The organism is Pseudomonas sp. H26/SER47-MNA-CIBAN-0231 (genome assembly GCF_040310465.1).
GTDB lineage: Bacteria > Pseudomonadota > Gammaproteobacteria > Pseudomonadales > Pseudomonadaceae > Aquipseudomonas > Aquipseudomonas atacamensis.
Genome location: NZ_JBEOPW010000001.1, coordinates 564804 through 622474 on the forward strand (window position 1 = coordinate 564804; position 57671 = coordinate 622474).

46 protein-coding genes and 1 pseudogene (1 of these 47 only partly in view) are annotated in these 57671 nt (G+C 58.8%); 15 read left to right on the forward strand and 32 right to left on the reverse strand.

Annotation, left to right across the window (positions count from 1 at the left end):
• Nucleotides 1–63: 63 nt before the first annotated feature.
• From AAEZ10_RS02530 to AAEZ10_RS02540, 3 genes are all read right to left on the reverse strand, one after another.
• On the reverse strand, nt 64–705 hold the full coding sequence (locus AAEZ10_RS02530) for a DUF1345 domain-containing protein (protein WP_073476620.1): 642 nt from the start codon (nt 703–705) through the stop codon (nt 64–66).
• Between the two features lie 146 nt (nt 706–851).
• Nucleotides 852–3944: a multidrug efflux RND transporter permease subunit gene (locus AAEZ10_RS02535; RefSeq protein ID WP_350567443.1), complete on the reverse strand. Its 3093-nt coding sequence runs from the start codon at nt 3942–3944 to the stop codon at nt 852–854.
• 15 nt (nt 3945–3959) lie between these two features.
• Nucleotides 3960–5117: an efflux RND transporter periplasmic adaptor subunit gene (locus AAEZ10_RS02540; RefSeq protein ID WP_122704177.1), complete on the reverse strand. Its 1158-nt coding sequence runs from the start codon at nt 5115–5117 to the stop codon at nt 3960–3962.
• A 276-nt stretch (nt 5118–5393) separates the two neighbouring features.
• Here AAEZ10_RS02540 and AAEZ10_RS02545 point away from each other — a divergent pair, with 276 nt between their 5' ends.
• Nucleotides 5394–6095, forward strand: a complete 702-nt coding sequence (locus tag AAEZ10_RS02545) for a response regulator (protein ID WP_016774890.1) — start codon at nt 5394–5396, stop codon at nt 6093–6095.
• Nucleotides 6096–6099: 4 nt separating this feature from the next.
• The gene (locus AAEZ10_RS02550; RefSeq protein WP_151552683.1) at nt 6100–7401 is read left to right on the forward strand and encodes an ATP-binding protein; all 1302 of its coding nucleotides are present in this window, start codon (nt 6100–6102) and stop codon (nt 7399–7401) included.
• A 15-nt stretch (nt 7402–7416) separates the two neighbouring features.
• Here AAEZ10_RS02550 and AAEZ10_RS02555 read toward each other — a convergent pair whose 3' ends face one another.
• Nucleotides 7417–7596, reverse strand: a complete 180-nt coding sequence (locus AAEZ10_RS02555; protein WP_151552681.1) for a hypothetical protein — start codon at nt 7594–7596, stop codon at nt 7417–7419.
• A gap of 283 nt (nt 7597–7879) precedes the next feature.
• On the opposite strand from AAEZ10_RS02555, the pseudogene ilvA reads away from it, so the two are divergent.
• Nucleotides 7880–8869 (forward strand): annotated as a pseudogene (ilvA, locus tag AAEZ10_RS02560) (threonine ammonia-lyase, biosynthetic); the annotation flags it as partial.
• A gap of 36 nt (nt 8870–8905) precedes the next feature.
• Here the strand turns inward: ilvA and eco are convergent.
• Entirely contained in the window at nt 8906–9391 is a 486-nt protein-coding gene (eco, locus tag AAEZ10_RS02565) for a serine protease inhibitor ecotin (RefSeq protein WP_323164729.1), read from the reverse strand.
• Between the two features lie 369 nt (nt 9392–9760).
• Here eco and AAEZ10_RS02570 point away from each other — a divergent pair, with 369 nt between their 5' ends.
• Nucleotides 9761–10030, forward strand: a complete 270-nt coding sequence (locus AAEZ10_RS02570; RefSeq protein ID WP_016774885.1) for a DUF1652 domain-containing protein — start codon at nt 9761–9763, stop codon at nt 10028–10030.
• On the opposite strand, the gene AAEZ10_RS02575 is transcribed toward AAEZ10_RS02570, so the two are convergent.
• The 19 genes from AAEZ10_RS02575 to AAEZ10_RS02665 all read right to left on the reverse strand — a co-directional run bounded on the left by AAEZ10_RS02575 (nt 10027) and on the right by AAEZ10_RS02665 (nt 33131).
• Nucleotides 10027–10425, reverse strand: a complete 399-nt coding sequence (locus AAEZ10_RS02575; RefSeq protein WP_073476138.1) for a hypothetical protein — start codon at nt 10423–10425, stop codon at nt 10027–10029. The genes AAEZ10_RS02570 and AAEZ10_RS02575 overlap by 4 nt on opposite strands.
• 90 nt (nt 10426–10515) lie before the next feature.
• A complete protein-coding gene (locus AAEZ10_RS02580) occupies nt 10516–10785 on the reverse strand; it encodes a DUF2790 domain-containing protein (RefSeq protein WP_350567450.1) in 270 nt (89 codons plus the stop codon).
• Nucleotides 10786–11075: 290 nt separating this feature from the next.
• Nucleotides 11076–12044, reverse strand: coding sequence for a tetratricopeptide repeat protein (locus AAEZ10_RS02585; RefSeq protein ID WP_177433971.1), 969 nt, complete (start codon nt 12042–12044; stop codon nt 11076–11078).
• A 171-nt stretch (nt 12045–12215) separates the two neighbouring features.
• Nucleotides 12216–13190, reverse strand: coding sequence for a tetratricopeptide repeat protein (locus AAEZ10_RS02590; RefSeq protein WP_110645398.1), 975 nt, complete (start codon nt 13188–13190; stop codon nt 12216–12218).
• 4 nt (nt 13191–13194) lie between these two features.
• Nucleotides 13195–16503, reverse strand: a complete 3309-nt coding sequence (locus tag AAEZ10_RS02595; RefSeq protein ID WP_258378302.1) for a hypothetical protein — start codon at nt 16501–16503, stop codon at nt 13195–13197.
• A gap of 33 nt (nt 16504–16536) precedes the next feature.
• Nucleotides 16537–17403, reverse strand: a complete 867-nt coding sequence (locus AAEZ10_RS02600) for a DUF4123 domain-containing protein (RefSeq protein WP_350567454.1) — start codon at nt 17401–17403, stop codon at nt 16537–16539.
• Nucleotides 17394–19448, reverse strand: coding sequence for a type VI secretion system Vgr family protein (locus AAEZ10_RS02605; RefSeq protein ID WP_350567457.1), 2055 nt, complete (start codon nt 19446–19448; stop codon nt 17394–17396). Before AAEZ10_RS02605 ends, AAEZ10_RS02600 begins: the two co-directional genes overlap by 10 nt.
• A 288-nt stretch (nt 19449–19736) precedes the next feature.
• A complete protein-coding gene (locus AAEZ10_RS02610) occupies nt 19737–20324 on the reverse strand; it encodes a transglycosylase SLT domain-containing protein (RefSeq protein WP_350567552.1) in 588 nt (195 codons plus the stop codon).
• A gap of 77 nt (nt 20325–20401) precedes the next feature.
• Complete coding sequence (locus AAEZ10_RS02615; protein WP_350567460.1) at nt 20402–21340, reverse strand: carbohydrate kinase family protein; 939 nt, start codon at nt 21338–21340, stop codon at nt 20402–20404.
• 13 nt (nt 21341–21353) lie between these two features.
• Nucleotides 21354–22850 carry a xylulokinase gene (xylB, locus tag AAEZ10_RS02620; protein WP_350567463.1) on the reverse strand — a complete coding sequence of 499 codons (1497 nt, stop codon included), beginning with the start codon at nt 22848–22850 and terminating at the stop codon, nt 21354–21356.
• A 204-nt stretch (nt 22851–23054) separates the two neighbouring features.
• Nucleotides 23055–24527, reverse strand: coding sequence for a mannitol dehydrogenase family protein (locus AAEZ10_RS02625; RefSeq protein WP_350567466.1), 1473 nt, complete (start codon nt 24525–24527; stop codon nt 23055–23057).
• Nucleotides 24528–24542: 15 nt separating this feature from the next.
• Entirely contained in the window at nt 24543–25646 is a 1104-nt protein-coding gene (locus tag AAEZ10_RS02630) for an ABC transporter ATP-binding protein (protein ID WP_071172662.1), read from the reverse strand.
• Between the two features lie 165 nt (nt 25647–25811).
• Complete coding sequence (locus tag AAEZ10_RS02635) at nt 25812–26642, reverse strand: carbohydrate ABC transporter permease (RefSeq protein ID WP_016774872.1); 831 nt, start codon at nt 26640–26642, stop codon at nt 25812–25814.
• Between the two features lie 8 nt (nt 26643–26650).
• Nucleotides 26651–27577 (reverse strand): carbohydrate ABC transporter permease, encoded by a 927-nt coding sequence (locus AAEZ10_RS02640; RefSeq protein ID WP_041480415.1) that lies wholly within the window; start codon nt 27575–27577, stop codon nt 26651–26653.
• A 155-nt stretch (nt 27578–27732) separates the two neighbouring features.
• Complete coding sequence (locus AAEZ10_RS02645) at nt 27733–29043, reverse strand: ABC transporter substrate-binding protein (RefSeq protein ID WP_073476160.1); 1311 nt, start codon at nt 29041–29043, stop codon at nt 27733–27735.
• Nucleotides 29044–29384: 341 nt separating this feature from the next.
• Entirely contained in the window at nt 29385–30290 is a 906-nt protein-coding gene (locus AAEZ10_RS02650; RefSeq protein ID WP_110645390.1) for an AraC family transcriptional regulator, read from the reverse strand.
• An 87-nt stretch (nt 30291–30377) separates the two neighbouring features.
• The gene (locus AAEZ10_RS02655; RefSeq protein WP_110645389.1) at nt 30378–31241 is read right to left on the reverse strand and encodes a PI-PLC domain-containing protein; all 864 of its coding nucleotides are present in this window, start codon (nt 31239–31241) and stop codon (nt 30378–30380) included.
• 107 nt (nt 31242–31348) lie between these two features.
• Nucleotides 31349–32653: a glycosyltransferase gene (locus tag AAEZ10_RS02660; RefSeq protein ID WP_350567472.1), complete on the reverse strand. Its 1305-nt coding sequence runs from the start codon at nt 32651–32653 to the stop codon at nt 31349–31351.
• A 118-nt stretch (nt 32654–32771) separates the two neighbouring features.
• The gene (locus AAEZ10_RS02665) at nt 32772–33131 is read right to left on the reverse strand and encodes a response regulator (RefSeq protein WP_071172561.1); all 360 of its coding nucleotides are present in this window, start codon (nt 33129–33131) and stop codon (nt 32772–32774) included.
• Nucleotides 33132–33396: 265 nt separating this feature from the next.
• Between AAEZ10_RS02665 and AAEZ10_RS02670 the strand changes: the two genes are divergently transcribed.
• Genes AAEZ10_RS02670 through AAEZ10_RS02690 form a run of 5 tightly spaced genes read left to right on the forward strand, consistent with a single transcriptional unit; the run spans nt 33397 to nt 39923 of the window.
• Entirely contained in the window at nt 33397–36870 is a 3474-nt protein-coding gene (locus AAEZ10_RS02670; protein ID WP_350567475.1) for a response regulator, read from the forward strand.
• The gene (locus AAEZ10_RS02675) at nt 36870–37703 is read left to right on the forward strand and encodes a CheR family methyltransferase (RefSeq protein WP_016774863.1); all 834 of its coding nucleotides are present in this window, start codon (nt 36870–36872) and stop codon (nt 37701–37703) included. Before AAEZ10_RS02670 ends, AAEZ10_RS02675 begins: the two co-directional genes overlap by 1 nt.
• Complete coding sequence (locus AAEZ10_RS02680; protein WP_110645386.1) at nt 37700–38293, forward strand: chemotaxis protein CheB; 594 nt, start codon at nt 37700–37702, stop codon at nt 38291–38293. The genes AAEZ10_RS02675 and AAEZ10_RS02680 overlap by 4 nt, the downstream gene beginning before the upstream one ends.
• Nucleotides 38287–39501 (forward strand): hybrid sensor histidine kinase/response regulator, encoded by a 1215-nt coding sequence (locus AAEZ10_RS02685; RefSeq protein ID WP_071172558.1) that lies wholly within the window; start codon nt 38287–38289, stop codon nt 39499–39501. Before AAEZ10_RS02680 ends, AAEZ10_RS02685 begins: the two co-directional genes overlap by 7 nt.
• 44 nt (nt 39502–39545) lie before the next feature.
• A complete protein-coding gene (locus AAEZ10_RS02690) occupies nt 39546–39923 on the forward strand; it encodes a response regulator (RefSeq protein ID WP_016774860.1) in 378 nt (125 codons plus the stop codon).
• A gap of 42 nt (nt 39924–39965) precedes the next feature.
• Here AAEZ10_RS02690 and AAEZ10_RS02695 read toward each other — a convergent pair whose 3' ends face one another.
• The 3 genes from AAEZ10_RS02695 to AAEZ10_RS02705 all read right to left on the reverse strand — a co-directional run bounded on the left by AAEZ10_RS02695 (nt 39966) and on the right by AAEZ10_RS02705 (nt 44324).
• Entirely contained in the window at nt 39966–41636 is a 1671-nt protein-coding gene (locus AAEZ10_RS02695) for an ATP-binding protein (protein WP_110645384.1), read from the reverse strand.
• A complete protein-coding gene (locus tag AAEZ10_RS02700; RefSeq protein WP_024013082.1) occupies nt 41633–43135 on the reverse strand; it encodes an ATPase domain-containing protein in 1503 nt (500 codons plus the stop codon). Before AAEZ10_RS02700 ends, AAEZ10_RS02695 begins: the two co-directional genes overlap by 4 nt.
• 133 nt (nt 43136–43268) lie before the next feature.
• The gene (locus AAEZ10_RS02705; RefSeq protein ID WP_350567482.1) at nt 43269–44324 is read right to left on the reverse strand and encodes a tetratricopeptide repeat protein; all 1056 of its coding nucleotides are present in this window, start codon (nt 44322–44324) and stop codon (nt 43269–43271) included.
• Nucleotides 44325–44494: 170 nt separating this feature from the next.
• On the opposite strand from AAEZ10_RS02705, the gene AAEZ10_RS02710 reads away from it, so the two are divergent.
• From AAEZ10_RS02710 to AAEZ10_RS02720, 3 genes are read left to right on the forward strand one after another with little or no spacing between them, the layout of a single operon-like run.
• Nucleotides 44495–46630, forward strand: coding sequence for an FUSC family protein (locus AAEZ10_RS02710; RefSeq protein WP_350567484.1), 2136 nt, complete (start codon nt 44495–44497; stop codon nt 46628–46630).
• Nucleotides 46620–46820, forward strand: a complete 201-nt coding sequence (locus tag AAEZ10_RS02715; protein ID WP_243241042.1) for a DUF1656 domain-containing protein — start codon at nt 46620–46622, stop codon at nt 46818–46820. The genes AAEZ10_RS02710 and AAEZ10_RS02715 overlap by 11 nt, the downstream gene beginning before the upstream one ends.
• A gap of 25 nt (nt 46821–46845) precedes the next feature.
• Nucleotides 46846–47775, forward strand: coding sequence for an HlyD family secretion protein (locus tag AAEZ10_RS02720; protein WP_374190759.1), 930 nt, complete (start codon nt 46846–46848; stop codon nt 47773–47775).
• A 202-nt stretch (nt 47776–47977) separates the two neighbouring features.
• Here AAEZ10_RS02720 and AAEZ10_RS02725 read toward each other — a convergent pair whose 3' ends face one another.
• From AAEZ10_RS02725 to AAEZ10_RS02740, 4 genes are all read right to left on the reverse strand, one after another.
• Complete coding sequence (locus AAEZ10_RS02725; protein ID WP_039761555.1) at nt 47978–49399, reverse strand: efflux transporter outer membrane subunit; 1422 nt, start codon at nt 49397–49399, stop codon at nt 47978–47980.
• Complete coding sequence (locus tag AAEZ10_RS02730) at nt 49396–52575, reverse strand: efflux RND transporter permease subunit (RefSeq protein ID WP_110645380.1); 3180 nt, start codon at nt 52573–52575, stop codon at nt 49396–49398. The genes AAEZ10_RS02725 and AAEZ10_RS02730 overlap by 4 nt, the downstream gene beginning before the upstream one ends.
• Nucleotides 52576–52590: 15 nt before the next feature.
• Nucleotides 52591–53844: a multidrug efflux RND transporter periplasmic adaptor subunit MexE gene (gene mexE, locus AAEZ10_RS02735; RefSeq protein WP_024013077.1), complete on the reverse strand. Its 1254-nt coding sequence runs from the start codon at nt 53842–53844 to the stop codon at nt 52591–52593.
• A gap of 276 nt (nt 53845–54120) precedes the next feature.
• Nucleotides 54121–54573, reverse strand: a complete 453-nt coding sequence (locus tag AAEZ10_RS02740; RefSeq protein WP_071172551.1) for a DUF805 domain-containing protein — start codon at nt 54571–54573, stop codon at nt 54121–54123.
• A gap of 310 nt (nt 54574–54883) precedes the next feature.
• On the opposite strand from AAEZ10_RS02740, the gene gcvA reads away from it, so the two are divergent.
• From gcvA to AAEZ10_RS02755, 3 genes are all read left to right on the forward strand, one after another.
• Nucleotides 54884–55789: a transcriptional regulator GcvA gene (gcvA, locus tag AAEZ10_RS02745; RefSeq protein WP_350567490.1), complete on the forward strand. Its 906-nt coding sequence runs from the start codon at nt 54884–54886 to the stop codon at nt 55787–55789.
• A gap of 75 nt (nt 55790–55864) precedes the next feature.
• Nucleotides 55865–56692 carry an EamA family transporter gene (locus tag AAEZ10_RS02750; RefSeq protein ID WP_350567493.1) on the forward strand — a complete coding sequence of 276 codons (828 nt, stop codon included), beginning with the start codon at nt 55865–55867 and terminating at the stop codon, nt 56690–56692.
• 29 nt (nt 56693–56721) lie between these two features.
• On the forward strand, nt 56722–57483 hold the full coding sequence (locus tag AAEZ10_RS02755; RefSeq protein ID WP_350567496.1) for a glucose 1-dehydrogenase: 762 nt from the start codon (nt 56722–56724) through the stop codon (nt 57481–57483).
• Nucleotides 57484–57561: 78 nt separating this feature from the next.
• Here the strand turns inward: AAEZ10_RS02755 and AAEZ10_RS02760 are convergent, their stop codons facing one another.
• Nucleotides 57562–57671 carry the 3' portion of a type II toxin-antitoxin system RelE/ParE family toxin gene (locus AAEZ10_RS02760; RefSeq protein ID WP_071172547.1) on the reverse strand. 271 nt of this gene lie beyond the right edge of the window, so 110 of the gene's 381 nt are visible here — the last part of the coding sequence; the start codon falls outside the window, past its right edge; it ends in the stop codon at nt 57562–57564.

The window sequence follows — 57671 nt, forward strand, 5'->3', positions numbered from 1 at the left end:
GTGTTGACAGTTTACAGGCGCACTTTTTTGTGAGCTTTGAGCAGCAGGAACATGCCGTGTTTTTCAGCCGAACAACCCTGCTGCAATATTGATCGAGAACCCGAGGATCGCTGTATTGAACACGAAACCGATCAACGACTGCGCCAGCACAATCTTTCGAATATCCCGTGTCGCAACACCTACATCCGAAGTCTGCACAGCCACGCCGATGGTGAACGAGAAGTACAGAAAATCCCAATAATTGGGGGTGGTCAGTCCTTCAGCAAAATGCAGTGCCGGCTCCTTGCCGTTCCAGGTGTAAAACAACCTCGCGTAGTGCACGCAAAAGATCACCCCAATCAGCAGCCATGAGCCGATCACCGTCAGCGCTGTGAAGCCGTAGTGCATCAATTTGTGTGTGTTATCCAGATCTTTGCTGCCCGCCAGTTCAAATGTGATGGTGGCCAGGCTTGCCAGCGCGGCGATGCACACGACGAAAAGCACCAGTCCGGCGTTTTCATCCTCGATCTCGGCGATGCGACGCACATCCGGGGCCTTGGCGCGTATGGTCAGCCAGAACATCAGAACCAGGTAAGTCCAGACACCGACGTTCCAGCCAATGAGGATTTTGCTGACGATGGAATCGGCCGGGACCAGCAGACCCGTTGCGAGGCCGAACAGGGCGGCGCCGGAAAGGCGAGGGTGCGTACGGGCGAGGAAGCGCATGGTGACTCACGTTGGTGAACTGTCAGCGCACCATAGCGCAGGCGATCCGGCTTTTGTAAGAGCTGCCGAAGGCTGCGATCTTTTGATCTTCTAAAAGCAAAGTCAAAAGATCGCAGCCTTCGGCAGCTCCTACAATTAGATCAGTGTCATTTGGTGAATCGTTGTACTAGCTTCATGACGACGACGAAGAACACGGGGACGAAGATGACTGCCAGCGTAGCGGTGATCATCCCGCCGATCACGCCAGTGCCGATCGCCTGCTGACTTGCCGAACTGGCACCAGTGGCGATGGCCAACGGCACCACACCGAGAATGAACGCCAGCGATGTCATCACGATCGGCCGCAGACGCAAACGCGCGGCCTGCAACGTCGCATCGATCAGATCGTGACCTTCGTCATACAAGCTCTTGGCGAACTCGATGATCAGGATCGCGTTCTTCGCCGACAGACCAATGATGGTGATCAGTCCAACCTTGAAGAACACATCATTGGGCATCCCGCGCAACGTCACCGCCAGCACCGCGCCGAGCACACCCAGCGGTACCACCAGCAACACCGAAGTCGGGATCGACCAGCTCTCGTACAGCGCCGCCAGGCACAGGAACACCACCAGCAGCGACAAGCCGAGCAGGATCGGCGCCTGATTGCCTGACAAACGTTCCTGCAACGAGAGACCAGTCCATTCCTGGCCCAGACCCTTCGGCCCCTGCGCGACCAGACGCTCGACTTCCGCCATGGCTTCGCCGGTGCTATGACCCGGTGACGGTTCGCCTGAAATCGCGATCGCTGGATAACCGTTGTACCGTGTCAACTGCGCAGGACCTTGAATCCAGTTCGCCTGGACGAATGCCGACAGCGGCACCATGTTCCCGGCGTTGTTGCGCACGTGCATTTTCAGCAAGTCGTCCACTTGGCTGCGCTGGTCGCCTTCGGCTTGCACGACGACGCGCTGCATGCGGCCCTGATTCGGGAAATCGTTGATGTAGCTGGAACCCACCGCAGTGGACAGCACGCTGCCGATTTCGGCAAACGATACACCCAGGGCATTGGCCTTCTTACGGTCTACAACCAACTGCACTTGCGGCGCTTCGGCCAGAGCACTTTCGCGCACGTTCATAAGCACCGGACTTTTCTCGGCGGCGGCCAGAAGTTCGGTGCGCGCCTGCATCAGCGTCGCGTGACCGAGGCCTGCGCGATCCTGCAATCGGAACTCGAAACCGCTGGAAGTACCGAGGCCATCCACCGGCGGCGGCAGCACCGAGAACGCCATGGCATCCTTTATCTGGCTCAGGGCAACGTTGGCGCGGTCGGCGATGGAACTGGCGGAATCGTCTCCGCCACGTTCAGACCAATCCTTGAGCGTCGAAAACGCCAGCGCCGCATTCTGCCCGCTACCGGAGAAGCTGAAACCCAGGATCACTACGCTGTCACTGATCCCCGGCTCACCGGCGTTGTGCGCTTCGAGCTGTTCGGCCACTTGTACAGTACGGTTCTTCGTCGCGCCGGGCGGCAGTTGAATATCGGTGATGGTATAGCCCTGATCCTCGGTCGGCAGAAACGAGGAGGGCAGGCGCGCGAAACAGAACCCAAGTCCAATCAACAGGACGACGTAGATCATCAGGTAGCGACCGGTGCGCTTGAGCGCATAGCCGACCCAACCCTGATAGCGATCGGTCAGTTGCTCGAAACGACGATTGAACCAGCCAAAGAATCCGGACTTCTCGTGATGCTCACCCTTGGCGACAGGCTTGAGCAATGTTGCGCACAACGCCGGCGTCAACGTCAGGGCGAGAAACGCCGAGAACAGAATCGACGTCGCCATGGACAGCGAGAACTGTTGGTAGATCACGCCGACCGAGCCCTGCATGAACGCCATCGGAATAAACACCGCGACCAGCACCAGAGTGATGCCGATAATCGCGCCGGTAATCTGCGCCATCGCTTTGCGGGTGGCTTCCTTGGGCGACAGGCCCTCGGTGGCCATGATCCGTTCGACGTTCTCCACCACGACGATGGCGTCATCCACCAGAATGCCGATGGCCAGCACCATGCCGAACATGGTCAGCACGTTGATCGAGAAGCCCAGCGCCAGCATGGTCGCGAACGTGCCCATCAGCGCCACAGGCACCACCAGCGTCGGGATCAGCGTGTAGCGCACGTTCTGCAGGAACAGGAACATCACCGCAAATACCAGCAACATCGCTTCGCCAAGGGTGTAGATCACTTTGGTGATCGAGACTTTGACGAAGGGCGAGGTGTCGTACGGAATCTTGTACTCCACGCCGGCCGGGAAGTAGCGCGCCAGCTCATCCATCTTCGCCCGCACCAGCGTCGCGGTGTTCAGTGCGTTGGCGCCGGGAGACAGCTGCACGCCGACGGCGGTGGAAGGCTTGCCGTTGAGGCGAGTGCCGAACTGATATTCCTGGCTGCCGATTTCGACGCGCGCGACATCACCGATGCGCACCGTGGAGCCGTCGCGGTTGGCCTTGAGCACGATGTCGGCGAACTCCTGCGGCGTCGACAATTGGCCTTTGACCAGAATTGTCGCGGTGATTTCCTGCGTCGAAGGTGACGGCAGATCACCGATGCTACCCGCCGAAACCCGGGCGTTCTGCGCGACGATGGCTTCGTTGACATCCGCCGGCGTCAGGTTGAAGGCGATGAGTTTCTGCGGATCGATCCAGATGCGCATGGCCCGTTCGGCGCCGTACAACTGCGCCTTGCCGACACCGTCCAGGCGCTTGATCTCGTTCATCACGTTGCGCGCCAGATAATCACTGAGCGCCACGTCATCGAGCTTGCCGTCGCTGGAGGTCAAAGTGATGAGCAAGAGGAAACCGGAAGAGACTTTCTCCACCTGCAAACCTTGCTGATTGACCGCTTGCGGCAGGCGCGACTCGACGACCTTGAGGCGGTTTTGCACATCGACCTGCGCCAGCTCGGGGTTGGTGCCCGGTTGGAACGTGGCTTTGATCGTCGCGCTGCCGAGGCTACTCTGCGATTCGAAATAGAGCAGGTGATCGGCGCCGTTGAGTTCTTCCTCGATCAGGCTGACCACGCTCTCATCGACGGTCTGCGCCGAGGCGCCTGGGTAGACGGCATAGATTTCGATCTGCGGCGGTGCGACGTCGGGGTATTGCGCGACCGGCAACTGCGGAATGGCCAGCGCACCGGCCAACAGGATGAACAGGGCGACCACCCAGGCAAACACCGGGCGGTCGATAAAGAACTGCGGCATATAAGAGCGTCCTGCTTACTGACCAGTGGCCTGGGCAAGTGGAAGTGGGGTTTCGTCGATCTGTACCTTTTCCCCGGGACGGGCGTGTTGCAGGCCTTCGGTGACGATGCGGTCGCCGGGCTTAAGACCACCGGTGACGATCCAGCGATTGTTCTGCACCGCACCCAGTTGCACCGGTTGCTGCGCCACGCGCATCTGCTCGTCGACGGTGAGCACTTGGGCAATGCCCGCGCTGTCACGCTGCACCGCGCGTTGCGGCACAGTGATGCCGTTCTGGATGGTGGCCTGTTCAAGGCGTACACGGATGAAACTGCCCGGCAGCAGGTCGAGATCCGGGTTGGGAAACTCGCTGCGCAGGATGATCTGGCCGGTGCCCGGGTCAACTGTGATGTCGCTGAACAGCAGCTTGCCCGGCAGCGGGTACAGGCTGCCGTCATCCTGAATCAGCGTGGCCTTGACCTGATCCTGACCGATTTCCTTCAACTGTCCGGAACGAAATGCTCGACGCAGTTCGTTGAGCTCGCGAGTCGACTGGGTCAGGTCGGCATGGATCGGGTTGAGCTGCTGAATCAGCGCCAGCGGCGTGGTTTCGTTCTGCCCCACCAGCGCACCTTCGGTGACCAGCGCGCGGCCGATGCGGCCGGAGATCGGCGCGGTGACGGTGGCATAACCGAGGTTCAGTTTCGCCCGTTCCAGCGCTGCCTTGCTGGCGGCGACATCAGCGGCGGTCTGCCGGGCAGCGGCGCGGGCGTTGTCGTAGTCCTGGCCGCTGATGGCCTTGTCTTCGATCAATTGGGCGTAGCGTTGTTCTTGCAGTTTCGCCTGAAAGGCGTTGGCCTCGGCCTTGCGCAACGCCGCTTCGGCACTGTCCAGATCAGCCTTGAACGGCGCCGGGTCAATGCGGAACAGCACATCGCCTTTTTTCACGTCACTGCCTTCGCGGTAGGTGCGTTGCAAAACTACGCCGGCCACTCGCGCACGCACTTCGGCAATCCGTGGCGCGGCGATGCGGCCGCTCAGTTCGCTGCTGATCGACAATGGCTGGGTTTTAATGGTCTCGACGCGCACCGTGGCCGGCGGCGTCTGCTCTTCGGCGTTCGAGGATGAATCACAAGCGCTCAGCGTCAGCGCCAATGCGATCAGGCCGAGCCCGGCCAGCAGTTTTCCAGACATGTACAACCCCCAATATTGAAGGCCGCATCCTACGGCCAGACGGGGAGGTTAGCGGTGAAGCTTTGTAGCTGCTGTGTGAAATTGTGTAAGGGTTTTGCTCCGTGGCGGGTGAGGGCGTATATCCTGCAGACCTTGAATTCTTTTGTGACGGTTGAACCGCTTTCGCGAGCAAGCTCGCTCCCACATGAGTTTTGTGAACAATGCAAAACCACTGTGGGAGCGAGCTTGCTCGCGAAAGCGGTCTGACATATACCTCAGCAATATCTGGAACACCCCATGCCCAACATCCTCCTGGTCGAAGACGACACCGCCCTCGCCGAACTGATTTCCAGCTACCTGGAGCGCAACGGTTACTCCGTCAGCGTCATCGGCCGTGGCGACCATGTGCGCGAACGGGCGCGGATCAGCCCGCCGGATCTGGTGATCCTCGACCTCATGCTCCCGGGCCTCGACGGCTTGCAGGTGTGCCGCTTGCTGCGCGCCGATTCAGCGACACTGCCGATCCTCATGCTCACGGCCCGCGATGACAGCCATGATCAGGTGCTGGGCCTGGAAATGGGCGCTGACGATTACGTCACCAAACCCTGCGAGCCACGGGTGCTGCTGGCTCGGGTGCGTACCTTGTTGCGGCGCAGCAGCCTCGGCGAGCCTTTGGCGGTTAATGACCGGATCGTCATGGGCAATCTGTGCATTGACCTGTCCGAGCGCACCGTGACCTGGCGTGATCAAGCGGTTGAGCTGTCCAGCGGCGAATACAATTTACTGGTGGTGCTGGCCCGGCACGCCGGCGAAGTGCTGAGTCGCGATCAGATTCTGCAGCGGTTGCGCGGCATCGAGTTCAATGGCACTGACCGCTCGGTGGACGTGGCGATTTCCAAGCTGCGGCGCAAGTTCGATGATCACGCCGGCGAGGCGCGCAAGATCAAGACTGTGTGGGGCAAGGGCTATCTGTTCAGCCGCTCCGAATGGGAATGCTGAGCTGATGTTTCGCATTCTGTTTCGCCTGTATCTGGTGACGATCGTCTCCTATAGCGCGGCGATCTATCTAGTGCCGGATCTGGTGGTCATGGCCTTCCGGGATCGCTTCGTCACCTACAACCTGGATTTTTCCCGAGGTCTGCAATCGCTGATCACCAAGCAGTTTCATGCCGCGCCGCAAGAGCAGTGGCCGGAGATTGCAGCGGCGATGGACAAGGAATTCCAGCCGCTGCACATCGTCCTGACGCCAATCGACGACCCGGTGTTCACTCCCATCGAGCAGGAACGTCTGCACCGTGGTGAAAACGTGGTGCGCATCGGCGACTGGGGCTGGCGCACATTGGCGGTAACTCCGCTGAATGCGGACATGGCCGTGCGTATGGTCGTACCGCCGGATCCGGTCGACGTCGATCTGTTGTACTGGAGCATCAACGTGCTGATCGGCGCCATGTTGCTCGGCTGCCTGCTGCTCTGGTTGCGCCCGCACTGGCGCGATCTTGAACGTCTGAAGGGCACTGCCGAACGCTTCGGCAAGGGACATTTGAGCGAACGAACCAGAATCGCCCCGAGTTCGAACATCGGCAGTCTCGCCAACGTGTTCGACACCATGGCCGGCGATATCGAAAACCTGCTCAACCAGCAACGTGATCTGCTTAACGCCGTTTCCCATGAACTGCGTACGCCGTTGACGCGTCTGGATTTCGGCCTGGCGCTGGCGTTGTCAGAAGACTTGCCAGCCGCCAGCCGCGAGCGCTTGCAGAGTTTGGTCGCGCACATTCGTGAGCTGGATGAATTGGTGCTGGAGTTGCTCTCCTACAGCCGTTTGCAAAACCCGGCGCAATCGCCCGAGCGCATCGAGGTGTCGCTCGACGAGTTCATCGACAGCATTCTCGGCAGCGTCGATGAGGAGCTGGAATCGCCGGAAATCGTGATTGACGTTCTGTTGCACGGTCAGCTCGAACGCTTTGCGCTGGATCCGCGCCTGACCGCTCGGGCCATCCAGAACCTGTTGCGCAATGCCATGCGCTATTGCGAAAAGCGCATTCAGATTGGCGTGCAGGTCATTGGGGGCGGTTGTGAGATATGGGTTGACGACGATGGCATCGGCATTCCCGACGACGAGCGCGAGCGGATCTTTGAACCGTTCTATCGGCTCGACCGCAGCCGTGATCGCGCGACCGGCGGATTCGGCCTCGGTTTGGCGATCAGCCGCCGCGCGCTCGAAGCGCAGGGCGGCACACTAACCGTTGAGAGTTCGCCGCTGGGTGGGGCGCGATTCAGGCTGTGGTTGCCGGCCATGGCCTGAACCGGATGACGAATATCAGGGCTGCGTTGTGGCGCTGGTCTGCAACACGCATTGCTGGGTTTTACTGTCCCAGACCTGGCCTTTCGGGCATTCGGGTTTCTTGACGGCGTCGCTTTCATCGACAGCAAAAACAGCAGGGCTGGACAGGGCGGCGACCAGCAGCGGGACGGCGAACAGCACTTGGCGAATGTTCATGGTCAATCTCCACTTTTATCAGCTTGGGGAAGTTGTTGTTCTCCTTTGCAGTGACTGTGCAGTTCTGCGGATGATTCAATGTTCTGCAGCTGGCCATTGACTTGTCATCCGCCGGCAGGCTAATTTCCAGCCCATGACTTTCATCGTATCGCGCTGCCAGCCAAGCATTATTGCCGCCATTCCTCATTTGGCGGGCTAGCTCACGACTGCAGCACCCAACCCGCCCTAGAGGCGGGTTTTTACTTTCTGTCTCCTGGGTTCTGAAAACTGTCAGGAGACGACCATGCCGCACAGCCCCGACCAGCAAGCCCTGCTCGAGCACTACGTAAAGAAAATCCTCGCCGCGCCGGTGTACGACATTGCGGTGCGCACGCCGTTGCAGCTTGCGCCAGCGTTGTCGGAAACATTGGGCAATCGGGTCCTGCTCAAGCGCGAAGATCTGCAACCGACGTTCTCTTTCAAGATCCGTGGTGCTTACAACAAACTCGTGCAACTGAGCGATGAGCAGCGAGCGCGGGGAGTGATCACTGCATCGGCGGGTAATCACGCGCAGGGTGTAGCGCTGGCGGCACGGGAATTGGGCATCGGCGCGACGATCGTCATGCCGTCTACCACCCCTGAGCTCAAGGTGCTCGGCGTGCGCAGTCGCGGTGCCGACGCATTGCTTCATGGCGAGAGTTTCCCCTTTGCTCTGGCCCATGCGTTGCACTTGGCCGAACAGACCGGATGCACGTTTGTTTCACCGTTCGATGATCCTGACGTGATCGCCGGACAAGGCACCGTGGCAATGGAAATCCTGCGCCAGCATCAAGGCGCCCTGGACGCCATCTTCATCCCGGTCGGGGGCGGAGGTTTGATCGCCGGTATCGCGGCCTACGTCAAATACCTGCGCCCGGAAGTGCGGATCATCGGCGTCGAATCTGAACATTCGGCGTGCCTGCAAGCGGCTTTAAGTGCGGACGAGCGGGTGGTTCTACCGAGCGTCGGCACCTTCGCCGATGGCGTCGCGGTGGCGCAGATCGGCGCGTATGGCTTTGAGGTATGCCGCTTCTGCGTAGATGAGGTGATCACGGTAAGCAATGACGAGCTCTGCGCCGCGATCAAGAATATCTACGACGATACACGTTCGATCACTGAACCTTCAGGTGCGCTGGCCGTGGCGGGGATCAAGCAGTACGTGGCGCGTAGCGGCGTTCGCGATCAGACATTCGTCGCCATCGACTCCGGGGCCAACATCAACTTCGACAGCCTGCGCCATGTCGCCGAGCGCGCCGCTGCTTGCGGCGTGCCGGCGTAACAAGCGCTCGGGTTATTCCTGCAGGGCGGTGCCGACTTTGTCCGACGCCGACCAGATGCGATAACGCACTTCGACATCCGACGGCGCGTACACCACAACCGGCAATTTGCTGTTGTAACGCAACATGAAGCCGTCGCCGACGACCGGAACGAAAGCGCGCTTTTTCTGGCTGCCAGGCGGGCAGGCCATCATCGTGCTCATCGGGCCGATGACCTTTTCCAGACGATAGAACGGATAGCCCCAGCCTTGAAGATTCTTTTCATCGAGCACACCGCCCAAACGTTGACGGTTGCAATCCACCTCCAGAGTTTTGCCAGCGAGAATTTCAACCTGGAAATTCTCCTCCTGCTCTTGTTTGGGCAGATGGATGACCTGACGGGTAAACCCGGCTTCTGCTTTGGGAAACGGCGCGACGTCTTCGAGTTTGGCGGCGTGAGCGAGGGTGGAAAGGCTGGCGATTAACAGGCCAGTGATCGCGCAAATTCGTAAGGAATTCATGGAAGCCTCCGTGCGAGTTGAATTGCAATGGGAGACATTCTTGCCGTCATGGTCTTCGAAAGCAAATTCAGCCGGAGATTGCAGATTGCAGTGGACGGGCGGTCGGTTCATGCATTTTGCAAATAGCAGGATACTGGCCATCTTTCCAAGTGCTTGATTTTGCAGGGCGCCAAACGAACCGATCAAAGGCACGTTTTATGCGTTCTTCCGGTGAGGCGCACCGGATTTGGGCGCCTACACTCCAATGGGCATTTCGCAGTACCACCATTTGCCGCACCAGGGAAACAGCGGGGGCACACCCGTGAAGGCGCAGCAAAGGGTCAGCGTGAATACTTGATTGGCAATCGCACAGAAAGGAGAGGGTTCGCCATGTTTTTATCTGCCTTGGAATTACGCAATATCATTGAAAGCAGCTTCTTGCCGAAACGCTGCCAGTGCACGCTGTCACCCGACTTGTCGATGTCCGTCAAAGTCTTTGGCGACCATCGGACCGACCAAGCCGATCTCTACGTCAGTGGAATCGACGCCAGCCGCCTGAACAGTTGCCGTGAAATCAACAACCTGGTCGCTGGCCTGCGTTCCGACCTCGCGCAACAAACCACGACACATCAAACCAGCGCTCGTTCTCGAGCCGTTTAACCCACCGTTTCACCCAGTTCGACCGTCACGCGCCGGGCCTGCACGAAACCCAGGCCCAGCGCGAACTCGACCAGCACCGCGAGCAAAATCCCGGGGCCGGCATGGCCATTGAGCCATTCGCCAAAACCCAACGCCGCCAAACCGAAACAGCCGACGATAAAACCAGTGCTCAGTGCACTGCGTGCCGCTGACGGCGGAGCATTGCGCAGCAAATAAAACATCACCCCCAACGCCGCAAACAGCACCGCGCTGCGCCTTGCGACTATGCCGGTGCCTTCCGAATAGCCAATACTCCAGATCGCCAGCAACACCTCCGGAAAAAATCCCCAGACCAGCGCCAGCAAAAAACACAGGATGGAAGTAAAACTCGACAACGTGCGGAACGACAACTGCATGGCCAATCCTTGCGGCAGTAGGGTAGGCCCCGAGCATACCCGCCGGAGCCACTCCACGCCTATGGCGAACCGGAAAATCAGAAGCGTCTGTCAGTTCTGTTGACTGCAAGCGTCAGGTAACTTCCTGTAACTGATTTGTGCGGGCTTGCCGGAGTTGTCTATGTATTTCATGTCGGCGGTGATGACTTTGCATTCCAGGGTCGGCGGCTCGGTTAGCGAAAGCACCTTCGCCACGTGTAGTGGCATGCCGTATTGGTAGGGCAAGGCGTCGGAAGTGGCGGATGTATCAGTGGCTGGGGCCAGCCCGGCGGAAGCGGCGCAGGCGAGGGTAGAGGTGAGTAGGAATGGACGAATGTTCATGAAAGGACTCCAGCGTAACGGATAGGCGCCCGGCATGAAGCCGGACGAGCCTGCCGCAGTCGGTTTCAGCGCGATGCCTGAGCGGAACAGTACTGTAGAGTCTTTGATTTGAGGATTAAGGGGGGGTAATTGGACTAATTAGGCTGAATAGATCGGGGATCAAGCGGTAAGCACATTTAACCAAAGATATTTGCATTGAAGCGATTGCCGATCAGCCATAACCAGGAGCGATGATCCTGGTCATGGCTCTCAAGTAGTACGCGTCCTAACTCATTATTGATTAAAGTGAATTAACGACTCAGTTTTTCAGGAAAAAAAGACAGCGGAGGATGTGTAGCGGCCCATTTCTTTGTTTGCTCGCGCGCTTCGGAAATTTGTGCGGGTGTCAACTTGGCTGCAATGAGAGGGAGTTTGTATTCAACATTTTCTTGCATTCCACCCCCGCCGTTCAGAATACTTAAGGATGAAACTAGTGAATAGCCTTTAACGGGGTCATATGGAAATCCATATGTGTCGGGCTCATGAGCAAGATATGAGCCATATCCATACACTGATTCCGCATAACCTGCTATTGCTGCTTGCTCATTCCAGTGGCGAAATCCCTCTATATCGCCGCGCTCATACAATATCGCAGCGTATTCTATCATTGACTTTGGGTAGCCGCCTTCAGCAGATAGCTTAAACCACTTTTCAACTGCTTCGCTTCGTTTCCAAGGCATGAGAAAACCATCACCTTGTTTGAGGGATACCGCCATCCAGTATTGCGCAAATGCATTTCCCGCAGAGGCGGATTTTTCCAACCACGCATCATCTAGCGTGATTTCATACATTATGCACATTGCCTCCGCATCACCAGCCTCGGCTTTTTCTTGAGCTATTTTTTTTGCCTGATTTAACCATTCTATTGGTTGCTTGTGAGAAGGAGGGCAGTCGTTGGATATTTTACATATATCATGCTCAATGCGGCCCAATTGGATCATGGCATAAAGATCGTTCTGGCCTGCTGACGCTTCATACCATTTCTTGGCCTCCTCGTTCACGTAATGATTTTTCTTACGAAGAACTTCTCCTAAATAATATTGAGCTTCGTGGTCTCCCGCTTCTGCCGCTGTTGTTAAAAACGGGATTGCAGAAGTCGCTTTGTATTGATTGTATAGCTCAATGCCCTTGATTTTTGCCCGAGATTGTTCGTTCGTAAGCGCGAATGACTGGGTCGACGCTAGCGTTAATAAAATAAGCGTAGTGGGGATCACCTTCATCAGTGTAAGTGCTGAGTTGTTTTTCGATTGCAGTTGTTTCGCTGGTATATCGGTCTTTGCAAAACTTTTGAAAACGATACGGCAGAGCGCGAACGACAAGGCTGTCGATTGTTCTAATTGGTGAAGATTAGCCTCGTACCGGTTATTTCTTGCATTCTGCTTCATTACTAATTAAAAACCTAATTTCCTTGGAAAGAAAGAAAGGGGCGGGTGGGTGGCCTTCCACTCAATTGCATATTTTTCCGCTTCCTCAATCTGGTTCGATGTCATTTTTGCAGCAATTTTAGGAAGCTTCCCTTCCACATAGACTTGAACGTTTCCACCGCCATCCAATTCTTTAAGCAAAGAGACCAGTGCGTAGCCCTTGATCAAATCGACGGGGTAGCCAACTTTGTCGGGCGTGTGGGAAAGATATGCACCATAGGTTGCGACGGCATTTTGATAACCGGTTTTCGCCGCTTCTTCCCACCAATGCCGAACACCTGCCAGATCATTTCGCTGGGAAAGAATCGAAATATATTCGATCATTGCAGGAGGGTAACCTCCTTCCGAAGCAGCCTTTAGCAACTCCTCCTCGGCACTCTTTCTTTTCCAAGGTAGCAAAAATGTGCCTTCCCCCTCGGCGTAACGATTAGCGAGCAACCACTGTGACGGCGCATATCCAGCCGCTGCTGATTTCTGCAACCAATCCAACTCTGCAGTCGCGTTGTAAAGCACAGCCATCGCTTCGCCGTCGCCACCCAAAGCGCGAGGCGTAGCAGTTTTTATCAATAAATCTAGCCAGTCACTTGGTTTTTTACTACTAGCAGGACATTGGTTGACAACCGAGCACAGGTCTTCCGATACGGTGGCGAGTTTAAACATCGCATAATAATCACCCTGTGATGCTGATGCCTCGTACCATTTTTGCGCTTCGACAGTCATTCCTTGTTTTTTTTGACGAAGCTCGTCAGCTAAATAGAATTGTGCTTCCGCATCGCCCGCTTCGGCTGCTATGCGAAGTTCCAGTTCTGCTGGTTTGTATTGATTGAAAAGCATTATCCCACGAGTTTTTGCGGCCTGCTGAGTTGGTGTAAGCTCGGCAAGTACGTTGTTTGATAAGAGGGTTGCAATTGCGGTTGCTATATATATAAGTGTGCGCGACATTTTTTTATCCCTTGATGTATGTAGCTGGAGGGACATATTTTGCTTTTCCGCCAGGAACAAAAGTTTGTCCGTAGTATCGGGTTCTGTGACAAAAGCCATCTAGGTTCGCGCCTAAAAGGTTCACGTGCGCTTTATACCGGGCACGCATTTCGTCGTTCGCATCGTCGTGCAGTCGCAGAATTGCTTCTGACATGAAATTGTCCATATGCAGTCGATTCTCGCAATATAGCTGTTCTGCTTCGTCTGCGGCTTTGGTTCCGAACCGATTCATGCTCATGCATGCTTCTTCAAATTGTGCTTGGGCAAGGGTTATTGTTCCTTGCTTTTCCGCTTGGCGGACAATCAATCCTAGTATGCGCTCAACAGCCTGCTGCTGAAGCAGTTGACACTGGTCTTTTGTATAAGACTTTTCTGTGGCTTTAGAGCTTGCACTAGGCGCTCCATATTCCGAAATCTTGAATTTCTCCGGCGCGGAAATCAATGTCATCAACATTGGGCCAAGCGCACCTGGAGTCGCTGCCAAGATCCATTGGTCTAACTCAGCTTGATTATGATAATTCATAATCGTATGAGCGATAATTGCTCCTCTGCCGCCCCCGGTTAACGCCTCATATAACGACATCACCATATCAACGCCTTGCATGTAAGTCATCGCCACTTCCATCCCGGCAGCGCCAAGAAAGTTTAGTTTGTCGATGTAGTCGGCGGCTTCGTCCGTCACAAAAATTAGCGATTTATCCTGATTTTTATGCATTTCCCGTCGCAGCAAGTTAATCAAGTCAGTAACACCGTCATAGCCTACTTCAAATTGAAATTCGCCGCCGACGCCAGCGCCGACGATGACGGAAGCCTTGAACCGCATGATGAAGCGGCCTTCATGCAAGGAGATCCCAATATCTGCCGTAGTACCCAGCCCATACGCGGCAGTAAAGCCTGCTGTGAGTCTGGCCAGGCTCGCCCATTGGCTAGCTTTCGCGTTGTTGACGGTGTTCGCCATGCCGGGCGAAGGGGCGGTGCGCAACACAGCGATATCTTTCGGCGGAGCCCAGTTCAAGGCGCCTGTCAGTAGAATCCCAGCCTGAACTCCTGCAAAGAGATTGAATTGGGCTTTAGCCCCATCTTCAACCCGTACTTTCGCGGCGTCGCCCGCCAGAACAGGTTCGCTTCTAGTTGTAGTTGCTACGGCATTGGTGGTCTCCGGACGTTTTGCATCGGTGATTTCCGGAAGATTGAGGCCGCCTTGTACGTTTGCACGTCCCAACTGCACGCTGGAGGAGAGGAGGAGGGTAGCGCCTGTGTAGCCCCACGCTCTAGCGCCCAAATGGATCGAAAACCTGCCGAGATTCAGGTTTTTGCGGTTTTTCTCGTAATCCAGGTACGGGATCAGGATGTCTTTTGCTTGATCTTTACCCGGCAGATCCATCTTCATCAACTCAACTTCACCGCGTGCCAAGTCAATCCCAAGGCTGGCTTCGGCTTTGGCAGAGGCCTTGAAGTTATCGGTGACGCTGAAGCTCGGACCAGTGACCTTGGTTCCAGTGTGGATGGAGGACTGTGGTGGCGTGAGGCAACGAACCAATTGTGCTTGAGGACTGTTATCGAACAGGCGCAACGAACTTCGAACTTCTTCTTTGAACAGCAGCTGCCGAAGGCGCAGCCCCCAGTCTTTGCGGGCGCCTGCGTCCTCAATAGTATCCACTGTCAGTTTTTTCGACTTGAGATAGGAATGGAAGAGTTCTACATCGAACCAGCCTTTTTCATCGAACCAGTTGCTTTCCTGATCCTTGATGGCCATCGCGCCTTCGAGGCGTAGCCATTCATGGAAAGGGTTATCGTCTGTGTCAGTTTGCGCTTTCCCGTTGCTGTTGCCGGGAAGTTTCTGCAGGTCTTTGCTTGCAGTAGCACCGAGCGCGCTTACGTCTTTTTTCAAGGCTTTTTCAATGCCTTCCAGATTAAGCAGACTCAAATGCTTGACCGGACTGTTGGGGCTATTGAAAAGCGCCACTTCGCGCAACGGAAAGCCAGCCTTGACCAGGCGCTCTTCCGGTTTCGGCTGAAATTGCTCTGGCTCCCACAACAGATGGCGCAGTGGTAGGGCTGCGGCTACAGCGGCTTCTGCATCATCGCGAAGCTTCATGCGCTCTTGTTGAATGTGCTGCCACTCGGTTTTTTCAGCCTGCACGATGCCCGCTGGTGCCGCTACGTTTTGGCCGCTGGCGTCAATCCAGGCTTTGTATTTGGTGCGGATTTGTTCAGCCAGTTTGACCTGCCGCTGTTCCATCTCGAGATATGATTTGAATTTCTCGATACCTGCGCTGATTTCGCCTGTGTCAGGAATGAGGGCAAACTCAGGAAGTGCCAAGCCATAGTCGGCGACTTTCAAAATCGAATCGATATAGGCAGCAAAGTCTTTTTCGATTTTTTTGCGTTCGTTGGCCACGTCGTTCAAATAACCGCACATCCGGGCCTTGCCATCGATCACACAGTTTGTGGCGTCCAGATACGCCTTCTTGTTCTTCTTGAAATCTTCTTCTTTGAGAGTAGTCAGCTTGCCGCTGGCTGTGAGTGCCGCACGGGCTTTCAGATAGGTCTGAACACGAGTTCTAGCCTCAAGAGCACCGGGCGAAAACAGGTTGCCACTTTCATAGATATAGCCAGCTATCTTGGCTTGCTCTATTGCTACAGCCTTCAGCTTCTTCCACTCGTTGTAGAGTCGTTGCAGCTTTTGCCCCTCGGAGTTGGCCTCAAGCAGGCTAGCCTGTTGCTGACCGGCCAGTGCCCGGTTCCGTGCGTACTCACTCTGATCCGGCAACTTCTCCAGCGCCGCTGAATTTCGGGCGTCACGGCTCACGGATTTCAAGCGCATGGCCATGGTTGGCTGCGCAATATCCGGCTCCTGAGCTTCGATTTCCAGCATTCGGCTTTTCTGTTCACCTTGCAGGAAGTTTGACAACTTGGGTTCGAGGAAGTACTCGAGCAACCCCGCGGTGTTCATCCCCTTCAAACGTTCCTCAGGAGACTTGCTTGCGCTGATATGTTGCTCAAGTTCATTCATCGCTTCTTTGATCGAGCTTGCAGCGCGTTCAGGCAGCAGATAGAACATTCTTTCCTTGGTTGCGTAGATCACCTCGCCATAACTTGTCGAGCAAGCCGTTTCCACTTTGTCGAACGCGTTGGGGCAACTGGCAGGCATTACAGGCTGAGGATCAAGCTCCAAGGCAGGTTTCGTTTCAACCGGTGTCGACGGGGCTGAGGCAGTTGCCGCAGAGCTGTCGCGATCTACCTTTGTTGCTTCTGAGATTTCAGTATCCATTTCGCTTCCATTCATTCTTAACGGACGGGTTCATCAAGCAACGCTGGTGGTGAGTTGCTGCAGCTGCTGTACTTTGATGAACGACTCTTCCCTGGATTGCAGGATGGCCATTGCCTGTGGCTGTGTTTCAAGCAGTGGGCCATTTATGATTGACCCCAGCTTCAGCAAGTGACGGCCTTCGTAAATATTGTGGGCAACCAGCACATTGAGGTTTGCCACAAGGTTGGGCAGATGCTCATCGCTCGGCTCGCCGTAATCTGCGTGATGTTCATCTGCCCAATAAATCCAACCCAAATGCTCTTGAACGTTCGCCGCGGATGGTGGCAGGCTGAACACTGAAGTATCGCCCAGCCATTCGACTTCCGAGACGGCGCGCCAACTGAGCCATGGACCTTTATTGCGCCCAAAATGAACCGGCGCTGGGCTGTATACGTGCTGCCAAGGGCCGAACAGCTGATGGGAGTTGTCGCCAGCGGTATAGGCCAGCGCGGCCCACAGGCTTGGCTTGTGGTAGCTCAGCAGGCTTTGTCCGCCAGAGCCATCATTAGCGCGCAAGAGCCAGCGCGCATGGGCGAGCGCTTTGTCAGAATCAGCTGTGGTAATGGCAATGCCAGAGAAATTTTCCTCGCACAGCTTTGCTGCCTCAGTCGCAAGGCGACTGCCCCACGGCGCGGTGATCCAGAGCGGACCGTCAGCGGCGATCTCAGCGAAGGCGGTTTTGAGGAACAGGCTCTGTGCATCTACCACCGGTTCGCCAACACGATAAAGGCGGCTCATCGCGTCAGGCTGTCGAACCGGGTCAATAATGAAACACACTGTTGATTCAGAGCTTTCTCTCGGTAAATCAACGAACCCATGGCGTGGAGCTTCGAGGAGTGCGCTGAGCGCTTTCACATGCATGTGCAATCCTTACGGCTGCAGGCGCCGTTGCTTTGCTTGCCGCACAACGGCGTTATTCCAGACTCATTCAGACGTTTGGGCAGCGGGACAGGGACTTTCCCCGCCTTATCCGCATCCACAACCTTCATCGGCCCCGGCAACAACGGCGCCGCCGGCGTGCCCACCCCGGGCGAGCCACCAGTATTGACCTTCACCTCAGCGCCGCTGATGGTCACGCCACCCGCATCGACCTTGACGAAGCTGCCGCCAGCCTTGGCGGTCAGTTCCATGGCGCCTTCGACCACGACTCTCTGGCCGGCGTAATAATGGATTTCGTTGCCGGCCTCAACAAACTGCCCAGTCCCCACCTTCACATGCTGCGTCACACCCACTGTCAGGTGATCATCCGCGCGCATTTCGCTGATTCGGTCCAGATGGGTGATCCGGTGTTCTTCGACCTTGAACTCGCTCAACACGTTGGCTTCAACAGTGTCATGCCGTTCGTTGCCGACGCGGATTTTCTGGTCGTGTTCGATGTTTTCGTCCCAGTCGCGCTGGGCGTGGAGGTAGATCTGTTCGGCGCCTTTCTTGTCTTCGATGCGGAATTCGTTGTAGCCCTTGCCGCCCGGGGAGCTGAGGGTTTTGAAGGTGCTGCGGGTCTTGTTGGCGGGCAGGTCGTAGGGGACGACGTTTTCCTTGTGATACAGGCAGCCGGCGACGAGGGGCTGGTCGGGGTCGCCTTCGAGGAAAGTGACGAGGACTTCCATGCCGATGCGCGGGATGGCGATGCCGCCGTAGGCGCTGCCTGCCCAGCCGCTGGCGACGCGCATCCAGCAGGTGGTTTTGTCGTCGGACTGGCCGTCGCGGTCCCAGTGGAATTGGACCTTGATGCGGCCGTACTGGTCGCAGTGGATTTCTTCACCGGCAGGGCCGGTGACGACGGCGGTCTGGCTGCCGAGGACTTTCGGTTTCGGGTGTTCGAGGGCAGGGCGGTAGTGCGCGTCCCACGGGGTGGCGAGGAAGCTGTTGCGGTAGCCCTGGTGGAAATCGCTTTTGTTGTCGGTGACGTCGCTGGTGACGTTTTCACCGAGCACTTGCGGTTGTTTGCCTTCGTGGAAGACTTCCAGCAGCAGCCACAGGTCGTTCCACTCGGCGCGCGGATGTTCGGCGAGTGTGAGGAAATGGCCGCTGGTCAGCGTCGGTTCATCACCTTTGCCTTCGGCGAGTTTGTAGTCGCTGCGATGGCGTTCGAGGGCGCGGGTCGAGAGGAACTTGCCGCGCTCGCGGGTGGTGAAGCGGCCGGGGTAATCGTAGTCTTCCAGATCCGGGGCGAATTCGGATTTGACCGCGCCTTCGGGCAGCAGCTTGGGTTTTTCGAAATCGTAGTCGCGACGGCTGACGCGGGTGGTGCGGGTTTCCAGGCGCAGGTTGAAGCGCTTGATCACCGGTTTCTCCGCAGCCATGCCGGAGTCCTGCTGGTAGCTGACCGGCTTCAGTTTGCGGAACACCGTCTGATCGTCGCCGAACACCAGTTTGTGGCCGCTGCTGCTGTGCTGGAAGTGGAAGTGAATGCCTTCCTCTTCGCACAGACGCTGGATGAAATGCAGGTCGGACTCGTCGTATTGCACGCAATACTCACGCTCCGGGTACTCGGCGCCGAGCTGGAAGCTGTAGGCGTCAGAGAGAATGCCGCGATCTTCCAGCACCTGGGCGATGATTTTCGGCACCGTCAGTTGCTGGAAGATCTGCTGATCATGGTTGTGCTGCAGATACGCCAGTTGCGGCATCAGGCTGATGCTGTAGCGGGTCAGGGTCTTGCCGGAGTCGCCCTGCTCGATGCGATAGACCTGGCCGTGAATCTTGCCTTCTCCGGTGGCGCCGAACGTCAGGCACGCGCGCTTGTGCAGCAGCTCTTCGAGCTTCAGGTCGGGGCGGGCGCTGACCAGTTCGAGGTCGAAACGGAACGGTTCGTTGAGGGCTTCGCGACCGGTGAAGCTGAGGACTTGCAGGTCGGCGTTGGCGTCTTCGATCGAGAGGGTGATGTGGGTTGCATTGGCGTCCAGCATGCCTTGAATTCCGTCCGTTGAATAAGCAGGTGATGGATGTTGCAGGATTAGACGGCCTCATTCAAGGCGCAAATGGCGTAGGTGTGGGGCCTTGATGCCATAGGGAAAACCCTTAGGAGGGCGGTTTGGGTCAGTGAAATCGGGCCTTTCATAGACTTTGATGGTGTTTGAGAGATGGCCATCGCGGGCAAGCCCGCTCCCACAGGTTTCTCGGGTGGACACAAAATCGGCGTTCACTAAGGTCCCGTGGGAGCGGGCTTGCCCGCGAAGGCGTCTTCAGCAACACCGCTACAACCAATGCCAGAACCGGCTCCAGAACCCGCGATTGAGGTCTTCCTTGCAGCCGGCATACTGCTGCGCATACAGATCCGAACGGTTCTGCACCTTGCGCGCGGTCGGCGGTAGCCAGGCTTTGCTCGCGTAGGTCTTGTTGCGGAAGCCGCCCCAACCTTCGTGGTAATTCAGGTACTGGTTATAGGCGTCGTATTTGTACACGCCGTTGGTCGAGGTGGTCTTGTCCATGTACCAGCCGACGAAGTCGATGGCGTCGTCGAAGTCTTCGCGATCGGCCCAGTTGCGGCCGGTGCTTTTCTGGTAGTCGGCCCAGACTTCATCCTTGGCTTGCGCATAACCGGAAGCGGTGGAGACGCGGCCCCAGGGAATTACCCAGAGCAGATATTTGCGCGGCGTCTTGGCGTCGTAGCGGTAGCCGGATTCCTGATACATGATCGCGAAAGGCACCTGGATCGGCACACCCCAGCGTTTCTGCGTGACTTGCGCAGCGTCGTACCAATCGCTTTTCTCGCGGAAGATTGCGCAGATGTCTTCCGGGGAGCGGGGCGGCGAGGTGCCGCAACCGCTCAGCAGGGTGGCCATGGTCAGGAGGGCGAGGATGTGCCTGTGATTCAAGAGCTGTTTTCCGTCGTGCGCAAAAAGGCCGACAGTCTACGCGCTCAGCTCAATTGATGACGATAGGGCAGATCCGGACCGGTTTTGCTGCAGGTCAGTGCGGCGGCTTGTACGGCGAACCTGAGCATGCCGTCGATTTGCTCGCGACTGAGCTGCTGGACGCCTTCGACCGAGTCCAGCGAATGTTCGGTCAGCCAGGTGATCAGCGCCGCCTGGAAGGTGTCGCCGGCGCCTACCGTATCGGCGATCTGAATCTGATTGGCCGGCACCGACCACGAGCCATGCGCGCGACTGAACACCGTTGCGCCGTCGCCTCCGCGCGTCAGGAAGACGATCTGGCAGCGATGCTCGAGCCAGCTTTCAATAACATGCTGCGGATCTTGCTCGGGATAGAGCAGGCTCAGATCCTCGTCGCTGACTTTGATCAGATCGGCCAGTTGAACCAGCGTGGCGATGCGCTCGCGCCATAGCTCGATGTTCGGCTCGGGATTGAGGCGCACGTTGGGATCGAGGCTGATCAGGCGTTTGCCGCTTTCGCGCTGAACCAGCTTAAGCAAGGTGTCGCCGATCGGCTGTACCACCAGCGAAAACGAGCCGATGTGCAGGCCGCGCACCTCGTCGCCGAGCGTCGGCAGATGTGCCTCGCTCAGTTGCCGGTCGGCGCAGCCTTCGCCACGGAAGCTGTAATGCGGCGAGCCATTGGCGCCTACCGCGACCATTGCCAGGGTGGTCGGCGCGGCGAAATCCACCAGATAGTCCGGGCGCACACCTTCGTCCTGCAGGACTTGCTGCAAACGGCGGCCGAGGTAGTCGGTGGACAGGCCGCCGAAGAGCGCCGAGTCCACGCCCAAGCGGCGCAGACCGACGGCGACGTTGAACGGCGAGCCGCCGGCAATCGCCTTGAAATTGACTTTCGAGGCCAGACCACTGGCATCGTTTTCGCTGAAGAAATCAAACAGGGCTTCGCCACACACCAGGTACATAGTTGTTTGCTCGTTATAGGGTTGCGACATGCTGTTGATAGCGTTCGTAGGCCTGCTGGAACGCCGCGACATTGGCGGCGATCGGCAGGGTTTCGCTGCCCGCGTCGAGTTTCACGCAGCGCTCGCACAGCTCGGCCAAGGACACATCATCGCCGTGAGAGCGCGACGCGCACCACGCCGCTTGAATCGCCGCACCCAGTGCGGCGGCTTCGCTTTGTTCGGTGCAGATCACCGGAGCGTTCATGATATCGGCGACGATCTGCCGCCACACCGCGCTCTTCGAGCCGCCGCCGATCAGGCAAATGCGCCGGCTTTGTAAACCATTCTGGCGGAGTAAATCCAGCCCGTAGCGCAAACCGAAGGTGGTGCCTTCGACAGCGGCGCGGCACAGATTGGCCTGGGTCAGGTTGTCCATGGTCAGGCCATGCAGGCTGCCGGTGGCGTGGGGCAGGGCGGGGACGCGCTCACCGTTGAGGAACGGCAACATGCTCACACCTTCGGCGCCGATGGGCGATTGCGCGACCAATTCGTTGAAGGTCGGCAGGTCGAGCTTGAACAGTTCCCGAATCGCACCGGTGGCGTTGGTCAAGTTCATGGTGCAGATCAACGGCAGCCAGCCGCCGCTGGAGGAACAGAACGTGGCAACCGAGGCATCGGCGCTGACGCTCGGCTCCTCCGAATAGGCGTAGACCGTGCCGGACGAACCGAGGCTCATGGTGATCGCGCCGGGCTGGATATTGCCGGTACCGATGGCGCCCATCATGTTGTCGCCACCGCCGCTGGAAACCACCGCGTTGGGGTTGATGCCGAGTTGCTCGGCGATTGCCGGGAGGAGAGTGCCGACGGCGGCGTGCGCGTCGATCAGCTCCGGCAGCGCGGCTTGCAAACGGCCGCTGGCATCGATGTCGCGCAGGATCTGTACATCCCACTGCCGCGTGCGCACATTGAAATAGCCGGTGCCGGACGCATCGCCGTATTCGCTGCAGGCGCGACCGGTGAGCCAGTAGTTGAGGTAGTCGTGAGGCAACAGAATCCGGGCGATGCGTGAGAACACGTCGGGATGCTGCTCTTTGGTCCAGAGCAGTTTCGACACCGTGTAGCCCGGCGCAATGACCACGCCGAGGCGTTCCAGCGAACCTTTCTCGCCGCCCATTTGCGCGAGCAAGCGCTCGTTTTCCGGCGTGGTTTCGGTGTCGCACCAGAGTTTGGCCGGACGCAGCACTGCGCCTTGCTCATCGAGCAGGACCAAGCCGTGTTGCTGGCCGGAGACGCCGACACCGAGGATCGCCTGGCCGTCGACGTTGGCCACTTGCAAGGCCTGGCGGGTGGCGCTGACGAACGCGTCGAGCCACTGTTGAACGTCTTGTTCGCGGCGGCCGTTGGCGCCGCTGATCATCGTGTGCGGCGCTGCGCCCAGACCGAGCACCTGGCCGCTGCCGGCGTCGAGGATGATCGCTTTGGTGCCTTGGGTGCCGCAGTCGATACCCAGGAAGAGCTTTGTTGTTGTCATGTATGGGCCTGTCAGATTGCGCTGAAGATCAAGAGCTACCCCCTCACCCCAGCCCTCTCCCCCACGGGGGCGAGGGGGAAAGGGAGCAGATTTTCATGCCTTTCACACTCTGTATTCGACTCGGAATTTCAGGTCGATGAATAACGGAAGAACCACGCGGTCGGTTCCCTCTCCCTCCGGGAGAGGGCTAGGGTGAGGGGCTTTTCAGCCGAGCACCCGTTCCAGAGTCCGCGAAACCCCAACCTCGCGCAAACTCTGGCAGCACCACTCGAACGCTGCAACAAACTCCGCCGACTTCGGTATCGCCGTGCCGAAAATCTCTTCCACGCCCAACAGGCGTTCGGTGATCAACTCATCGTCCGCCACCAATCCCTGGCAGAAAGCCGCTCGCGGATCCGGAATCGAATACGTATCGCCATTCTCATCCACGCCCTTCAAATACAGCGCCCACGCCGCCACGACTAGCGCTGCACGCTTGGTCTCGCGGCCATCGGCGATCAGCCGATTGATCGTCGGCACGGTGAACTTGGGAAACTTCGATGAGCCATCCGAACACACGCGCTCCAGTTGATCGGCAATCGCCTGATTGGAGAACCGCGCGACCAGCGTGTCCTTGTATTCGCTCAGATCAATGCCCGGCACCGGCGCCAGCTGCGGCGTGACATCCAGATCCATATAAGCGCGCATGTAACGCACGAACAGCGGATCGTTCATGGTCTCGTGGACGAAGCGATAACCCTTGAGAAAGCCCAGATACGTCAGCGCCAGGTGACTGCCGTTGAGCAGTTTGATTTTCATCTCTTCGTACGGCGACACATCGTCGGTGAACTGCACGCCGACCTTTTCCCACGCCGGGCGGCCGTTGACGAATTTATCCTCCAGCACCCACTGCACAAACGGTTCGCAGACCACCGGCCAGGCATCGTCGACGCCGTGTTTGTCGGCCAGTTGCAGGCGATGCGCGGTGCTGGTCATCGGCGTGATGCGGTCGACCATGGCGTTGGGGAAGCTGACGTTCTGGTCGATCCAATCGCGCAATTGCGGATCACGCAGCGAGGCGAACGCCAGCAGCGCCTTGCGCGCGACGGCGCCGTTGTGCGGCAGGTTATCGCAGGACATCACGGTAAATGCCGGAACACCCGCCGCACGGCGTTTGGCCAATGCGGCGCAGAGGAAACCGAACACGGTGCCCGGCGCCTCGGGATGGGCGAGGTCGTGTTGAATCTGCGGCAGATGCGCCATGAATTCGCCGCTGCTGTCGTCGATGCAGTAACCGCCCTCGGTGATGGTCAGCGAAACGATGCGGATCTGCGGTTCGGCGAGTTTGTCGATCAGCGTTTGCGCGCCATCTTCGGCCAGCAGCATGTCGCGGATCGCGCCGATGACGCGCACTTCGGTGTCATCGCTGTCGCCCAGTTCGAAGAGGGTGAACAGGTAATCCTGCTCGCGCAGATCATCGCGAGCGCGGCGATCTTCCGGGCGCAGGCCGACGCCGCAGATTGCCCAGTCCAGCGCTTCGCCAGTGTTCATCAAGGCATCGGTGTAATACGCCTGGTGCGCGCGGTGGAAACCGCCGACGCCGATGTGGGCGATGCCCTGGCGTGTGTCGCTCAGGTTGTAGCCCGGCAGTTGCACTTCGGCGGCGAGGCGGTTGAGGTTCTGTTGGTTGAGTTTCATCGGATAGTCTCGAAATCAGGCGGCAGCGCGCAGTGGGCGAGTCAGCGCCACACCTTCAGCGTCGAACAGGTGGCAGTGAGTCGGGTCCAGACGCAGGCTCAATTGCTCGCCGTAACGGCTGGCCAGATCGCCGCGCACGCGCATGGTCAGGGCTTCACTGGCGCTGGTAGTGACGTGGCAGAAGGTGTCGCTGCCAAGGCGTTCGCTGACATCGGCAGTCACCTGCAGCGTGCAGTCGCCAGGTTGCGCCAGCTCCAGGTGTTCAGGGCGAATACCCAGCGTGACTGCGCTGCCGACACTGAGGCTGGCGGCGTTGAACGGCAGGGTGATGCGCGTGCCGGCGTCCAGCGAAACTTCGCAGCTGGCGCCGTCGATGCGGGCAATCTTGCCTTTGAGGAAACCCATTTTCGGCGTGCCGAGGAAGCCTGCGACAAACAGGTTGGCCGGGTTGTGATACAGGTCCAGCGGCGAGCCGACCTGCTCGATCCTGCCGCCATTGAGCACCACGACTTTATCGGCCATGGTCATCGCTTCGACCTGATCGTGGGTCACGTAGATCATCGTCGCTTGCAGGTCTTTGTGCAGGCGCAGCAGCTCCAGACGCATCTGCACGCGCAACGCCGCGTCGAGGTTGGACAGCGGTTCATCGAAGAGGAAAATCTTCGGGTTGCGCACGATGGCACGGCCGATCGCCACGCGCTGGCGCTGGCCGCCGGAGAGCTGTTTCGGTTTGCGCTCGAGCATCGGTCCGAGCTCGAGAATCCGCGCCGCTTCGCCAACCTTGCGCTCGACCTCGGCTTTCGGCACGCCGGCCAGATCGAGGGCGAACGACATGTTCTTTTTTACAGTCATGTGCGGGTACAGCGCGTAGGTCTGGAACACCATCGCCAGATCGCGCTTGGCCGGGCTGACTTCAGTGATGTCGCGGCCATCGAGTTCGATGGTGCCACCGCTGACCTCTTCCAGCCCGGCGATCAGGCGCAGCAGGGTGGATTTGCCGCAGCCCGACGGGCCGACGAAGACCACGAATTCCTTGTCGTTCACTTCCAGGTCAATGCCCTTGATGATGGAAAAGCCTTCGAAGCCTTTTTGCAGATTCTTGATTTTCAGGTTGGCCATGAGATGGGCCTCCGCATTGTTGTTATTCGATTGAGCTGGATAAGCTCTTTTGTGGGAGCGAGCTTGCTCGCGAAGGGGCCGTGTCAGTCACCATCATTGTTGGATGACACTCCGCTTTCGCGAGCAAGCTCGCTCCCACAGTGAATCGCATTAGATTGAGAGGCTTCATTTCACGGCACCGAACGAGAGCCCGCGTACCAGTTGCTTCTGGCTGATCCAGCCAAAGATCAGAATCGGCGCACAGGCCAGGGTCGAGACGGCCGACAACTTGGCCCAGAACAATCCTTCGGGACTTGAATACGAGGCGATCAACGCGGTCAGTGGTGCGGCATTCGATGAGGTCAGGTTCAGCGACCAGAACGCCTCGTTCCAGCACAGGATCAGCGACAGCAGCACGGTCGAGGCGAGGCCGCCCTTGGCGATCGGCAGCAGCACGCGGACCATCTCCTGCCACAGCGTCGCACCGTCGAGGCGGGCGGCTTCGAGGATGTCTTTGGGGATGTCCTTGAAGTAGGTGTAAACCATCCAGACCACGATCGGCAGGTTGATCAGCGTGTAGATCACGATCAGCGCGATGCGCGTGTCGAGCAGGCCGAAACTCTTGGCCAGCAGGTAGATCGGCATCAGCACGCCCACCGGCGGCAGCATCTTGGTCGAGAGCATCCACAGCAGCGTGCCTTTGGTGCGCTGGGTTTCATAGAACGCCATCGAGTAGGCCGCCGGCACCGCGATCAACAGGCACAGGGCGGTGGCGCTGAAGGAGATCACCACCGAGTTCCAGGCGAAGCTGAAGTAATCGCTGCGCTCGTTGATGTGCAGGTAGTTCTCCAGCGTTGGCGTGAAGATGAACTGCGGCGGCGTGGCGAAGGCGTCGATTTCGCTCTTGAAACTGGTCATCACCATCCAGAAGATCGGGAAGAAAATCACGATCGCGATGGCCCAGGCCAGGGTGCCGAGCAGCAGGCTTTGCAGGCGGCGGGATTGTTGGAGGGTCATGGCAGGCCTCACGCTTTGTCAGTCAGGTTTTTGCCGATCATCCGCACCAGAATGATCGCGGCGATGTTGGCGATGACCACGGCAATCAAACCGCCGGCCGAAGCCATGCCGACATCGAACTGCACCAGCGCCTGGTTGTAGATCAGGTAGGCGAGGTTGGTCGAGGCGTAGCCGGGGCCACCGTTGGTGGTGGTGAAGATTTCGGCGAACACCGAGAGCAGGAAGATCGTTTCAATCATCACCACCACAGCAATCGGCCGCGCCAGGTGCGGCAGGGTCAGGTGCCAGAAAATCGCGATCGGGCCGGCACCGTCCAGGCGTGCAGCTTCTTTCTGTTCCTGATCCAGCGATTGCATCGCTGTCATCAGAATCAGGATTGCGAAGGGCAGCCATTGCCACGAAACAATGATGATGATCGACAGCAGCGGATAGTGCGCCAGCCAGTCCACTGGTTGCGCACCGAACAGCTTCCAGATGTAGGCGAGGATCCCCGAGACCGGGTGGAAAATCAGGTTCTTCCAGATCAACGCGCCGACGGTGGGCATGATGAAAAACGGCGAGATCAGCATCACCCGCACCAGACCGCGCCCAAGGAATTCGCTGGCCTCCAGCAACGCGCTGATCAATACACCGAAGACCACGCTGATCAGCAGCACACTGCCAACGAGCAACAACGTATTGGTCGCGCCGGGCATGAAACCCGAATCGGTGAGGAAATAGGTGAAGTTCTCCAACCCCACAAACTCGTTTTCACCGGGGTAGAGCAGGTTGTAGCGGATCATCGAAAAGTACAGGGTCATGCCCAGCGGCACGATCATCCACAGCAGCAACAGCGCCACCGAAGGGCTGACCAGAAACCAGCCGGGATTGCGCACGCGCAGCTTGCGCTGGGGTGGCGACAGGTCGATGTGGGCTTTGGCAGTTGAAGTATTCATGGCATTCACAACCGAGTCATACAGACCTATGGAGATCCCCATGTGGGAGCGAGCCTGCTCGCGAAAGCGCCGGATCAGTGTCATGTGTGTTGGCTGACACGACGCCTTCGCGAGCAGGCTCGCTCCCACAGAGGCAGGAGCAAGTCGTTCAGCGCTTACTTGGGATAACCCGCGCGCTTCATCTCCCGTTCCGTAGTCTGCTGCGCCGCCGCCAGCGCCTGATCCACCGTGGTCTGGCCGATCAGCGCAGCCGAGAACAGCTTGCCGACCTGGGTGCCCACTGCCTGGAATTCGGGGATGGTCACCAATTGAATGCCGATGTACGGCACCGGTTTCAGCGTCGGTTTGCTTGGGTCAGCGGCTTTCAGCGATTCCAGCGTCACCTTGGCAAACGGCGCAGCGCTCATGTACGCATCGCTGTAGGTCGAAGCGCGGGTGCCCGGTGGCACGTTGGCGATGCCATCGGTCTTGGCAACCAGTTCGCCGTACTCTTTGGACGTGGCCCAGGCGCTGAAGGTTTTTGCTGCGTCCTTGGCCTTGGAACTGGTCGGAATCGCCAGCGCCCACGAATACAACCACGCCGAGCCTTTATCCGTGACCTGATGCGGAGCGAAGGTGAAACCGACGCTATCGGCGACCTTGCTCTGGGTCTTGTCGGTGACGAACGAGCCGGCGACGCTGGCGTCGACCCAGATCGCGCATTTGCCGCTGTTGAACAGGGCGAGGTTTTCGTTGAAACCGTTGCTCGACGCGCCCGGCGGGCCGGATTTCTTCATGGTGTTGACGTAGAAATTCAGCGCGTTTTTCCATTCCGGGCCGCTGAATTCCGGTTTCCACTGCTCATCGAACCAGCGCGCGCCATAAGCATTGGCGACCGTGGTGACCAGCGCCATGTTCTCGCCCCAACCGGCCTTGCCGCGCAGGCAGATGCCGTACTGCTCTTTGTCTTTCTGGGTGAGCTTTTCCGCAAACCCGGCGATCTCTTCCCAGGTCGGACGCTCCGGCATGGTCAGCCCGGCTGCCTTGAACAGGTCGGTGCGGTAATAGGTGATCGAACTCTCCGCGTAAAACGGCAGCGCATACAGCGAACCCTTCACCGACAGGCCTTCGCGCACCGACGGAAAGACATCGTCGAGGGCGTAACTGGCCGGCAGGTCCTTCATCGGCTCCAGCCAACCCTTGCCGCCCCAGAGTGCGGCTTCGTACATGCCGATGGTCAATACGTCGAACTGGCCACCCTGTGTGGCGATGTCGGTGGTCAGGCGCTGACGCAGGACGTTTTCTTCCAGCACCACCCAATTGAGCTTGATGTCCGGATGCTCGCTCTCGAAGGTTTTCGAGAGTTTTTGCATGCGGATCATGTCGCTGTTGTTGACGGTGGCGATGGTCAGGGTCTGGGCGCCAAGGCTGACGCTGCTGAGGGTCATGCAGGTGAGAGCGAGCAGAGCTTTTGCAGTGGGTTGCATCGTGCACTCCTTTTCTGACACCCAACGGGGCAGAAGGACAGTTATTGTTTTTGTGTCTTCCGAATGCAGGAAGAATCTGCGCTGATTACAGCCTTCCACGGCGGGGCTGACAAATCATCCCTAGCACTTTTGTTGATACTTTTTTGCACTGGGGTTTGGTGGGGGGAACGCAGGGAAGGGGTTTTGCGCGAGGTGCGGTTAACGAATGCGTACAGATTTCGCCAGCCGGGGCACGGTTTTTTGTGGGAGCGAGCCTGCTCGCGAAGATGGTGTGTCAGCACAGGACTTTTCACTGACAGACCGCTTTCGCGAGCAGGCTCGCTCCCACAGGTGGCGTGTCGTCAGAGATGGTTCTGTTCAGTCAGCCGCTGCACTGCCAGCCGTCGATAGTGCGACGGCGTCATGCCCTTGAGTTGCTGAAAGCGTCGATTGAAGTTGGAAATATTGTTGAAGCCCGACTCGAAGCACACCTCGGTCACCGGTTTGTCGCCGTCGGCCAGCAGTTCACAGGATTTGCTGATGCGCAGGCGATTGACGAATTCGATGAAGTTGCGCCCGGTGGCCTGTTTGAATACCCGGCTGAAGTAAGTTGGCGTCATGCCCAGGTGCTCGGCCACTTCCTCCAGTGAAATGTCCCGGGCGTAATGGCTGAAGATGTAATCGACCGCGCGGTTGGTGCGGTCGATGTTGTGTTCGTCGGCCAATTGCGGGGTGGTGGCACCGGACAACAACTGGTAATCCTCACTCGCAGCGAGCAATTCCATCAGGATGAAAAAATGCCCGAGGCGGGTGATGCCGGTGCTGTCGGCGATCCGCTGCATGAGTGTCATGGCCTGACGGATCGTGCGCTTGCAGCGAAATTCGATGCCGTACTGCGCGCGCTCAAGCAGTGGCGCCAGGGATTTCAGCTCAGCGAACACCTGGTGCCCGCTCTCGAACAATTCGTCGGTGAAGTTGACCAGCATGTCGCGCTTCTCCACCACTTCATCTTCAGCGACCTGGCTGATCCAGTTGTGCGGCAGGTTGGGACCGGTCAGAAACAGGGTTTCCGGATAGAAGTTGCCGATGTAATCGCCGATGAACACTTTGCCGGAACTGGCAACGATCAGGTGCAGTTCGTATTCCTTGTGGAAATGCCAGCGCACCAGCGGGCAGGGGAAGCCGTGCTGGCGGTAGATGATGGACAAGCCGTTATGGTCGTCCATCAACTCGTAGGAAGGGTCGGTCACGCGAGCGTTTCGGGTCATGACAAGGCACTTTTTATTATCGCTGCGCGATCATGCCTCGTTTTTTGCCATTTGTGCCACTTCCGACCGGCCGTCCGTGGTAACCGCTCAGTTGAGCTTGTCGCGGGCCTTTTGCAAGTTGGCCATTTGGCAGAAACGCACGATGTTCGAATTCTTGATGAAGTCGAAATTGATGATGTTGCACTTGCGCGCCCAATCGGATTTTTCCGGGTCGAACCACTCGTCAAGACTGTCGAGGATTCGCTGCGGGCCGCCGAGTGTGTAACTGGTTGCCGACAGCGACCACGGGCGGCGCGTACTGACAGGTGTGCTCAGTACGTTGTCTATATAGCCATAGAGATCCGAGGTGCTGACCTGTGATTTGCCGATCCACTTGTGATTGATCTGGCTATAAAAGCGGAAGTCCAGGGTTTCCCAGGTCATCGGCGCAGCTACCATAATGCGCTGCAATGGATCGATGGCTTTGAGTTGGCCAATTGTCAGATGCAGATTTTCGGTGGGAATGATCCGTTCCCCAAGGTGCTCCAGCAAAGCTGTTCTGAATTCCTCATGGTTGAATGGATCTGTAGCGTTGGAAAGTTCATGAAAGTCCAGAACGATAAACTCGTTCGGGCTTCTTTCATAAAACCCCTTGAGGTCTCTGATCAGGTCTTCAAGCGTTCGCGAAGAGTTGAAGCCATTGTGCTGGAAACGGAATCTCGCCAGTTGTTTCGCCTTGCTGTTGTAAACAAGGCGTACATCAAGTGCGCGAGCGCCGCGATTCAACTGCGAATAAAACGAAACGTCCTGGCAGGCAAGCCAGTTTTTCCCGGGAATCAGGGCGTAAGACGCTTCCCAGTCACAGCCGGCGTTATGCGCGCCGGGCAGGGTCATTTCGAATAACGAAAGATTATCGATTTGTGGTAAATCAGCCATCCATTGATGGGTTGGTATATCGTCGAAGTTTTCCATGTTGCATATCCTGCGAAGTGGTTGATTAGTTGCGCGCAGGATGTTTATAAGCATGTTCGCGTTATTGCGAAAGTTCGCTTTTAATGCAAGTCATGTAATTGATGTAATCAACGCTCTGTTGGATTTAACTGGTTTTTCGCTTCGATCCATTGAGCCATGTATTGAGTGCTTTTGAGTGTGTGATGTCGCAGCATGGCGCCGGTGAAGTTGTCGTTTCTAAGTTGTGCCAAGTGTTGTCGGCAATCAGCTATCCGGTTGATCAGACGCGGGCCATGTACGCTGCGCTGATAACGCTGCTGCAAAAGTGCCGAAGACTGAATCTGCGCTTGCTTCCAGCGCGCTGGATCTTCGTACATTTGCACGGCCTGTTCGGCGAAGGTATTTGCGTCCAGGGCAACCGCTCCCGGCCAAGGAGCATCGCCGTGCATGGCTTCGGCGCCGATCGGTGTGGTCACGCTTGGCGTGCCACAGAGCATGGCATCGACCAGTTTGCCCTTGATTCCCGCGCCAAAGCGCAATGGCGCGAGGCAGACTCGTGCTGCGGACATCACTTCAAGCGCATCTTCGGCCCAGTCCATGATGTGAAAGCCTTGGGCCGGGTTGTGCAATGCGGTGGCTTTGGGCGGCGTATAGGCGCCATAGATATGCAGTTGCGCGCGAGGCAAGCGCGCGCGGATCAGCGGCCAGAGCGTGGTCTTCATCCAGAGCACGGCATCCCAGTTTGGCGCGTGACGGAAGTTGCCAATGCTGAGGAAATGCGCGCGCTCTTCGAAACCTGGCGCGGTGGTGTCCGGAAGATCAATCATCAACGGACACCAATGCAGGATTTGCCGAGGCAGGCCGAATTCCTCCACCAGCAGGTCGATCTCGACTTCGGAAATCATCAGGTTCAAATCACACCGGTACAGCGCAGCGATTTCCCGTTTGGCCAGATCGGTGCTCGCCATCAGCTGGAATTCTTCGTGCAATGCCGGTGCGAACAGTTCGGTGAAATCAGTCTGCTCGTCGTCGCTTTTCAGCCGGTCTTTCAGACGCTGATGACGCGCATGCCGCAGGCTTTGCAGGTCGGAGGTTTCCAGGATGCGCAGTGCGTCCGGGCAGTGTTTCTCCACCCGCCAGCCAAACTGTTCTTCCATCATGAACTGATCGAACAGCACGATATCCGGCGCCAACCCGCTGATGAACGTATCAAAGCTGCTGTTGTTGAGTTCGATCGGCACTTCGCGAATGCCCAGTGACGTCAGGTCAGCCTTGTGTTCCCCCGGGCCGGCCGGGCTGCTGAACGTGATGTCCCAGCCTTGCTCGAGGAACGCTTCAAGAATCTGCATGACATGCCCGCTGGCCGCCGAAGAGCGGGGCTCGGGCCAGACGTAGCCGATGACCAGGACTTTGGTGGGAACGGAGTGGGACATCACTGGATTCTCGGCGCATAAAAAAGGGCGCAATTAAACCACAGTGATGTGTGCTCATCGCCAGTTCAGGTTGATCACGATTGCTCGGGTTCCAGCCAATGCTGGTAGATCCGCAGGACTATTCCAGTATGGATTTGACCTTGTCGCGTAACTGGTCAATCGAAAACGGTTTGCCGATGACATGCATGTCGCCGGGTACTTCGATAGTCTCGGCATAACCGCTGGCAAACAGGATGGGCAGAGCAGGGCGCAGCTGACGGGCCCTTTGAGAGAGTTCGCGACCGTCCATGCCAGGCAGGCCGTGGTCGGTCATCATCAAATCGATGGCTTTGCCAGGATCCGCAAGGATTTCGAGTGCCGCGTTGCCGTCATCAGCCTCCAATACCGTGTATTCCAGCTCCTCCAGCACATCCACGATGAGCATGCGCACGATGTCGTCATCTTCTACGACAAGGATAGTGGAGGCATTGGCAGACATGGCAGGACTCTCAAAAATTGAAATCGGGGGATACCGGGCAAGCGAATTTTGCCGGACTCTTGCATGAGTAAGTGGCGCATAGCCACAAGTTCCCGAGCTGATACAAAAAAGAACAGGTCAGTGCGGTGCGGCAAGGATAACCGTTGGCGTCGTCCAATGCGCAGGCGTGTGTAGGAAAATGCCATCATTTGTGTGAGAAAAATGGATCCATGGCGGGGTTTTGGGGCAAACTCTCGGGTTTTCAACAGTTCGACAAGGCTGCCCCATGTCCTCTCCGTCCTCGGTTGATGAACAACGGTTCCGCAAACTTCTGAGTCGCAACGTCAGCCTGCCGCTGGGCGTCGGCGTGCTCAGCGCCGTGTTCTTCGTCTCGCTGATCACTTATTTGCTGTCGGTCATCCAATGGGTCGAGCACACCGACCGGGTGATCAATAACGCCAATGAAGCGGTGAAGCTCACCGTTGATCTGGAAACCGGCATGCGCGGCTATCTGCTCAGCGGTGACGAGCACTTTCTCGACCCGTATGAGATCGCCAAGCCGCGCATTGATGTTGCCCTCAATACGTTGCTGGAGCTGACCGCCGATAATCCGGTGCAGACCGATCGCTTGCGCCGTTTGCAAGCCTTGCAGGTGGAGTGGGCCAATTACGCGCAGTCTATGATCGATCTGCAGCGCAGCAGTGGCGACTATCGCGGTGCGGTCAAGGCCGGGCGGGGCAAGCGCCTGACCGATGAAATCCGCAAGCAATTCGAGGACGTCATCGAGACCGAGCAGGTGCTGCGCGCCACGCGCAACGAGGATGTGCGCCGCACGACGATCTGGAGCATCACCCTTTACCTGATCTTCATCGTCGGGATCAGCGGTTTGCTGGCCTACATCGGCCGCCGTGATCTGCTCAACCTGTCGACCAATTACAGCGCCAACCTCGCCGCCCAACTGGCCAGCGCCGAACGCCTCGAGAAACAGGCGTGGCTGCGCAACGGCCAGACACAATTGGCCGAGCAGGTGCTGGGGCAACTGACGCTGAACCTGCTGGGGCGCAACATTCTGCAATTCTGCGCGCAATACCTCGGCACTGCCGTCGCCGCGCTTTATGTGCGCGAAGAACATGGCGGCCTCAAGCGCGTGGCGACTTATGGTTTCTCCCGCGAGCAGGAAGAGCTGAACCAGACGATTTACAGCGGCGAAGGCATCGTCGGCCAAGTCGCAGAACAAGCACGCCTGATCCGTCTCGACGCGGTCCCGGACGACTATTTCAAAGTCAGCTCTGGTCTCGGTGCAGGCCTGCCGCACAGTGTGCTGGTGGTGCCGACCAGCGATGATGATCGGGTCAACGGTGTGATCGAACTGGGCTTCCTGCGTCCGCTGTCCGAGCGCGATATCGAACTGCTGGAACTGATTGCTGGCAACATCGGCACCTCGATCGAAGCGGCGCGTTACCGTCAGCGCTTGCAGGAAGTGCTCGCCGAAACCCAGCAGCTCAATGAAGAGCTGCAAGTGCAGCAGGAAGAACTGAAGACTGCCAACGAAGAGCTGGAAGAACAGTCGCGGATTCTCAAGGAATCCCAGGCGCATCTGGAAACCCAGCAAGTGGAGCTGGAGCAGACCAACGAGCAGCTCGCCGAGCAGCGCGATGCGATGGACAAGAAAAACACCGAGCTGAATCATGCGCAGATCCAGCTTGAAGAGCGTGCCGAAGAGCTGCAACGTTCGAGCAAGTACAAGTCCGAATTCCTCGCCAACATGTCCCACGAACTGCGCACGCCGCTCAACAGTTCGCTGATTCTGGCCAAGCTGCTGGCGGAGAACCCGCAGCAGAATCTGTCGGCGGAACAGGTCAAGTTTGCCGAATCGATCTATTCGGCCGGCAACGATCTGCTCAACCTGATCAACGACATCCTCGACATTTCCAAGGTCGAGGCCGGCAAGCTTGAAGTGATTGCCGAAAACACCCGCGTCGATCGTCTGGTCGACGGCTTGCGCTCGATGTTCGAACCCTTGGCGGCGGACAAGAAACTGGCCTTCAGCGTCGAGGTTCAGCCGGACGCACCGGGCTTGCTGTTCACCGACCGTCAGCGTCTGGAGCAGGTCATCAAGAACCTGCTGTCCAACGCGATCAAGTTCACCGAGCACGGCGCCGTGAGCCTGACCATCACCGCGCAGCCGAATGATCACATCGCCTTCAGCGTCAAGGATTCCGGGATCGGTATCGCTGCCGATCAGCAAGAAAGTATCTTCGAGGCGTTCCGTCAGGCGGATGGCACCACCAATCGCAAGTACGGCGGCACCGGTCTGGGCCTGTCGATCTCGCGGGATCTGGCGACGTTGCTGGGCGGTTCGATCAGCGTCGACAGCGTGCCGGGGCAGGGCAGTACGTTTACGCTAGTGTTGCCGCGTCAGTATCACGAATTCGGTGAAACGCCGGCCGCGCCGCTGACCTTCCACCCGGCACCTGTGACGCCTGCGCCAGTTGCTGTTGCGGCTCCGCTCGCATCGGCGATTCCAGCGGTTATCCCGCGCTTTGCCGACGATCGCGACAAGGCACCGTTCGCCACCCGCTGCATTCTGGTGGTGGAGGACGAACCGAACTTCGCCCGTATCCTCTATGACCTGGCCCATGAGTTGGGCTACATGTGTCTGGTCGCCCACGGCGCTGACGAAGGTTACGACCTGGCGCGCGAATTCGTTCCGGATGCGATCCTGCTCGACATGCGCCTGCCGGATCATTCCGGTCTGACCGTGCTGCAACGCCTGAAAGAACGCGCCGAAACCCGGCACATTCCAGTGCACGTGATTTCCGTGGAAGACCGCGTCGAAGCGGCCATGCACATGGGCGCGATCGGCTACGCAGTGAAGCCGACCACCCGCGAAGAGCTCAAGGATGTGTTCGCCCGTCTCGAGGCCAAGCTGACGCAGAAGGTCAAACGCGTGCTGCTGGTCGAAGACGACGATCTGCAACGCGAAAGCATCGCGCGGCTGATTGGCGACGAAGACATCGAAATCACTGCGGTCGGCCTGGCCCAGGACGCACTGGAACTGCTGCGCACGACCATCTACGACTGCATGGTCATCGACCTCAAGCTGCCGGACATGCTCGGCAACGATCTGCTCAAGCGCATGTCCACCGAGGACATCTGCTCGTTCCCGCCGGTCATCGTTTACACCGGACGCAATCTGACCCGCGATGAAGAGGCCGAACTGCGCAAGTATTCGCGCTCGATCATCATCAAGGGCGCGCGCTCGCCGGAGCGGTTGCTCGACGAGGTCACACTCTTTCTGCACAAAGTCGAATCGCAGCTGTCCCATGAACGGCAGAAGATGCTCAAGACCGCGCGCAGCCGCGACAAGGTCTTTGAAGGTCGCAAAGTGCTGCTGGTGGACGACGATGTGCGCAACATCTTCGCCCTGACCAGCGCGCTGGAACACAAAGGCGCAGTCGTGGTGATCGGCCGTAATGGCCGCGAAGCGATTGAGAAACTTCATGAAGTCGAGGACATCGACCTGGTGCTGATGGACGTGATGATGCCGGAAATGGATGGCTTCGAAGCCACCATGGAAATCCGCAAGGATCCGCGCTGGCGCAAGCTGCCGATCATCGCGGTGACGGCCAAGGCCATGAAGGACGATCAGGAGCGCTGCCTGCAAGCGGGCGCCAACGATTACCTGGCCAAGCCCATCGACCTTGATCGTCTGTTCTCGCTGATACGTGTGTGGTTACCGAAAATGGAACGCATCTAGTGGAACGCAGCAGTTCAGCCGAGCGCAACAGCGAAATCGAATTACGCTTGTTGATCGAGGCGATTTACCTGAAATACAGCTATGACTTTCGCGACTACTCCGGCGCTTCGATCAAGCGCCGGGTGCAACACGCGCTGAGTCAGTTCGAGTGCGCAACCATCTCGGCCCTGCAAGAAAAAGTCCTGCACGACCCGACGGCGTTCATGCAACTGCTGCAACTGCTGACGATCCCGGTCAGCGAGATGTTCCGCGATCCGTCGCATTTCCTGGCGATCCGCAACGAAGTGGTGCCGCTGCTGCGCACCTATCCGTCGCTGAAGATCTGGATTGCCGGCTGCAGCACGGGCGAGGAGGTCTATTCGATGGCGATTCTGCTGCGCGAGGAAGGCCTGCTCGACCGCACGATCATCTACGCCACCGACATTAACCCGCGCTCGCTGGAGAAGGCCAAGCAAGGGATTTTCTCCATGGAAAACGTCCGCGCCTACACTGCCAACTATCAGCAGGCCGGCGGTCAGCGTTCGTTTGCCGATTACTACACCGCAGCCTACGGCTACGCGATTTTCGACAAGAGCCTGTGCGAGAACGTGACGTTCGCCGACCACAGCCTGGCCACCGACAGCGTGTTCTCCGAAACCCAGTTGATTTCCTGCCGCAACGTGCTGATCTATTTCAACAAGAAGTTGCAGGACCGGGCGTTCGGGCTGTTCCATGAATCGTTGTCGCATCGCGGCTTTCTGGTGCTGGGCAGCAAGGAAACCCTGGATTTTTCCAATTACTCGAACCAGTTCGAGGCGTTGGTCAAACAAGAACGGATCTACCGCAAATCATGAACGACACCCCGAGCCTGCCTCGCATCGAGGCCGTCGTGATCGGCGCCTCCGCAGGCGGTGTCGAGGCGTTGCTGACCTTGCTCGGGCCATTACGCAAAGGCTATGTGCTGCCGATCATCATCGTTCTGCATCTGCCGGAAGAACGCCGCAGTCATCTGGCCGAAGTGTTCTCCCGCCGTGTGGCGATGCCGGTCAAGGAAGCTGAAGACAAGCAGGACATTGAAGCCGGCACGGTGTATTTCGCCACGCCCGGTTATCACTTGTCGGTCGAAGCGGATCGCAGCCTGTCGCTGAGCCTGGAGGACCGCGTACATCATTCGCGGCCTTCAATCGATTACCTGTTTGAATCCGCCGCTGATGTTTATGGCCAGACACTCGCCGCCGTCCTGCTGACCGGCGCCAATCACGATGGCGCGCGCGGGCTGGCCTGCGTCAAGCAGTGCGGCGGCCTGACCATTGTTCAAGACCCCGATGATGCACAAGTCGCCACCATGCCCCAGGCTGCACTGAACGTTCTGCAGCCGGATCATGTCCTACCCATTCACGGCATCGGCCGTCTGCTAGTCGAGCTGGAACGAATCGCATGCTGAGTAATATCCAAGCCAAACTGTTGATCGTTGACGATCTGCCAGAAAACCTGCTGGCGCTGGAAGCGCTGATCAAGCGCGAGGATCGCACGGTCTACAAGGCTCTGTCGGCGGACGAGGCACTGTCGCTGTTGCTGCAACACGAATTCGCCATGGCCATTCTCGACGTGCAGATGCCGGGCATGAACGGCTTCGAACTGGCCGAGTTGATGCGCGGCACCGAGAAGACCAAGAACATTCCGATCATTTTCGTCAGCGCCGCTGGCCGTGAACTCAACTACGCGTTCAAGGGCTACGAAAGCGGTGCGGTGGACTTCCTGCACAAGCCGCTGGACATTCATGCGGTGAAGAGCAAGGTTAACGTTTTCGTCGATCTGTATCGCCAGAGCAAGGCCATGAAACAGCAGGTCGAGGCGCTGGAGCAGGCCCGCCGTGAGCAGGAAGCGCTGCTGCAACAACTGCAAAGCACCCAGCTTGAGCTGGAACAAGCGGTGCGCATGCGCGATGACTTCATGTCCATCGTTGCGCACGAGGTGCGCACGCCGCTCAATGGTCTGATTCTTGAAACCCAGCTGCGCAAGATGCACCTGGCGCGGGATAACGCCGCGGCGTTCACCCTCGACAAGATGCAGGCGATGGTCGACCGCGATGAGCGGCAGATCAAAAGCCTGATTCGCCTGATCGAAGACATGCTCGATGTCTCGCGAATCCGCACCGGCAAACTGTCGATCCGCCCGAGTCGTTTCGATCTGGTGCAACTGGTCAGCAATCTGCTGCAAAATTTTGCACCGCAAATGGAAGCGGCGGAAACCAGCGTTTCCTTTGAGGCGTCCGAGCCGGTCGAAGGTTGCTGGGACGAGTTCCGCATCGAGCAGGTGGTGTCCAATCTGCTGACCAACGCCTTGCGCTACGGCGGTCGCAGCCCGATTCAGGTGCGCGTCTATCGCGAAGGCGAGGAGGCGCGGGTCGAAGTTCAGGACCACGGCATCGGCATCAGCGCCGAGAACCAGAAGCGTATTTTTCAGCAGTTCGAACGGGTGTCCGCCAAGACGGTGGTGGCCGGGCTCGGGCTGGGTCTGTTCATTTCCGAGCAGATCGTCGCCGCCCATGGCGGCTCCATCGTCGTCGAGAGTGAAATCAACGAAGGCGCCCTGTTTCGCGTTTGTCTGCCGATCCAGGAAAACGGCATATCCGACGCAACCTCTGAGTGACCACACGGTCGTATCAGCAGCTATTGACCGAACAAAGGCTTCCCATGAGCGTAGATGCGCAAGATGTAGTACTCGTCGTCGAAGACGAACCGGTTATCTTGATGGTCCTGACGGATTACCTGTCAGGGCAGGGCTATCGCGTGTTGCAAGCGGAAAATGGCGAGCAGGCTTTCGAGATCCTCGCCAGCAAACCTCACCTGGACATGCTGATTACCGATTTCCGCCTGCCGGGCGGGATCTCGGGCGTGCAGATCGCCGAGCCGGCAGTGAAGCTGCGACCGGACCTGAAAGTGATTTTCATCAGCGGCTACCCGCAGGAAATCCGTGAAACCGGCAGCCCGATCACCAGCAAGGCACCGATCCTGGAGAAACCGTTCGATCTGGATGTGTTGCAGGAAAAGATTCAGGAATTGCTGGCCTGATCTCATGCAGGAGCTGCCGAGCCTTCGGCAGCCCCTATAGATTCAGCTATTGATCATCTCGCGCACCTTGGCGGTGAGCAGATCAAAGGTGAAGGGCTTGGTAATCATCTGCATTCCCGAGTCGAGGAAGCCACCGCGCACCGCCGCGTGCTCGGCATAACCGGTGATGAACAACACTTTCAGACCTGGCCGATACTGCCGACCAACCTCCGCCAGTTGACGACCGTTCATACCCGGTAGGCCAACATCGCTGATCAGCAGGTCGATGCGTTGCGTCGAGTTTAGAATCGGCATGGCGCCGTCGGCATCACCGGCCTCCACGAACGCATAACCCAACTCACTGAGCACGGCGCTGACCAACACGCGCACTGCCGGATCGTCTTCGACGATGAGTACGGTTTCGCCATCCATCGCATACGGAGCCTGCTGCGAATCCGAGACGGGAATTTCCACTTCTTCACCACGGAAACGCGGCAGGTAGAGTTTTACCGTGGTGCCTTGATCGACTTCACTGTCGATCGACACATGCCCGCGCGACTGCTTGCTGAAGCCATAGATCATCGACAGTCCGAGGCCGGTGCCCTGGCCGATCGGCTTGGTCGTAAAGAACGGATCGAACGCGCGGCTGACCACACTCTGCGGCATGCCGCTACCGTTGTCAGTCACGCTGAGCATCACGTAATCGCCCGGCTCCAGATTGCTGTAAGCGGCAGTGAAGTCGCGATGCAGCACCTGATTGCTGGTTTCCACCACCAGTTTGCCACCCTCGGGCATCGCATCGCGGGCGTTGATCACCAGGTTGAGCAGGGCGCTCTCGAGTTGATTGGGATCGGCCTCGGCAACCCAGAGGTTGTCGTCCAGGCGCATTTCCAGATGAATGCTTTCGTTCAGGCTGCGTTGCAGCAGCTCGCCCATCGACAGCACCAGCGTGTTCATCTGCACGGCTTTCGGGTCGAGCGATTGCCGGCGGGAGAACGCCAACAAGCGGTGAGTCAGGCCGGCGGCGCGGTTAGCGGAGGTCACGCCTAGATCGATCAGACTGTCGAGGTCTTCGGTGCGGCCCCGGGCCAGCCGTCGGCGCAGCAGTTCCAGGCTACCGATGATGCCGGTGAGCATATTGTTGAAGTCGTGAGCAATGCCGCCAGTAAGTTGGCCGACCGCTTCCATTTTCTGCGACTGGCGCAGCGCTTCTTCGTTGTGGCGAAGTTGTGCGGTGCGCTCTTCAACCTGTTGTTCGAGGGTTTCCAGAGTTGATTGCAGGCGTCGTTCGCTTTCACTCAGGTCGATCAGCCGATCCCGCGCTTCATATTGTCGTCGCCGCCCGCGCAGGGCGGCGGAGACCAGACTGACCAGCGTCGCGGGATGGAAGGGGCGCTCGAGAAAAGTCACGTTGCCGAGCAGGGTGCTGAGACGCGACGGCGGACCTTGTTCATCGCCGCCATGATGAGTCAGCAGCACGATGGGCATGTCCGACCACGCGGGTTGCTGGTCAAGGTAGGCTATAAGCCCTTCCAGTTCCGGTCCGCGCAGCGCTTCAGCAGCAATCAGCAGCAACCCGGCGCCGACCTCCAGTTCCGTGCACAGAGCGGCGAGATTCGGCGCCACCATGCCGCCGTAACCGGCTTCGTTGAGAATCATCAACGCGATCTGGCTGTCACGACCCATGGGCGCCAGCACCAGCACCCGCTCGGCCAACGGCGTGTTGACCGTCACAAGCTTTCATCCTCAAGCAATGGATTGCTCGCTCCCATGTAGGTCGGCACGCCACGCAGCACGCCCTGGAAGGATTCCAGCGGTTGGCCGATGGTCATGCCACGCGAGGAGATCCGGTATTCACGGATGGTCGACTCGTGGTTGCCGGTACGTTTCTTGATAATCGAGATCGCCCGGCGGACTTTGCCAAGGGCTTCGAAGTAGCGCAACAGAATCACCGTGTCGGCCAGGTAAGTGATGTCGACCGGCGCCTGCATATCGCCCACCAGACCGTGCTGGGCGACCGTCATGAAAGTCGCCGCGCCTTTGCGGTTAAGGTACAGCAGCAGCTCGTGCATGTGCAGCACCAGCGCGTTTTCTTCCGGCATCGCCGCTTGATAGCCGTTAATGCTGTCGATCACCACGGTTTTGATACCCAGCTCATCGACGCAACGGCGCACGCGATGGGACAACTCACCGGGAGACAATTCGGCGGCGTCTACTTGTTCGATCAGCAGATTACCGGTGGCCTGCAAGGCTTTGAGGTCGATGCCCAGATGACGCATGCGTTCGAACAGCAGGCCCAGCTCTTCATCGAAAATGAACAGCGCGGCTTTTTCGCCTCGGGCCACCGCTGCGGCGGCAAAGATCATCGAAATCATCGATTTGCCGGTACCGGCCGGGCCGAGAATCAGCGTGCTTGAGCCGGTCTCGATGCCGCCGCCGAGCAGGGCGTCCATTTGCGGGATGCCGCTGGACAGCTGCAAACGTGGGTAGTCGCCGCGATGTTCCGCCGCTACCAGGCGTGGGAAAACATGGACGCCGTCGCCCATGATGGTGAAATCATGGAAACCGCCACGGTATTTCTGCCCGCGATATTTGACCACTCGTACCCGACGACGCTCGGCGCCGTAGCTTGGCGTCAGCTCTTCAAGGCGAATCACGCCGTGGGCGACACTGTGCACGGTCTTGTCGAGGGATTCGGTGGTCAGGTCATCGAGCAGCAGGACGGTGGCGTCGTAGCGCACAAAGTAGTGCTTGATCGCCAGAATCTGCCGACGATAGCGCAACGAGCTCTGCGCCAGCAGGCGGATCTCCGAAAGGCTGTCGAGCACTACACGGGTCGGTTTGAAGCGTTCGACCACTTCGAAAATCTGCCTGGTCGCCTCGCCCAGTTCAAGGTCCGAGGAATACAGCAGGCTTTGCTGGTGTTCGGCATTGAGTAGGCTTTCCGGCGGTGTCAGCTCGAAGATTTTGATGTTTTCGTTCAGCTCCCAGCCGTGGGAGAGCGCACCTTGACGCAGTTCTTTCTCGGTTTCCGAGAGAGTGATGTACAAGCAACGTTCCCCGGCCAGCGCACCGGCGCGGAGGAAATGCAAAGCCACGGTGGTTTTGCCGGTTCCGGGTTCCCCCTCGAGCAAAAACACATGGCCGCGAGACAGGCCACCGGCAAGGATGTCATCCAGACCTACGATGCCGACGGCGGCCTTTGCACTGATCAACTCGTTTGATGTAGTCAAAAAACGCCCTCTTATGACTAGGGTAATTCGGCGGCTGGCTTAAGTGAGCCGCCTGAATAACTTGACCTCAGGGCATGTTCACGGTTCCGCTTTTTCTTTCGACAGGTGGTTGATTGCACCCGCTTTACCTTGATTAAAGACCCTGTTGCAGGGCCGGGTCGTCCGGATTCAGCTGCTCCAGTTGCGCCAGCAGAATCTGCACATTCTGCAATTGGCCGCTTTCCTTCCAATAGTTGATCAACAACACCCGCGCCTTGCGGTCGGCGGGGTGGCGCTGAACGATTTCCTGCAGTTGTTTCTGCGCCGCTTCCAGTTCTTCCGCGCTGTGCAGAGTGGTGGCGAGGTCGTAGCGATAATCCTTGTTGTCCGGCTCCAGCTCGACCGCCTTGGACAGGCCGAGCAGGGCATATTCGCGCTGGCCATGGTGCAGCAGCCACAGGCCGAGAGCATGTTGCAAATAGGCGGAATCAGGCTGCGCCTTGAGTTGGCGGGCGAGCAACTGGCGAGCGGCATCGCTCTGGCCTTGGCGGTCAAGCACATCGATCTGCATGACCAGCGCCGCCAGGTTACCGGGTTCCAGACGCAGGGTATTGTCCAAAGCCTGTTGGGCCTGCTTGTATTCGGCGTTGTGAATATAGAGATGGGCCAGTTGCGCATAGTTGGCGGCGCTTTCCGGCTGGCTTTCCAAGGTCTGTTGCCAGCCGTCGATGGCCTGCTGTAGCGGTGCGAAATACAGGCCGAGCTCGTCCGGGGCCAGGCCGAGCAGGGCATTGATCGCGGCGAAACGGACAGCTTGTTCTTCATCATCGAGCAACGGTCCTAGCAGCAGACTGCGCTGCCCGCCGGGCACCAGACCGACGATGCTTTTGATCGCTGCGACGCGCACTTGCGGCGCTTCGTGATGCAAGTCGATGTCCGCCAGCTTCAACGCCTGCGGACTGGGGTAATTGGGCAGTTCGCCATGCAGCCAGACCCGGCGCTTGACCGAGATGTCCGGGCGGCCCAATTGCTGGTACAACTGGCGCGCCGCTCCGGGCTCACCGGTGCGCGCGGCGTTCAGCGCTTCGCTGTAGCCATGTTTGATAGCATCGGGGATGGTCGGAGTGCTGCTGCGCCAGGACAGCCAGACGACGCCGAGGATCAGTACGAGGCCTAAGCCGATCAGCAGGTTGCGGCGGGACTGAGTCATGCGGGTTTCCGAAAGCTTCGAACTTGAGCAGAGCGGCAAGCTTCGTTCAGCTTGGCGCGTGAGTCAAACCGTTGCCAGCGAATCGTCCTACAACACGTGTCGACTGTGAAATCCGTCAGGCTTTTGCTGCAATGTCTACGCTTGCAGAAGTCGTTTTAAAGAGAGTGCCCATGTCTGCGCTGTACACCTATTTCAAGGCTTTGATCCATCCCGGTCAGGCTGTTCTGCTGTTTGCCCTGCGGACCATCGCCGCCGGGCTGTTGACGCTTTATCTGGCGTTCATTTTTGATCTCGAACAGCCGAAGTGGTCGATCATGGCCGTGGTGATCGTCAGCCAGCCACTGGCAGGGATGGCACTGGCGCGCAGTTTCGGCCAGGTGATCGGCACCACCGTGGGCGCGGCGGTGGCGGTGCTGATCATGGCGATTTTCCCTCAGGCGCCGCTGCCGTTCATCACGACATTGGCGTTGTGGCTGGCGCTGTGCACGGCGGGCGGCACCTTGTTGCGTTACACCAGCTCCCAGGCGTTCGTGCTCAGTGGTTACACCGCTGTGGTCGTAGCTTTACTGGCGATTCCGGATCAGGACGGCACCTTTCTGCTAGCGGTTACCCGTGTCACCGAAACTTTGTTGGCGGTGGCCTGTGTCTGCGTGGTCAGTTTGCTCACGGCACGGCCTGAGGCCGTCACCAAGGGCTATTTCGCCAAAATCGATCAGGTCATAAAACTGGCCGCCAGCCACGCCGCCGAAGTGCTTCGCACGGAAGAAAGCGAAGCCGATTTCCAGCGTCGGCAGATGCAACTGCTCGGTGAGATCAGCGCACTGGAAGGTTTGCGACGTCATTTGTATTTCGATGCCCCACGTTTGCGCAGTGCCGACAACCTGGTATTGCTGCTCGGCAACCAACTGATGCTGCTGACCTCGCGACTGACCGCGCTGCGTCATCAGCGTGAATTGCTCATCGAACGCTGGGAGGGCGATCTGCCGCTGGAGGTCCAGCAGTTGCGTGCCGAGGAACTGGCGTTGCTTGAGCAACTGGCGCAACAGGGCCGCGCGCTGTCTGGCGCCGATCGGCAGCGTTTCGTCACCTTGCAGCAACAGTTCGAAGCGTTGGCGTACAAGGCCGAGCAGCAGACCGAGAACATGAGCGCGACCCTGCGTTCATTGGCTTGGGCGCTGCGTTGGGAGCAGGCGCGCCTGTTGCAGCAACTTGAGCAGATCCTCGAACTGAGCGACGCGATTCAGGAAGGGCGCCCGGCCAGTTGTCTCTATCGCGGCCAGAGCAGTCCGTTGCATCTGGATTTCACCCTGGCCTCGATGAATGCGATCCGCGCCTTTACCGCGCTGTTGGTCAGCGGGTTGATCTGGATCGAAACGGCCTGGGATGGCGCGCGCGGCGGGATGATTCTGGTGGGGATTCTCTGCTCGCTGATGGCGACTTTTCCGCGTCCGCTGATGGCTGCGCAAAGCTACGCCCGTGGCTTGGGTCTGGCACTGGTGGTGTCGGCGTTCTATCAATTCATGCTGGTGCCGGCGATCAGTGATTTCGAGCTGCTGGCCTTGCTGCTGGCGCCGCTGCTATATGCCATTGCCGTGGGAATTTCCAGTCCGGCCACCGCCGGTATCGGCATGGGCCTTGGCCTCTCCAGTTTCCTCATGCTCGGACCGCAAAATACCGGCACTGGGCAGAATACGGCGATTCAATGGTTCGAATTCGCCGGCGCCTACGTCAGCGCAGCGATGCTGGCCCTGATCGTTTATGCGCTGATCTTCCCGTTCCGCCCGGGCTTGCGCATCCGCCGCCTGTACGGCGAAGCGCGGGAGCAGGTGTACCAACTGAGCAAAATGCCTGCGACCGATGAACAACAATTCGCTTTCGAGAGTCGGATGACCGATCGCCTGACCAGCATGCTCGGCCTGCTGCCAGCGGCGAACGATCGTGCCATGCAGCGCTTGTATGAAATCAGCCTGGCATGCGTGGCCTTGGGCGTGGCCATGCATCAGCTGCGGCAGCAGGCACAGAACAACGCGCTACTTACCGATGCGTTCGGCCAACGCCTGGCGTCGGCGTTGCGCAAGACCGGTCGTTTGGTTGCCGGTCGCGACGATGTCCAGCTTGCGGCGCCGCTGGCCACGTTGCACCAACTCGGAGATGAGCTGGACGAGCTGCACGCCACCAGTCATGAACATCTATGGTCGGTGTTTCGCATGCGTGTGGCGCTGCTGATTGTGGTGTCATTCCTCGAGCGGCACGGCGATTATTTGCAACCTCAAGGCCTGGAAGGAGAACCGCAACTTGCCCATTGATTTCGAAATTGGCGGGGTTTATGTGCCGCCGATTGCCCAGGCACTGTTACTGGCGATTCCGATTTTCATGTTGCTGGACTGGTGTCTGCGGCGCCTCGGCGTGCTGCGCCTGGTGTGGCATGAAGCACTGTTCGAAGGCGCGCTGTACGCCTGTGTCTGCGCCACGCTGATTCTGTTGATGGGAGCCTGATGTCTTGAAAGCACTAGTTGCACGAATGATGACCGTGGCAGTGGTGATCCTGGCGATCGTCCTCGGCTGGTTCGCCTGGGAGTATTACACCCGCGCGCCGTGGACACGGGATGCTCGGGTGAGGGCGGATGTGGTGACGCTGTCGGCGGATGTTTCGGGGCGAATCGTCAAACTGGCAGTGCAGGACAACCAGCATGTCGACAAGGGCCAATTGTTGCTGGAGATCGATCCGGCGCGCTATCAACTGGCGGTCGAGCATGCCCGTCGTTCAGTGGAAGTGTCCAAGGCGTCGCTGGGGCAATCGCAGGCGGCAATCGTCGCCAGTGAAGCGTTGCTCAAACAACGTCAAAGCGAGGAGCGCCGCCGCCGCACGCTGAAGCAGGGCTTCGCGATTTCCGGTGAAGAATGGGAGAAGGCCAGTACCGACGTAGCGGTTGCCCAGGCAGATCTGCTGCGCAATCAGGCCAACCTCGGGCTGGCCGAAGCCAATGTGCAACTGGCAATTGCCGCGCTGACCCAAGCCGAACTGGACTTGCAGCGCACCCGCGTTGAATCGCCAGTGAGCGGTTACGTGACCAACCTGCTGACCCGCCAAGGTGATTACGCACAGGCGGGCGGGGCACTGTTGGCGCTGGTCGACAGCGATTCGTTCTATGTCAGTGGTTACTTCGAGGAAACCAAGCTGCCGCGAATCGAGGAGGGTGATCGGGTACGCATTCAATTGATGAGCGGTGAGCGTTTCGGCGGTACGGTAGAAAGCATCGCCTTCGCTATCGCCGACCGCGAAAACGCGCCGGGCAGTCGTCTGCTGGCGAACATCAACCCGAGTTACACCTGGGTGAAACTGGCGCAACGGGTGCCGGTGCGTATCGGCATCGATGGCGACTTTGCCGGCAAGCATCGCCTGCGCGCCGGTACAACCGCCACCGTCACCGTCCTGGAGGATCACCGCTGATCCCCTGTGGGAGCGAGCCTGCTCGCGAAGGCGGATTATCAGCCACCGCTGATATGTCTGACCTGACGCTTTCGCGAGCAGGCTCGCTCCCACAAAAAATCCCAGTGCTGCAAACAGGCATAAAAAAACCCCGCGACCGAATGATACGCGGGGCAAAAAATTTGGTTGGTTGCGGCCAACCAAAGGAGCTCTTTAACAATCTTTACTTGCTGGCAACTGTCTCCGGTTGCCAGCCACCGCCGAGGGCCTTGTAGATTGCGACGATGCCGCGATACAGCTCGACTTCGGCCTGTGCCTGACTGTCTTCGGCGTTCAGGCGCTCACGCTGGGCGTCGAGCAGGACGAGGAAATCGGTGGTGCCTTCGCGATAACGGATTTCTGCCAGATCGGCGGCCTTGCGACTCGATTCGCTCTGACGGATCAGCGAGATCAGACGTTGCTGACGCTTGCCGTAATCGCTGAAAGCGTTTTCCGATTCTTCCAGCGCCAACAGCACCTGTTGCTCGTAGTTGGCCAGTGCGCCTTCGGCGTCAGCATCGGCGCCGCGCAAGCGGGCGCGGACGCTACCCAAGTCAAACGCCGCCCAGGTGATGCTCGGGCCGAGCGCCCAAGCGTTGGCCGCCGAAGAACCGATCTGCGAGCCACGTCCGGCGGTCCAGCCGAGGAAGCCGCTGAGGCTGACGCGGGGGAACAGATCGGCTTTGGCCACGCCGATACGCGCGGTGGCCGAAGCCAGTTGCCGCTCGGCGCTGAGGATGTCCGGACGACGTTGCAGCAGTTCACCCGGATCACCGATCGGCAGCGCCTTGGCGATGGCCGGCAGATCTTTCGGGCTGAGGTCGACGGTCAGCTTGTCCGGGCGTTCGCCGAGCAGGGTGGCGATACGGTTTTTCTGCCGAACCTGTTCCGCCTGCAACTGCGGCACGGTGGCTTCGACGTTGGCCAGACGCGCATCGGCGCGCTCGACATCAAGCTGATCACCGACACCGGCGTCACGCAGGCTGATGGTGATCTTGCGCGACTCCTGCTGGTTGTTCAGGTTGGCCACGGCGATTTTTTCCCGCAGTTGGGCACCGCGCAGTTGACCGTAAGCGTCGACCAGTTCGGCAATCATGGTGACTTGCAACTGATACAGATCGGCTTCGGCGGCCTGCTGGTCGGCATCACTGGCTTCCAGATTGCGCTGGATGCGGCCGAACAGATCGAGCTCCCAGGCCATGTCCAGACCGAGGTCATAACGTTCGCTATTGACGCGGTCGGTGGTCTGGCCGGGAATCTGGCCCTTGCCCAGGTCGCTGCTGGCGCGGCTGGTGATGGTCGGCATCGCGTCGTTGCTGGCGTCGTCGCGGATCGCCCGAGCGGCTTTCCAGCGGGCGAACGCCACGCGCAGTTCACGGTTGCCTTGCAGCGACTGGCTCACCAACTGGTTCAGGGTCGGATCATCGAATTGCTGCCACCAGATGCCTTCGAATTTCGAGCGGTCGAAGTTCTTTTGTCCGGCGGCGCCGTCGGTGGCGGTCGTGATGTTGGCCGCCTCCGTGGCCGGGGTCTTGTAGTCGGGGCCGACGGCGCAGGCGCTGAGGGCCAGCACCAGCAGACTCGGCAGGAAGACTTTCAGACTCATTGTTGCGCCTCCAATTGCAGGGCTTTGGCTGCTTTGCGCTGCTCGCCGCGTTCGACAAAGTTACGGATCAGTACGTAGAACACTGGCGTCAGTAGCAGACCGAAGAAGGTCACCCCGAGCATCCCGGAGAACACCGCCACACCCATGGCGTGACGCATCTCGGCACCGGCACCGCTGGAGAACACCAGTGGCACCACACCCATGATGAACGCGAACGAGGTCATCAGGATCGGCCGCAGACGCAGGCGGCAGGCTTCCAGTACCGCAGCGAGCGGATCGAGGCCTTCTTCCTGTTTATCCTTGGCGAACTCGACGATGAGAATCGCGTTTTTACAGGCAAGTCCTACCAGTACGATCAAGCCGATCTGGGTGAAGATGTTGTTGTCACCGCCGGAGATGATCACACCCGTAATGGCCGACAGCAGGGTCATCGGTACGATCAGGATCACCGCCAGTGGCAGGCTCCAGCTTTCGTATTGTGCGGCGAGCACCAGGAACGCCAGCAGCACGCAGAGCGGGAACACGAACAGCGCGGTGTTGCCGGACAGAATCTGCTGGTAGGTCAGGTCGGTCCACTCGTAGGTCATGCCGTTCGGAAGTTCTTCCTTGAGCAGTTTCTCGATGGCTTTTTCCGCCTGGCCGGAGCTGTAGCCCGGGGCTGCGGCACCGTTGATTTCAGCGGTGATGAAGCCGTTGTAGTGCATCACGCGATCCGGTCCCGAGGTGTCGCTGACCTTGATGAAGGTCGCCAGCGGGATCATTTCGCCTTTGTTGTTGCGTACTTTCAGCTGACCAATCTGATCGGATTCAAGGCGGAACTGCTGTTCGGCCTGAACGTTGACCTGATAGGTGCGCCCGAAGCGGTTGAAGTCGTTGGCATACAGCGAACCCAGATAGATCTGCAGGGTGTCGAAGATGTCGCTGACGGCCACGCCATGGGTCTTGGCTTTTTCACGGTCGATAGCGGCATCGACCTGCGGCACGTTCACCGTGTAGCTGGTGAACAGGCCGGCCAGTTCCGGCACGTTGTGGCTTTTGTTGATGATGTTCATGGTTTCTTTGTACAGCTCGTCGTAGCCGAGGTTGCCCCGGTCTTCGATCTGCAGGCGGAAACCGCCAATGGTGCCCAGGCCTTGTACCGGCGGTGGCGGGAAGATCGCCATGTACGCTTCCTGAATGTTCGCGTACTGGCCGTTCAAGGCGCCGGCAATCGCACCGGCGGACATGCTCGGGTCTTTACGCTCGTCGAACGGTTTCAGCGTCACGAAGACGATGCCGGCGTTCGGGCTGTTGGTGAAGCCGTTGATCGACAGGCCCGGGAACGCTACGGCGCTTTCCACGCCCGGCTGTTTCAGCGCGAGGTCGGACATGCGCTTGATCACGTCTTCGGTGCGATCCAGGCTCGCGGCATCCGGCAATTGCGCGAAGGCCACCAGGTATTGCTTGTCCTGACCGGGTACGAAACCGGTCGGCGTGCTGGAGAAACCGAAGAAGGTCAGCACCATCAGGCCTGCATACACGAGCAGGGCGATGCCGCTGCTACGGATGACCCGGCGCACGGTGCCGACGTAGCCATGACTGGCACGGTCGAAGAAACGGTTGAACGGACGGAACAGCCAGCCGCCGAAGATCTTGTCGAGCACTTTCGAGAAGCGGTCTTTCGGCGCGTCGTGGCTTTTCAGCAACACAGCGGCCAATGCTGGCGACAGGGTCAGCGAGTTGAACGCCGAGATCACTGTAGAGATCGCGATGGTCAGTGCGAACTGTTTGTAGAACTGCCCGGTGAGGCCGGAAATGAATGCCGCCGGGATGAACACGGCACACAGCACCAGTGCCGTGGCCACGATCGGCCCGGTCACTTCACGCATGGCGCGCTTGGTCGCTTCGACCGGCGTCAGTCCGAGTTCGATGTTCCGTTCGACGTTCTCCACCACGACAATGGCGTCGTCCACCACGATACCGATGGCCAATACCAGGCCGAACAGCGACAGGGCGTTGAGCGAGAAGCCGAACAGGTGCATGACCGCAAACGTACCGATCAACGATACCGGCACCGCCACCAACGGAATGATCGAGGCGCGCCAGGTCTGCAGGAACAGAATCACCACCAGCACCACGAGGATCAGCGCTTCGAACAGGGTGTGCACCACCGCTTCGATCGAGCCACGGACGAAGATCGTCGGGTCATACACGATGCTGTAGTCCATGCCCTGCGGGAAGCCTTTCTTCAGCTCTTCCATCTTGCCGCGCACTTCGTTGGAAATGTCGATGGCGTTGGAACCGGGACGCTGGAAGATCGGGATCGCCACCGCCGGCTGATTGTTCAGCAGCGAGCGCAAGGCGTATTGGCTGGAGCCCAGTTCAATGCGCGCGATGTCCTTCAGGCGAGTGATCTCACCGTCGTCGCCTGCACGAATGACGATGTTCTCGAACTCTTCCTCGGAAACCAGACGGCCTTGAGTGTTGACCGACAGCTGGAAGCTTTGCGCGGTCGGGGCAGGGGGCGCGCCCAGTTGGCCGGCGGCGACCTGACGGTTCTGCTCGCGAATCGCGGTCACCACATCGGTCGCGGTCAGATTGCGCGAAGCGGTCTTGTTCGGATCAAGCCAGACGCGCAGCGAGTAGTCGCCCATACCGAACAACTGCACGTCACCGACACCACCCAGGCGAGCGAGCTCATCCTTGATGTTGAGGATCGCGTAGTTGGACAGGTAGAGCATGTCGTAGCGCTTGTCCGGTGAGGTCAAGTGCACAACCATGGTCAGGTCGGGCGAAGCCTTGTCGACGGTGATACCGATGCGCGTCACTTCCTCAGGAAGCTTTGGCTCGGTCCGGGTCACCCGGTTCTGCACCTGCACCTGCGCGTTGTCCAGGTCAGTGCCCAGGGCGAAGGTGATGGTCAGGGTGATCTTGCCGTCAGCGGTCGATTGCGAGGACATGTACAGCATGTTCTCGACGCCGGTGATCGCCTGCTCCAGCGGAGCGGCCACGGTTTCACCGATGACTTTGGGGTTGGCGCCCGGGAAGTTGGCGCGCACGACCACGGTCGGCGGCACGACTTCCGGGTATTCGCTGATCGGCAACTGGAACAGCGAGATCGCGCCGGCGATCAGGATCAACAGCGACAGCACCGCTGCGAAGATCGGCCGGGAAATGAAGAATTGGGAAAAATTCATCGGAGTTGTCGTCCCTTAACCGCGTGGGGTCGTAGCGGCCAGCTTCGCAGCCGAACCCGATGCGCCCTTGGCAGGGGCAACTTTGGGCAGGTTGCTGGCTTCCAGCGCTTGACGTTGTTGAGCGAGGGCGGCGAGGGTCTGCTCGCTGGCCATCGGAATCACCTCAGGGGTGACCGGTGAGCCAGGACGAACCCGTTGCAGACCCTTGACGATGATGGTGTCGTCCTTGTTCAGACCGTTGCGGACGATGCGCAGGCCTTCGATTTTCGGACCGAGTTCAACGGCGCGGTAGGCGGTCTTGTTGTCGCCATCCATCACCAGCACGAACTTCTTGCCCAGGTCAGTGCCCACGGCTTCGTCATTGATCAGCATCGCGTTGTAGGTGCCGCTACCGACCAGTTTCAGCCGCGCGTACAAGCCCGGGGTGTAGGTGCCGTCAGCGTTGTCGAAGACGGCGCGACCACGGATGGTGCCGGTTTTCGGATTGACCTGGTTGTCGACGAAGTTCATCTGGCCCAGGTGCGGGTTGCCGTCTTCGTTGGACAGGCCCATGTACACCGGCGTGGTTGCGCCGCGCTGGCCGTTGCGGGCCAGTTGGGTGTATTTGAGGAACACGCGTTCGTCGGCGTCGAAGTAGGCGTAGACCTTGTCGGTGGAGACGACGCTGGTCAGCGCGGTGGTGTCGGCGGTCACCAGGTTGCCGGCAGTGATTTCGGCGCGGCTGACGCGGCCGCTGATCGGTGCGGTCACGCGGGTGAAGCTTAGATTCAGTTTGGCCAGGTCCAGTTGTGCCTGCAGGGCACCAACTGCGGCGCGGGCCTCTTGGGCGGCGCTGGTGCGCGAGTCGGCCAGTTCAGCGGAAATGGCGTTGCTGGCACGCAGACGTTCACCGCGAGCGGCTTCGTTTTCGCTGCGAGTGGCGGTGGCGCGAGCTTGAGCAACCAGAGCTTCGAGGCGGCGTACCTCGGCCTGGAACGGACGCGGGTCGATCTGGAACAGCAGGTCGCCTTTTTTGACCAGCGCGCCTTCGGTGAACGCGACCTGATCGATCTGGCCCGAAACCCGTGGGCGGATTTCAACGGTTTCCGGCGCTTCGAGGCGCCCGGTAAATTCGTCCCACTCGTTGACCGGTTGTTCCAGCACCTTGGCCACGCTGACTTTGGCAGCGGGCGGGGCGCCGGCAGTCTCCGGAGTTTTGCCGCAGGCGCTCATCACCAGTACGGCCAGCATGGCCAACGGGAAGCGCAAATGTTTGAGTGATTGTTCCATGGATGCAATCCGCCGAAGTATTGAAGATGGGCGGATGATGCTCGGCGCGGGTGTGATGGCACGAATCGAATGAAGCAAAGGTAACTATCATTCGGAATGATATAAGCGCCGAGGCAGCCCTCTAGCATGCACCTTTCGTTAGGGGGCTAACAATGTGTTTTCTCGCAAATCTGTCTTGCGTGACGAGCAATGATCGAGCAAGGCCTTTGTGAGAAGGGAGCCATATATAAAGAAACGGCCATGAAGGCCGTTTCGATCCGCGATGGCGGCTATTGATCAGTTGAAGCCTTTGCGGTTGGCACCGAAGCGATTGGGACCAGGCTGGCTGTCTTGCGCCAGAAACACGATGTTGACGATGGGCAGCAGAATCCACCAGCCGCTGCGGTCAGTGTCGTGCATGCGTCGTACACCAACGGCGAGGCTTGGCAACAGCATTGCCAGGTTGTACAGGCTCTGCAAGGCGCCACCGGTCTTGAGCATGGCGTCAAAAACGCTCATGACAATAGCGATGCCCATGTTGATCAGAAAAAACATCCAGTATTCACGGCGCGTGGCGCGTCCGGTAAACACGGCATATTTCTTCAGTGCCTCCACGTATGGGTTGCCGCTCGCCATGACGGGGCCACTGGCAATGGAATGCAGTGGCGCTTGAGGTGCGCCGCATTGGGGGCATGCCAATGCCAGAGTACTTATTTCCTTGGCGCAACCACGGCAGAAAACCAGGCTCATGTTTTTTTCCCTAAAAAATGGTCAGTCGAAAGACGGGACAGATACATCCCGGTGTTTTCGTTGGTGCAGATGTCGTCGCCAACGAGAGCAGAGACTGAATGCCCGACTCTCCATTGGCGGGGCGGCGGTAATCTAATCGTTACCATAAGGTTTGTCATCGGCTCTCGGCTTACGATTTGTGGGTCTGCGGCTAAACCCAAACCCGATCGTCACCAAATGCACTTGGGGCCAGAGGCATGCGAACGCATTTCGCTCTAACATGAGCTGATATTCATGCCGTCAGCTTCTGCCATCCCCGGGACTCTCATATATGCGCAACCTGCCCCCGACCGCGACCCTGCGGGCTTTCGAAGTGGCCACCCGGCACCCGACGTTCACGGCTGCCGCTCAAGAACTGCACGTAACCCAAAGCGCCGTCAGTCATCAGCTCCGGCACCTTGAAGAACTTTGGGGCTTGCAATTGTTCGAGCGCGGCAAGGCGTTACGCCTTACAACAGCGGGGGCGACGCTGGCGCCGATCGTGCGCGAGTTTTTCATGAGCCTAGAAGCAACGCTGGAGGATCTGCGCGAGCAAAAGGACAGGGTTCGCCTGACCGTCAGCACCACTTATTCGTTTGCCTTGAAGTGGCTGCTGCCACGCTTGCCGAATCTGTCGCGCCTGCACCCGGAGCTGTTGGTGTCGCTGGATACCACGGACACGATCATCCATTTCGCCAGCGGCGAAGCCGACGTCGCAATCCGCTTGGGCAAGGGCAACTACCCCGGTCTGTATTCAGAGTTCCTGTTTGGTGAGCAGGTGTTTCCCGTGGCCAGTCCCGAGATGCTGCAGCGTGTCGGCATGCCGGGCGCTCCCTCCGATTTGCTGCAGTTGCCGTTGCTGATTCGCGACGGCGCCGAGTTGGCGCCGAAATGGGAGGTGTGGTTTGAGTCCGTCGGGCTGGCATTTTCGCCGCTGCGCGAAAGCGTAAGGTTTGGCGACACCAACATGACTGTCGAAGCTGCATTGCTCGGCCAGGGTGTGGCGCTGGTGCGCAGCGGGCATGTCGAAAATGAAATCGGCGACGGCCGCTTGCTGAGGCTGTTCGATGTGCCGTTCACTTCGCCGCTTGCTTATTATTTCGTCTGTCCCAAAGGCATCGAAGCCCAGCCGCATATCCTCAAATTTCGCGAGTGGTTGCTCAGTGAGGCGTTGAAAGTGCAGGGCGCGCAGCACTGAGTCATGAGGTATTGCTCATGACTGGATGAAGAGACTTCTCTGTAATGTGGGCTGCAGCGATGACTAAAATGCCGCATGCCAATCCATCTCGTACTCCTCGTTCTGTTCGCCGCGCTCCTGCACGCAAGCTGGAACGCGCTGCTGCGCGGCGGTGCCGATCGGCTCTGGTCGATGACGATGATGTGCGTGGCCATCGCCATCGTCTGCGCCATCGCCGCCTTTTTCATGGCCCCGCCTGCACCTGAGAGCTGGGGTTACGCGCTGCTCTCGGCACTGCTGCATGTCGGCTACAACCTGTTCCTGGTGCGCAGCTATCGGGTCGGCGATCTAGGGCAGATCTATCCGATTTCCCGCGGCTCGTCACCGGCGCTGATCACCCTCGGCGCCGCGCTGTTTGCCGGCGAAACCATTACTCCCGCTGAGCTGCTCGGCATCGGTCTGGTATCCGGCGGAATCATTTCCCTGGCCTTTCGCGGGCGCAGCCTGTCGGTGCCGAGCCTGCCGTATGCGCTGGGCACCGGTTGTTTCATCGCCGCCTACAGCGTGGTCGATGGCATTGGCGCCAGACTGTCGGGGGCGCCGCTGGCTTACACGGTTTGGATGAGCGCCCTGTGGGGCGTGCTGATGCCGCTGGTGTATATCGGCCTGCGCGATGCTCGCAGTCTGTTTTCCGTGCGGCCCGGCATGCTCGCCGCTGTGGTCGGCGGACTGGTCTCGTTGCTGGCCTACGCAATCGTTATCTACGCCATGAACGAAGCGCCACTGGGTGCGGTGTCGGCCTTGCGCGAAACCAGCGTGTTGTTTGCCGCATTGCTCGGCTATTTGTTCCTCGGTGAAAAGCTCACCGTCCGCAGGATGCTGGCGTGCGTGGTCATCGCCAGCGGCGCCATCATTATCGGCTGACACAGCCCAACTGCTCAGGAGAACGTCGCATGGATAACGTTTCGCAGGCCCCGCTGATTCTGATCACCGGCGGCAGTCGCGGAGTCGGCGCCGCCACCGCCCGACTCGCTGCCGCGCAAGGCTACGACGTCGCCATCAGCTACGTCGCCAACGAGTCCGCCGCTCTTGAGGTGGTGGCGGATATCGAAGAATTGGGACGCAAAGGCCTCGCGGTGCGTGCTGACAGTGCTGACCCCGAGCAGGTTGCTGCGCTGTTCTCGGCTATCGATCGTTCATTCGGGCGTATCGACGTGCTGGTCAATAACGCTGGCATTCTGGCAAAACAGTCACGCATGGAGGACCTGAGCTTCGAACGCATGCAGCGCATCTTCGCGGTCAATGCTCTGGGGCCGATACTGTGCGCGCAGCAGGCGGTGAAGCGAATGGCTTACCGGCACGGCGGCACAGGCGGCGCGGTGATCAACGTTTCTTCTGCCTCGGCGCGCTTGGGCAGCCCGAATGAATACGTCGACTACGCAGCGTCGAAAGGCGCACTGGAAACCTTCACGATCGGCTTTGCCAAGGAAGTCGCGCGGGAAGGGATCAGGGTCAACTGCATTCGCCCGGGGCACATCTATACCGACATGCACGCCAGCGGCGGCGAACCGGGGCGGGTGGATCGCGTGAAGGAGTCGATCCCGATGGGGCGGGGCGGTCAGCCGGAAGAGGTGGCGCGGGCCATCTTGTGGCTGGCCAGCGCGGAGGCCTCGTTTGTCACGGGTACTTTTCTGGATGTGACTGGCGGCAAGTGATTCGGGTCGGGAAAGAGGCTAAAGGGCTTTCAGGGTCGAGATTCAGAGGGGGCGCCTGATCTTCCTGTTCTTGGCCAGTCAGGTCATGGGGTCAGGTGGTTGATCAGCCGCAGGCAAGTGCAAATGCGCTTCCATGGCGTCATGAAGGAGTCTGACGACCTCGATCACGTCGTCATTTGCCACGCGAT

What these genes read in the sequence shown, in the direction of transcription:
- AAEZ10_RS02530 (WP_073476620.1), bottom strand. Translation starts at nt 705, where the DNA reads ATGCGCTTCCTCGCCCGTACGCACCCTCGCCTTTCCGGCGCCGCCCTG.
- AAEZ10_RS02535 (WP_350567443.1), bottom strand. Translation starts at nt 3,944, where the DNA reads ATGCCGCAGTTCTTTATCGACCGCCCGGTGTTTGCCTGGGTGGTCGCC.
- AAEZ10_RS02540 (WP_122704177.1), bottom strand. Translation starts at nt 5,117, where the DNA reads ATGTCTGGAAAACTGCTGGCCGGGCTCGGCCTGATCGCATTGGCGCTG.
- AAEZ10_RS02545 (WP_016774890.1), top strand. Translation starts at nt 5,394, where the DNA reads ATGCCCAACATCCTCCTGGTCGAAGACGACACCGCCCTCGCCGAACTG.
- AAEZ10_RS02550 (WP_151552683.1), top strand. Translation starts at nt 6,100, where the DNA reads ATGTTTCGCATTCTGTTTCGCCTGTATCTGGTGACGATCGTCTCCTAT.
- AAEZ10_RS02555 (WP_151552681.1), bottom strand. Translation starts at nt 7,596, where the DNA reads ATGAACATTCGCCAAGTGCTGTTCGCCGTCCCGCTGCTGGTCGCCGCC.
- eco (WP_323164729.1), bottom strand. Translation starts at nt 9,391, where the DNA reads ATGAATTCCTTACGAATTTGCGCGATCACTGGCCTGTTAATCGCCAGC.
- AAEZ10_RS02570 (WP_016774885.1), top strand. Translation starts at nt 9,761, where the DNA reads ATGTTTTTATCTGCCTTGGAATTACGCAATATCATTGAAAGCAGCTTC.
- AAEZ10_RS02575 (WP_073476138.1), bottom strand. Translation starts at nt 10,425, where the DNA reads ATGCAGTTGTCGTTCCGCACGTTGTCGAGTTTTACTTCCATCCTGTGT.
- AAEZ10_RS02580 (WP_350567450.1), bottom strand. Translation starts at nt 10,785, where the DNA reads ATGAACATTCGTCCATTCCTACTCACCTCTACCCTCGCCTGCGCCGCT.
- AAEZ10_RS02585 (WP_177433971.1), bottom strand. Translation starts at nt 12,044, where the DNA reads ATGAAGGTGATCCCCACTACGCTTATTTTATTAACGCTAGCGTCGACC.
- AAEZ10_RS02590 (WP_110645398.1), bottom strand. Translation starts at nt 13,190, where the DNA reads ATGTCGCGCACACTTATATATATAGCAACCGCAATTGCAACCCTCTTA.
- AAEZ10_RS02595 (WP_258378302.1), bottom strand. Translation starts at nt 16,503, where the DNA reads ATGGATACTGAAATCTCAGAAGCAACAAAGGTAGATCGCGACAGCTCT.
- AAEZ10_RS02600 (WP_350567454.1), bottom strand. Translation starts at nt 17,403, where the DNA reads ATGCATGTGAAAGCGCTCAGCGCACTCCTCGAAGCTCCACGCCATGGG.
- AAEZ10_RS02605 (WP_350567457.1), bottom strand. Translation starts at nt 19,448, where the DNA reads ATGCTGGACGCCAATGCAACCCACATCACCCTCTCGATCGAAGACGCC.
- AAEZ10_RS02610 (WP_350567552.1), bottom strand. Translation starts at nt 20,324, where the DNA reads ATGGCCACCCTGCTGAGCGGTTGCGGCACCTCGCCGCCCCGCTCCCCG.
- AAEZ10_RS02615 (WP_350567460.1), bottom strand. Translation starts at nt 21,340, where the DNA reads ATGTACCTGGTGTGTGGCGAAGCCCTGTTTGATTTCTTCAGCGAAAAC.
- xylB (WP_350567463.1), bottom strand. Translation starts at nt 22,850, where the DNA reads ATGACAACAACAAAGCTCTTCCTGGGTATCGACTGCGGCACCCAAGGC.
- AAEZ10_RS02625 (WP_350567466.1), bottom strand. Translation starts at nt 24,527, where the DNA reads ATGAAACTCAACCAACAGAACCTCAACCGCCTCGCCGCCGAAGTGCAA.
- AAEZ10_RS02630 (WP_071172662.1), bottom strand. Translation starts at nt 25,646, where the DNA reads ATGGCCAACCTGAAAATCAAGAATCTGCAAAAAGGCTTCGAAGGCTTT.
- AAEZ10_RS02635 (WP_016774872.1), bottom strand. Translation starts at nt 26,642, where the DNA reads ATGACCCTCCAACAATCCCGCCGCCTGCAAAGCCTGCTGCTCGGCACC.
- AAEZ10_RS02640 (WP_041480415.1), bottom strand. Translation starts at nt 27,577, where the DNA reads ATGAATACTTCAACTGCCAAAGCCCACATCGACCTGTCGCCACCCCAG.
- AAEZ10_RS02645 (WP_073476160.1), bottom strand. Translation starts at nt 29,043, where the DNA reads ATGCAACCCACTGCAAAAGCTCTGCTCGCTCTCACCTGCATGACCCTC.
- AAEZ10_RS02650 (WP_110645390.1), bottom strand. Translation starts at nt 30,290, where the DNA reads ATGACCCGAAACGCTCGCGTGACCGACCCTTCCTACGAGTTGATGGAC.
- AAEZ10_RS02655 (WP_110645389.1), bottom strand. Translation starts at nt 31,241, where the DNA reads ATGGAAAACTTCGACGATATACCAACCCATCAATGGATGGCTGATTTA.
- AAEZ10_RS02660 (WP_350567472.1), bottom strand. Translation starts at nt 32,653, where the DNA reads ATGTCCCACTCCGTTCCCACCAAAGTCCTGGTCATCGGCTACGTCTGG.
- AAEZ10_RS02665 (WP_071172561.1), bottom strand. Translation starts at nt 33,131, where the DNA reads ATGTCTGCCAATGCCTCCACTATCCTTGTCGTAGAAGATGACGACATC.
- AAEZ10_RS02670 (WP_350567475.1), top strand. Translation starts at nt 33,397, where the DNA reads ATGTCCTCTCCGTCCTCGGTTGATGAACAACGGTTCCGCAAACTTCTG.
- AAEZ10_RS02680 (WP_110645386.1), top strand. Translation starts at nt 37,700, where the DNA reads ATGAACGACACCCCGAGCCTGCCTCGCATCGAGGCCGTCGTGATCGGC.
- AAEZ10_RS02685 (WP_071172558.1), top strand. Translation starts at nt 38,287, where the DNA reads ATGCTGAGTAATATCCAAGCCAAACTGTTGATCGTTGACGATCTGCCA.
- AAEZ10_RS02690 (WP_016774860.1), top strand. Translation starts at nt 39,546, where the DNA reads ATGAGCGTAGATGCGCAAGATGTAGTACTCGTCGTCGAAGACGAACCG.
- AAEZ10_RS02705 (WP_350567482.1), bottom strand. Translation starts at nt 44,324, where the DNA reads ATGACTCAGTCCCGCCGCAACCTGCTGATCGGCTTAGGCCTCGTACTG.
- AAEZ10_RS02710 (WP_350567484.1), top strand. Translation starts at nt 44,495, where the DNA reads ATGTCTGCGCTGTACACCTATTTCAAGGCTTTGATCCATCCCGGTCAG.
- AAEZ10_RS02720 (WP_374190759.1), top strand. Translation starts at nt 46,846, where the DNA reads ATGATGACCGTGGCAGTGGTGATCCTGGCGATCGTCCTCGGCTGGTTC.
- AAEZ10_RS02725 (WP_039761555.1), bottom strand. Translation starts at nt 49,399, where the DNA reads ATGAGTCTGAAAGTCTTCCTGCCGAGTCTGCTGGTGCTGGCCCTCAGC.
- AAEZ10_RS02730 (WP_110645380.1), bottom strand. Translation starts at nt 52,575, where the DNA reads ATGAATTTTTCCCAATTCTTCATTTCCCGGCCGATCTTCGCAGCGGTG.
- mexE (WP_024013077.1), bottom strand. Translation starts at nt 53,844, where the DNA reads ATGGAACAATCACTCAAACATTTGCGCTTCCCGTTGGCCATGCTGGCC.
- AAEZ10_RS02740 (WP_071172551.1), bottom strand. Translation starts at nt 54,573, where the DNA reads ATGAGCCTGGTTTTCTGCCGTGGTTGCGCCAAGGAAATAAGTACTCTG.
- gcvA (WP_350567490.1), top strand. Translation starts at nt 54,884, where the DNA reads ATGCGCAACCTGCCCCCGACCGCGACCCTGCGGGCTTTCGAAGTGGCC.
- AAEZ10_RS02750 (WP_350567493.1), top strand. Translation starts at nt 55,865, where the DNA reads ATGCCAATCCATCTCGTACTCCTCGTTCTGTTCGCCGCGCTCCTGCAC.
- AAEZ10_RS02755 (WP_350567496.1), top strand. Translation starts at nt 56,722, where the DNA reads ATGGATAACGTTTCGCAGGCCCCGCTGATTCTGATCACCGGCGGCAGT.